The sequence below is a fragment of the Bacillus mobilis genome (genome assembly GCF_001884045.1).
Taxonomy (GTDB): domain Bacteria; phylum Bacillota; class Bacilli; order Bacillales; family Bacillaceae_G; genus Bacillus_A; species Bacillus_A mobilis.
In genome coordinates, this window is sequence record NZ_MACF01000103.1 from 1 (window position 1) to 57,361 (window position 57,361).

The 57,361-nt window shown below is 35.6% G+C and carries 65 protein-coding genes and 4 riboswitches (1 of these 69 cut by a window edge); of the genes, 48 read left to right on the forward strand and 17 right to left on the reverse strand.

All coding sequences use genetic code 11. The features are described from left to right. Positions 1-196: 196 nt before the first annotated feature. A complete protein-coding gene (locus BAQ44_RS17075) occupies positions 197-616 on the forward strand; it encodes a CBS domain-containing protein (RefSeq protein WP_063263441.1) in 420 nt (139 codons plus the stop codon). 293 nt (positions 617-909) lie between these two features. Next, the gene (locus tag BAQ44_RS17080; protein WP_063263442.1) at positions 910-2,061 is read left to right on the forward strand and encodes a DUF3965 domain-containing protein; all 1,152 of its coding nucleotides are present in this window, start codon (positions 910-912) and stop codon (positions 2,059-2,061) included. Positions 2,062-2,302: 241 nt separating this feature from the next. Here BAQ44_RS17080 and BAQ44_RS17085 read toward each other — a convergent pair whose 3' ends face one another. Together BAQ44_RS17085 and BAQ44_RS17090 are read right to left on the reverse strand one after the other, a co-directional pair. Beyond that, positions 2,303-2,641: a hypothetical protein gene (locus BAQ44_RS17085; protein WP_063263443.1), complete on the reverse strand. Its 339-nt coding sequence runs from the start codon at positions 2,639-2,641 to the stop codon at positions 2,303-2,305. Positions 2,642-2,646: 5 nt separating this feature from the next. After that, positions 2,647-3,807, reverse strand: coding sequence for an SH3 domain-containing protein (locus BAQ44_RS17090; protein ID WP_063263444.1), 1,161 nt, complete (start codon positions 3,805-3,807; stop codon positions 2,647-2,649). A 269-nt stretch (positions 3,808-4,076) separates the two neighbouring features. Continuing rightward, positions 4,077-4,188, forward strand: a riboswitch (TPP riboswitch). A gap of 60 nt (positions 4,189-4,248) precedes the next feature. After that, positions 4,249-4,352, forward strand: a riboswitch (TPP riboswitch). 82 nt (positions 4,353-4,434) lie between these two features. Between BAQ44_RS17090 and tenA the strand changes: the two genes are divergently transcribed. The 19 genes from tenA to kdpDN all read left to right on the forward strand — a co-directional run bounded on the left by tenA (position 4,435) and on the right by kdpDN (position 19,407). Further along, positions 4,435-5,130, forward strand: a complete 696-nt coding sequence (gene tenA, locus BAQ44_RS17095) for a thiaminase II (RefSeq protein WP_000666826.1) — start codon at positions 4,435-4,437, stop codon at positions 5,128-5,130. Further along, entirely contained in the window at positions 5,099-5,848 is a 750-nt protein-coding gene (locus tag BAQ44_RS17100) for an ABC transporter ATP-binding protein (RefSeq protein WP_001256807.1), read from the forward strand. The genes tenA and BAQ44_RS17100 overlap by 32 nt, the downstream gene beginning before the upstream one ends. Next, entirely contained in the window at positions 5,848-6,600 is a 753-nt protein-coding gene (locus BAQ44_RS17105; RefSeq protein ID WP_061679186.1) for an ABC transporter permease, read from the forward strand. The genes BAQ44_RS17100 and BAQ44_RS17105 overlap by 1 nt, the downstream gene beginning before the upstream one ends. Further along, entirely contained in the window at positions 6,597-7,598 is a 1,002-nt protein-coding gene (locus BAQ44_RS17110; protein ID WP_071722515.1) for an ABC transporter substrate-binding protein, read from the forward strand. Before BAQ44_RS17105 ends, BAQ44_RS17110 begins: the two co-directional genes overlap by 4 nt. Before the next feature lie 10 nt (positions 7,599-7,608). After that, the gene (gene tenI / locus BAQ44_RS17115) at positions 7,609-8,229 is read left to right on the forward strand and encodes a thiazole tautomerase TenI (RefSeq protein ID WP_063263446.1); all 621 of its coding nucleotides are present in this window, start codon (positions 7,609-7,611) and stop codon (positions 8,227-8,229) included. Further along, positions 8,222-9,331, forward strand: coding sequence for a glycine oxidase ThiO (gene thiO, locus BAQ44_RS17120; RefSeq protein ID WP_071722516.1), 1,110 nt, complete (start codon positions 8,222-8,224; stop codon positions 9,329-9,331). The genes tenI and thiO overlap by 8 nt, the downstream gene beginning before the upstream one ends. A 15-nt stretch (positions 9,332-9,346) precedes the next feature. Beyond that, positions 9,347-9,550, forward strand: coding sequence for a sulfur carrier protein ThiS (gene thiS, locus BAQ44_RS17125; protein WP_001049508.1), 204 nt, complete (start codon positions 9,347-9,349; stop codon positions 9,548-9,550). Positions 9,551-9,552: 2 nt separating this feature from the next. Next, positions 9,553-10,323, forward strand: coding sequence for a thiazole synthase (gene thiG / locus BAQ44_RS17130; protein ID WP_063263448.1), 771 nt, complete (start codon positions 9,553-9,555; stop codon positions 10,321-10,323). Then, positions 10,316-11,335, forward strand: a complete 1,020-nt coding sequence (locus BAQ44_RS17135; RefSeq protein WP_071722518.1) for a thiazole biosynthesis adenylyltransferase ThiF — start codon at positions 10,316-10,318, stop codon at positions 11,333-11,335. Before thiG ends, BAQ44_RS17135 begins: the two co-directional genes overlap by 8 nt. A 6-nt stretch (positions 11,336-11,341) precedes the next feature. Then, positions 11,342-12,163, forward strand: coding sequence for a bifunctional hydroxymethylpyrimidine kinase/phosphomethylpyrimidine kinase (gene thiD / locus BAQ44_RS17140; protein WP_098373949.1), 822 nt, complete (start codon positions 11,342-11,344; stop codon positions 12,161-12,163). A gap of 85 nt (positions 12,164-12,248) precedes the next feature. Beyond that, positions 12,249-12,396, forward strand: a riboswitch (cyclic di-AMP (ydaO/yuaA leader). A 93-nt stretch (positions 12,397-12,489) separates the two neighbouring features. Further along, entirely contained in the window at positions 12,490-12,876 is a 387-nt protein-coding gene (locus BAQ44_RS17145) for a hypothetical protein (RefSeq protein ID WP_061679173.1), read from the forward strand. A 16-nt stretch (positions 12,877-12,892) separates the two neighbouring features. Continuing rightward, positions 12,893-13,123 carry a hypothetical protein gene (locus tag BAQ44_RS17150; RefSeq protein WP_000866315.1) on the forward strand — a complete coding sequence of 77 codons (231 nt, stop codon included), beginning with the start codon at positions 12,893-12,895 and terminating at the stop codon, positions 13,121-13,123. Positions 13,124-13,152: 29 nt separating this feature from the next. Then, the gene (locus tag BAQ44_RS31605) at positions 13,153-13,284 is read left to right on the forward strand and encodes a hypothetical protein (RefSeq protein WP_084669550.1); all 132 of its coding nucleotides are present in this window, start codon (positions 13,153-13,155) and stop codon (positions 13,282-13,284) included. Between the two features lie 100 nt (positions 13,285-13,384). Then, positions 13,385-13,530, forward strand: a riboswitch (cyclic di-AMP (ydaO/yuaA leader). 95 nt (positions 13,531-13,625) lie between these two features. After that, entirely contained in the window at positions 13,626-13,730 is a 105-nt protein-coding gene (locus tag BAQ44_RS17155; RefSeq protein ID WP_000887889.1) for a SipW-dependent-type signal peptide-containing protein, read from the forward strand. Further along, positions 13,727-13,807, forward strand: a complete 81-nt coding sequence (gene kdpF, locus BAQ44_RS17160; protein ID WP_000150657.1) for a K(+)-transporting ATPase subunit F — start codon at positions 13,727-13,729, stop codon at positions 13,805-13,807. The genes BAQ44_RS17155 and kdpF overlap by 4 nt, the downstream gene beginning before the upstream one ends. Positions 13,808-13,826: 19 nt before the next feature. Beyond that, positions 13,827-15,494 carry a potassium-transporting ATPase subunit KdpA gene (kdpA, locus tag BAQ44_RS17165; RefSeq protein WP_071722519.1) on the forward strand — a complete coding sequence of 556 codons (1,668 nt, stop codon included), beginning with the start codon at positions 13,827-13,829 and terminating at the stop codon, positions 15,492-15,494. 13 nt (positions 15,495-15,507) lie between these two features. Continuing rightward, positions 15,508-17,598, forward strand: a complete 2,091-nt coding sequence (kdpB, locus tag BAQ44_RS17170) for a potassium-transporting ATPase subunit KdpB (protein ID WP_071722521.1) — start codon at positions 15,508-15,510, stop codon at positions 17,596-17,598. Positions 17,599-17,614: 16 nt separating this feature from the next. Then, the gene (kdpC, locus tag BAQ44_RS17175; RefSeq protein WP_071722523.1) at positions 17,615-18,196 is read left to right on the forward strand and encodes a K(+)-transporting ATPase subunit C; all 582 of its coding nucleotides are present in this window, start codon (positions 17,615-17,617) and stop codon (positions 18,194-18,196) included. Between the two features lie 56 nt (positions 18,197-18,252). Further along, positions 18,253-19,407: a KdpD-like non-kinase potassium sensor gene (kdpDN, locus tag BAQ44_RS17180; RefSeq protein WP_084669552.1), complete on the forward strand. Its 1,155-nt coding sequence runs from the start codon at positions 18,253-18,255 to the stop codon at positions 19,405-19,407. A gap of 22 nt (positions 19,408-19,429) precedes the next feature. On the opposite strand, the gene BAQ44_RS17185 is transcribed toward kdpDN, so the two are convergent. After that, complete coding sequence (locus tag BAQ44_RS17185) at positions 19,430-20,611, reverse strand: MFS transporter (protein ID WP_071722528.1); 1,182 nt, start codon at positions 20,609-20,611, stop codon at positions 19,430-19,432. Between the two features lie 151 nt (positions 20,612-20,762). Here BAQ44_RS17185 and BAQ44_RS17190 point away from each other — a divergent pair, with 151 nt between their 5' ends. From BAQ44_RS17190 to BAQ44_RS17220, 7 genes are all read left to right on the forward strand, one after another. Continuing rightward, positions 20,763-21,212, forward strand: a complete 450-nt coding sequence (locus BAQ44_RS17190; protein ID WP_374702075.1) for a MarR family transcriptional regulator — start codon at positions 20,763-20,765, stop codon at positions 21,210-21,212. A gap of 128 nt (positions 21,213-21,340) precedes the next feature. Then, on the forward strand, positions 21,341-22,195 hold the full coding sequence (locus BAQ44_RS17195) for a patatin-like phospholipase family protein (RefSeq protein WP_061679166.1): 855 nt from the start codon (positions 21,341-21,343) through the stop codon (positions 22,193-22,195). A gap of 197 nt (positions 22,196-22,392) precedes the next feature. Then, entirely contained in the window at positions 22,393-22,788 is a 396-nt protein-coding gene (locus tag BAQ44_RS17200) for a hypothetical protein (protein WP_071722532.1), read from the forward strand. An 87-nt stretch (positions 22,789-22,875) separates the two neighbouring features. Beyond that, the gene (locus tag BAQ44_RS17205) at positions 22,876-23,949 is read left to right on the forward strand and encodes an ABC transporter permease (protein ID WP_071722535.1); all 1,074 of its coding nucleotides are present in this window, start codon (positions 22,876-22,878) and stop codon (positions 23,947-23,949) included. Between the two features lie 9 nt (positions 23,950-23,958). Then, complete coding sequence (locus BAQ44_RS17210; RefSeq protein ID WP_071722538.1) at positions 23,959-25,191, forward strand: ABC transporter permease; 1,233 nt, start codon at positions 23,959-23,961, stop codon at positions 25,189-25,191. Further along, the gene (locus BAQ44_RS17215; RefSeq protein ID WP_071722540.1) at positions 25,192-25,842 is read left to right on the forward strand and encodes an ABC transporter ATP-binding protein; all 651 of its coding nucleotides are present in this window, start codon (positions 25,192-25,194) and stop codon (positions 25,840-25,842) included. A 102-nt stretch (positions 25,843-25,944) separates the two neighbouring features. Further along, positions 25,945-26,217, forward strand: coding sequence for a sugar ABC transporter ATPase (locus tag BAQ44_RS17220; protein ID WP_071722542.1), 273 nt, complete (start codon positions 25,945-25,947; stop codon positions 26,215-26,217). A gap of 61 nt (positions 26,218-26,278) precedes the next feature. On the opposite strand, the gene BAQ44_RS17225 is transcribed toward BAQ44_RS17220, so the two are convergent. Next, a complete protein-coding gene (locus tag BAQ44_RS17225) occupies positions 26,279-27,580 on the reverse strand; it encodes an NCS2 family permease (protein ID WP_061679163.1) in 1,302 nt (433 codons plus the stop codon). Positions 27,581-27,781: 201 nt separating this feature from the next. Here BAQ44_RS17225 and BAQ44_RS17230 point away from each other — a divergent pair, with 201 nt between their 5' ends. The 3 genes from BAQ44_RS17230 (at position 27,782) to BAQ44_RS17240 (ending at position 29,833) form a co-directional block, all read left to right on the forward strand. Continuing rightward, the gene (locus tag BAQ44_RS17230; protein WP_063263462.1) at positions 27,782-28,648 is read left to right on the forward strand and encodes an SDR family oxidoreductase; all 867 of its coding nucleotides are present in this window, start codon (positions 27,782-27,784) and stop codon (positions 28,646-28,648) included. Between the two features lie 68 nt (positions 28,649-28,716). Next, complete coding sequence (locus tag BAQ44_RS17235; protein ID WP_071722545.1) at positions 28,717-29,478, forward strand: L,D-transpeptidase; 762 nt, start codon at positions 28,717-28,719, stop codon at positions 29,476-29,478. A 103-nt stretch (positions 29,479-29,581) separates the two neighbouring features. Beyond that, the gene (locus BAQ44_RS17240) at positions 29,582-29,833 is read left to right on the forward strand and encodes a hypothetical protein (protein WP_000834191.1); all 252 of its coding nucleotides are present in this window, start codon (positions 29,582-29,584) and stop codon (positions 29,831-29,833) included. 33 nt (positions 29,834-29,866) lie between these two features. Here BAQ44_RS17240 and BAQ44_RS17245 read toward each other — a convergent pair whose 3' ends face one another. The 9 genes from BAQ44_RS17245 to BAQ44_RS17285 form a co-directional block, all read right to left on the reverse strand. Then, positions 29,867-30,082, reverse strand: a complete 216-nt coding sequence (locus BAQ44_RS17245) for a DUF1540 domain-containing protein (RefSeq protein ID WP_071722551.1) — start codon at positions 30,080-30,082, stop codon at positions 29,867-29,869. 72 nt (positions 30,083-30,154) lie between these two features. Continuing rightward, complete coding sequence (locus BAQ44_RS17250) at positions 30,155-30,607, reverse strand: thioredoxin family protein (RefSeq protein ID WP_071722553.1); 453 nt, start codon at positions 30,605-30,607, stop codon at positions 30,155-30,157. 12 nt (positions 30,608-30,619) lie between these two features. Further along, positions 30,620-31,039, reverse strand: a complete 420-nt coding sequence (locus BAQ44_RS17255; protein WP_000532264.1) for a disulfide formation protein C — start codon at positions 31,037-31,039, stop codon at positions 30,620-30,622. 165 nt (positions 31,040-31,204) lie between these two features. Then, a complete protein-coding gene (locus tag BAQ44_RS17260; protein WP_048526289.1) occupies positions 31,205-31,453 on the reverse strand; it encodes a YhdB family protein in 249 nt (82 codons plus the stop codon). Positions 31,454-31,573: 120 nt separating this feature from the next. Continuing rightward, complete coding sequence (locus BAQ44_RS17265; RefSeq protein WP_000761019.1) at positions 31,574-32,083, reverse strand: PCYCGC domain-containing protein; 510 nt, start codon at positions 32,081-32,083, stop codon at positions 31,574-31,576. A gap of 45 nt (positions 32,084-32,128) precedes the next feature. Next, positions 32,129-33,238 (reverse strand): GerAB/ArcD/ProY family transporter, encoded by a 1,110-nt coding sequence (locus BAQ44_RS17270; RefSeq protein ID WP_071722555.1) that lies wholly within the window; start codon positions 33,236-33,238, stop codon positions 32,129-32,131. A gap of 12 nt (positions 33,239-33,250) precedes the next feature. Further along, the gene (gene gerYC, locus BAQ44_RS17275; RefSeq protein ID WP_071722557.1) at positions 33,251-34,333 is read right to left on the reverse strand and encodes a spore germination protein GerYC; all 1,083 of its coding nucleotides are present in this window, start codon (positions 34,331-34,333) and stop codon (positions 33,251-33,253) included. Further along, on the reverse strand, positions 34,330-35,835 hold the full coding sequence (locus BAQ44_RS17280; RefSeq protein WP_071722559.1) for a spore germination protein: 1,506 nt from the start codon (positions 35,833-35,835) through the stop codon (positions 34,330-34,332). The genes gerYC and BAQ44_RS17280 overlap by 4 nt, the downstream gene beginning before the upstream one ends. Positions 35,836-35,961: 126 nt before the next feature. Then, a complete protein-coding gene (locus tag BAQ44_RS17285) occupies positions 35,962-36,558 on the reverse strand; it encodes a hypothetical protein (RefSeq protein WP_071722561.1) in 597 nt (198 codons plus the stop codon). A gap of 232 nt (positions 36,559-36,790) precedes the next feature. Here BAQ44_RS17285 and BAQ44_RS17290 point away from each other — a divergent pair, with 232 nt between their 5' ends. The 12 genes from BAQ44_RS17290 to BAQ44_RS17350 all read left to right on the forward strand — a co-directional run bounded on the left by BAQ44_RS17290 (position 36,791) and on the right by BAQ44_RS17350 (position 46,957). Then, complete coding sequence (locus BAQ44_RS17290; RefSeq protein ID WP_071722564.1) at positions 36,791-37,351, forward strand: nitroreductase family protein; 561 nt, start codon at positions 36,791-36,793, stop codon at positions 37,349-37,351. Between the two features lie 114 nt (positions 37,352-37,465). Continuing rightward, positions 37,466-38,881 carry a stage V sporulation protein SpoVR gene (gene spoVR, locus BAQ44_RS17295; RefSeq protein WP_063263469.1) on the forward strand — a complete coding sequence of 472 codons (1,416 nt, stop codon included), beginning with the start codon at positions 37,466-37,468 and terminating at the stop codon, positions 38,879-38,881. A 108-nt stretch (positions 38,882-38,989) separates the two neighbouring features. Further along, positions 38,990-40,267 carry a neutral/alkaline non-lysosomal ceramidase N-terminal domain-containing protein gene (locus BAQ44_RS17300; protein WP_071722566.1) on the forward strand — a complete coding sequence of 426 codons (1,278 nt, stop codon included), beginning with the start codon at positions 38,990-38,992 and terminating at the stop codon, positions 40,265-40,267. 138 nt (positions 40,268-40,405) lie between these two features. Continuing rightward, complete coding sequence (gene cdr, locus BAQ44_RS17305; RefSeq protein ID WP_071722568.1) at positions 40,406-42,070, forward strand: CoA-disulfide reductase; 1,665 nt, start codon at positions 40,406-40,408, stop codon at positions 42,068-42,070. Between the two features lie 185 nt (positions 42,071-42,255). Then, on the forward strand, positions 42,256-42,519 hold the full coding sequence (locus BAQ44_RS17310) for a metal-sensitive transcriptional regulator (RefSeq protein ID WP_000456206.1): 264 nt from the start codon (positions 42,256-42,258) through the stop codon (positions 42,517-42,519). An 88-nt stretch (positions 42,520-42,607) separates the two neighbouring features. Further along, complete coding sequence (locus BAQ44_RS17315; protein WP_071722570.1) at positions 42,608-43,168, forward strand: sulfurtransferase TusA family protein; 561 nt, start codon at positions 42,608-42,610, stop codon at positions 43,166-43,168. A 190-nt stretch (positions 43,169-43,358) separates the two neighbouring features. Beyond that, positions 43,359-44,489 carry an MBL fold metallo-hydrolase gene (locus tag BAQ44_RS17320; RefSeq protein WP_071722572.1) on the forward strand — a complete coding sequence of 377 codons (1,131 nt, stop codon included), beginning with the start codon at positions 43,359-43,361 and terminating at the stop codon, positions 44,487-44,489. A 33-nt stretch (positions 44,490-44,522) separates the two neighbouring features. Continuing rightward, positions 44,523-44,753: a sulfurtransferase TusA family protein gene (locus tag BAQ44_RS17325; RefSeq protein WP_071722574.1), complete on the forward strand. Its 231-nt coding sequence runs from the start codon at positions 44,523-44,525 to the stop codon at positions 44,751-44,753. Between the two features lie 30 nt (positions 44,754-44,783). After that, positions 44,784-45,143: a rhodanese-like domain-containing protein gene (locus tag BAQ44_RS17330; RefSeq protein ID WP_061680164.1), complete on the forward strand. Its 360-nt coding sequence runs from the start codon at positions 44,784-44,786 to the stop codon at positions 45,141-45,143. Positions 45,144-45,157: 14 nt separating this feature from the next. Beyond that, on the forward strand, positions 45,158-45,454 hold the full coding sequence (locus tag BAQ44_RS17335; RefSeq protein ID WP_071722576.1) for a rhodanese-like domain-containing protein: 297 nt from the start codon (positions 45,158-45,160) through the stop codon (positions 45,452-45,454). A gap of 225 nt (positions 45,455-45,679) precedes the next feature. Further along, complete coding sequence (locus BAQ44_RS17345; RefSeq protein ID WP_063263476.1) at positions 45,680-46,159, forward strand: DsrE/DsrF/DrsH-like family protein; 480 nt, start codon at positions 45,680-45,682, stop codon at positions 46,157-46,159. A gap of 33 nt (positions 46,160-46,192) precedes the next feature. Beyond that, on the forward strand, positions 46,193-46,957 hold the full coding sequence (locus BAQ44_RS17350) for a sulfite exporter TauE/SafE family protein (RefSeq protein ID WP_071722579.1): 765 nt from the start codon (positions 46,193-46,195) through the stop codon (positions 46,955-46,957). Between the two features lie 33 nt (positions 46,958-46,990). Here BAQ44_RS17350 and BAQ44_RS17355 read toward each other — a convergent pair whose 3' ends face one another. Continuing rightward, complete coding sequence (locus BAQ44_RS17355) at positions 46,991-47,431, reverse strand: YbjN domain-containing protein (RefSeq protein WP_063263478.1); 441 nt, start codon at positions 47,429-47,431, stop codon at positions 46,991-46,993. Between the two features lie 146 nt (positions 47,432-47,577). Continuing rightward, positions 47,578-48,780 carry an LCP family protein gene (locus BAQ44_RS17360; RefSeq protein ID WP_071722581.1) on the reverse strand — a complete coding sequence of 401 codons (1,203 nt, stop codon included), beginning with the start codon at positions 48,778-48,780 and terminating at the stop codon, positions 47,578-47,580. A 313-nt stretch (positions 48,781-49,093) separates the two neighbouring features. Between BAQ44_RS17360 and BAQ44_RS17365 the strand changes: the two genes are divergently transcribed. Further along, a complete protein-coding gene (locus tag BAQ44_RS17365) occupies positions 49,094-50,092 on the forward strand; it encodes a YhdH/YhfP family quinone oxidoreductase (protein WP_071722584.1) in 999 nt (332 codons plus the stop codon). Positions 50,093-50,126: 34 nt separating this feature from the next. Here BAQ44_RS17365 and BAQ44_RS17370 read toward each other — a convergent pair whose 3' ends face one another. Then, positions 50,127-51,782: a Na/Pi cotransporter family protein gene (locus BAQ44_RS17370; protein WP_061680159.1), complete on the reverse strand. Its 1,656-nt coding sequence runs from the start codon at positions 51,780-51,782 to the stop codon at positions 50,127-50,129. Between the two features lie 347 nt (positions 51,783-52,129). Continuing rightward, positions 52,130-53,332, reverse strand: coding sequence for an MFS transporter (locus tag BAQ44_RS17375; protein WP_071722586.1), 1,203 nt, complete (start codon positions 53,330-53,332; stop codon positions 52,130-52,132). A 319-nt stretch (positions 53,333-53,651) separates the two neighbouring features. On the opposite strand from BAQ44_RS17375, the gene BAQ44_RS17380 reads away from it, so the two are divergent. The 4 genes from BAQ44_RS17380 to BAQ44_RS17395 all read left to right on the forward strand — a co-directional run. Then, complete coding sequence (locus tag BAQ44_RS17380) at positions 53,652-54,740, forward strand: DUF871 domain-containing protein (protein WP_071722588.1); 1,089 nt, start codon at positions 53,652-53,654, stop codon at positions 54,738-54,740. 76 nt (positions 54,741-54,816) lie between these two features. Further along, the gene (locus BAQ44_RS17385; protein WP_063263482.1) at positions 54,817-56,757 is read left to right on the forward strand and encodes a BglG family transcription antiterminator; all 1,941 of its coding nucleotides are present in this window, start codon (positions 54,817-54,819) and stop codon (positions 56,755-56,757) included. A 111-nt stretch (positions 56,758-56,868) separates the two neighbouring features. Continuing rightward, positions 56,869-57,189 carry a PTS lactose/cellobiose transporter subunit IIA gene (locus BAQ44_RS17390; RefSeq protein ID WP_000131338.1) on the forward strand — a complete coding sequence of 107 codons (321 nt, stop codon included), beginning with the start codon at positions 56,869-56,871 and terminating at the stop codon, positions 57,187-57,189. A gap of 1 nt (position 57,190) precedes the next feature. Continuing rightward, positions 57,191-57,361, forward strand: partial view of a PTS sugar transporter subunit IIB gene (locus tag BAQ44_RS17395; protein ID WP_061680155.1) — the 5' portion only. It continues 135 nt past the right edge of the window; the window shows 171 of its 306 coding nt (coding positions 1-171); the start codon lies at positions 57,191-57,193; the stop codon falls past the right edge of the window.

Sequence of the window (57,361 nt, forward strand, 5' to 3'; positions counted from 1 at the left end):
TTGGTCAAGTGGTTAAGACACCGCCCTTTCACGGCGGTAACACGGGTTCGAATCCCGTACGGGTCATAAAAAAAAGAGTCAGCAATATGCTGACTCTTTTTTATTTTGTAGAATCCTCCGTTATCAGCTGATTTTCCTGAAATAAATAAAGGGATTTAGGAAAAGCTATGGTATGTATAAAAAGGAGGAGACAAAAATGACACGAGTGAGAGACTTTATGAGTACTCATGTTGTACAGTGTACAACGTTAGACAATGTATATGAGGCTGCTGTAAAGATGAAAGAAGAATCGATTGGATTGATTCCAGTTGTTGAAAATGAGCAAGTTGTTGGGCTTGTTACGGACCGAGATTTAGTTGTTCGTGGGATTGCTGAGAAACATCCTGGATCTAATAAAATTACAAATGTAATGACAACAAACATTGTTTCAGTTTCTCCAGATGATTCTATTGAAAAAGCTACAGAGTTAATGGCACAGTATCAAATTAGACGATTACCAGTAGTTGAGAGTGGTCAACTTGTTGGGATGCTAGCACTAGGTGATTTAGCCATAAAAGAATCGGCAGATGATCAAGCTGGATTTGCTCTAAGTGAAATCTCGGAGCACACGGAGTGAAGAGAGACTTTTATTAGTGGGATAAGTTACGTATCAAAATCAGATGCATTATTCTAGTATATGGATTAAACTAATATGTTAGCATGATGTATCTGAGACATTATATAATAAGTATATAGTTAGTAATTTCGACAGTTTTTTTAAATTTGTCATTCCTAATTTTAAATAAGAGAAAAAATGATATACTGATAGATATAAGTATTATGAAAGATTTCGAATATAACAATATTTATTATTAATGATGTAATAATGGATTAATATTTCCTATGTAGACAAAAGGGAAGGGGAATTATATGAGGGCTGTACAGCGCGATCCAAATTGGAATTTGGTTACAGATACATATATAGAACCAAATAATTTCGCTGAATTATTTTCTTTGCTTGTACCTTGTCACCCAAAAGGTGAAGGGAAAGAACGAACTATATTAGTGTGGAAAGAAAAAGAATTTTATAAAGAAGAAAATTTAGCGGCATTTATCGTATATGGAATGAATAAAGCAAAGAATTTACCGCAGTTTCATAAAGATGAAATTCCAACTCTAGTACGTATTCTTCGCTTATGCCAAGAGATTGGTTGGTATGAAGAAGCAAATACTTTTATGGTAAATCAAGGACTAGCTGAGTTTGTTCACACTTCATTGGAATATGAAACGTGGGATCTTTTGACGCAAGCGGTCGCTTTAAACTATTTAATTATTAAATATCGTATTGGTGAATTGACTGATGGGGATGTAGAAATTTGGGATAGAGTTAAATTTAATGAGAAATGTATAACGGATTGTAAGCATCTATTATCCCATAAAGAAGTATTGGAATTTACATTCTTTTATATGTGTAAGAGAGCTAAATTACTATCAAAAGAGCAATTAAATAGTGATATGATGAGTCTAGCGATGTATTGTAATACTTTCGTGTATGACTTATATACACATGACTTATTACGAAAATATCGTAAGTGTACAGACTTCCTATCATATTATGGACCTAGTCAAGCGGTGTTAGCTTGTCAAAGAGCTGTACTTTCTCAAATTTCAGATCGATTAGACCCACTTAAGACTACTCATGTAGATGATTATTTATATGTAATGAAAGAAATGATGGAGCATATGACGATAGGAATAATGGATCGATATGATCATTTTATTGGGAAGTTATTATCATATGTGCCATTTTTCGAAATGATTCAAGTTCCACAACATGCATATTATTGTGAAGAATTACTGTATATTTGTAAGGGCATTGAATATAAAGAAGAAATATTACGCAATTATATATTTATACAATTACATGATTGTTTACCATCATTCTTTAAACTATTTCTTAAAAATAAGCGTTATGCAACGATTCATGACATTCTGTTCTATTGGTGCGATGATGAACAAAGAATGAGCTTAGAGAAGAAATATAATCTTAGCTTTATTTATGAAAAATATGCTTGTGGATAAAGAGCAGTTTCTATATAAAAAATTTATATAAATTAAAAAGGATCTCAAGTTTATGTGAGATCCTTTTTTTATTAGTAAAGCAAGGAGAACGCAATTAAGACGAGAAATAACATTCCATAAAGGAGAAATTGTGCCGTATTGCTTCCTTGTATACCAAAAAAAGTATTTATTTTCGTGTATAAATTCGATATATATTTTATCGGATTATCTTTGAAAGATTGGTACACAGTGTCTCCTCTTTCTAAGCTTCTTGTTCGTGTTTTTTGTTTTTAGGAACATGAATGTACCTAGCTATGAATAATAAAATAGCCATAAAGAATACAGGAAATACGGTAGATAAATAAAAACCATTACTAATAATATTTGTTATTAGGGCACTTAATAGAAAGATGGCATTATATATATGGGCAATTTTTTGTTTAAATTGTACTTGAAAAGATTCCATCATAATTTCTAAAGCAACAAAAGCAATGATAATAGATAAAAATACAGTGTTTGTATTGTAAATGATTAAACAACAGATTAAACCTAGAAAGGCTAAGTATTCAATTAAGAGAGGTATATTGATATTGCGTGGCATACAATTTACCTAACTAAATATGGCAGTGGGTTTACTGCATTTGTTTTTTCGAAATTCCATTCTCCATTGTGTAATTCAAAATGAAGATGTTGCCCGTATGAATGACCTGTGTTTCCCATATGACCTACTAATTGTCCAGCTTGAACTTGATCACCAGCTTGTACAGTGCGATCGTTCATGTGAGCATAGACTGTTGTATATAATTTCCCGTTTATTTGATGGGCGATGAACACAACATTGCCATAGCTAGCTGAATAATATGATTTCACCACTTTACCTGCAGCTGCCGCTTGGATAGAGACAGTACCTTGAGCTGCGATATCTATACCATAATGCATTTGTTCCCAGCGCATATCAAAGGTTGAGCTAATTCTTCCTTGAGTAGGGAATTTGAAAACTGCTGGAATGGAAGTAGGTTGAGCCGTTTGAGCCTGTGATTGCGTTTGATTTTGCACTACATAATGTTTTGCCACGTATCCGTATCCTGTACCAAAGCGAATTTTATACCAAGTTCCTACAGTTTCGACTACTTGTACTTGTGTACCATTTTGTAATGAACCAAGTAGTGCACTACTTGTACTAGCGTTGCTACGTACATTAAGTTTAGGTGTTGCAACTGTGTATTTCGTATTATTTTGAACTGTGATGCCTTTTACTAAAGGATGTGAACCATTAGACACGAACGCTTTTTGTACGTAACCGGTTGTGCCATTATGTAAAATTTTATACCACTCGCCTTGTTCTTCTTGAATGGTAACGAATTTCCCATTTGGTAATACATCTAAAATTGAAGATTCTAAATTAGGTTCAGAACGAACGTTTAATGCATTGGCATTAACGATGTATTGATTATTAGATTGAAGTTTGTTTTTTAGTAGAATAGCATCTTTTTGTACGTAACCTACTTTATTATTAACAGATACTTTATACCAGCCATTAGTTGTTTCAAGTATGTTCACTTTCGTATTAAAGCGAATTGTATCAATTGAAGAGCTATTTGCGTTATCTTTTGTATGTAAGGATACTTGATCGACTTTGACATATCCAGTTTTCACATTAGACAATTGTTCAGCGTTGGCTGTTTGTACGTTTGTTTCTCCCATAGAAGGAAGTAAAGAGGCAATTGCGACAGTAGTTGCTGTTAAAGCAGTAGCTTTCATATTCATATAATAGAGACCTCCTCTAGTTGTATAGTTGTAATTTTATTATAGTATAAAGATATAATATAGTGGGTGTATTCACATAAATGTAATATGAAATCAATATAAAAATAAATTTTTTGAGGATAATGATTCCTTTTTATCCAATTAATTAGGATAATAATTTCTAAGATAGAATATAAGTATTATATAGTTTTATTATTTTGTTGACAATTGAGAAAATTAAAACAGTTGATGATGTCTTATTACGATGTTATACTGACAGTGTTAATTTCATAGTTTGCTAGGAGAGCTGGTGTTGCCAGCTGAGAGTAGGCCGTAAGCCTTTGATCCTTTTCATTACCTGATCTAGATTATGCTAGCGTAGGGAAGCAATTCGGACACTAATAATGAGTCCCCGTTTCTTTGCGTATAGAAACGGGGCTTTTTTGTTTGAAAATTTCATATTGAAACCACTAGGGGTGCTTGTTGTGCTGAGAGAGGAATAATCCTTAACCCTTATAACACCTGATCTAGGTAATACTAGCGAAGGGAAGTGGAGCAACGAATAAATTATAATTTTATTTGCTGTAACCACTTCTTATTTAGAAGTGGTTTTTTATTTACATACACATACCGGAAGGGGATAGGGAAATGAAATTTTGCGATAGATTATTAGAAACTGTACAACCAGTTTGGGAGATGAGTCATAATCATCCGTTTGTAGTAGGTATGGGGGATGGCACGTTAGAAAAAGATAAGTTTCAGTATTACATTATTCAAGATTATTTATATTTGTTAGATTATGCAAAGCTGTATGCGATTGGTGTTGTAAAGGCAACGAATCCACAAGTAATGGGGAAATTTGCTGAACAAATTGATGGCATATTAAATGGAGAAATGACAATCCATAAACAGTATGCAAAAAGACTTGGAATTTCTATAGAGGAGATAGAGTCAGCAAAACCATCTGCTAAAAATTTAGCTTATACAAATTACATGATGTCCGTATCTCAAAATGGCACACTTGCAGAATTAATAGCAGCACTTCTTCCATGTATGTGGAGCTATTGGGAAATTGGAAAGCGTTTAAATGATATACCTGGAGCAAGAGATCATGAGTTCTTTGGTGAGTGGATTCAAGGATATAGTTCTGAAGAATACGGTAACCTTTGTATTTGGTTAATAGATTTATTAAATGAAATGGCAGTTGGAAAGTCTGAAAAAGAGCTAGATCGATTAGAGGAGATTTTCCTATATTCCAGTCGATTTGAATATTTATTCTGGGATATGTCCTATCGTAAGGAGATGTGGGGATTTGAGGAGCAAGAACATACTACAGTTTCATAATGTTTCTTTTCATTATGATGAGAAACCAATCATCAATGAATTAAATGCTTCTATACAAGATAAAGAGTTTGTAAGTATTATCGGACCGAGTGGATGCGGGAAAAGTACTTTATTTCGCCTTATTACAGGTTTAGAAGAAGCGAGTACTGGACAGATAGAACTGACAGAAACAAAGAGCCATCCTGTAGGGTATATGCCCCAAAAAGACATGCTCCTGCCATGGAGAACGATTATTGAGAATGCTGCTCTGCCGCTAGAGTGCCAAGGTGTACAGAAGAAAGAAGCGCAAATAAAGGCAAAGGAACTGTTACATAAATTTGGCTTACAAGGGTATGAGACAAAATATCCGAAAGATTTATCTGGAGGTATGAGGCAACGCGTATCTTTCATTCGAACTTTATTAACAGGCGGGGAGATATTGTTGTTGGATGAACCGTTTAGCGCGTTGGATGCTTTAACGAAGGCATCTTTGCAAGAATGGCTGTTTGAACAATGGAAAGAGTGGGAAAAAACAATTTTATTTATCACTCATGATGTGGAAGAAGCGTTGTTTCTTTCTAATCGAATTTTAGTAGTAGAGCAGCAACCGATAACTACTTTAACCGAGAGGGTTGTACCACTTGATCGTAATCGAACAAGAAAAGATTTATATAAGCCGGAAGTGTTAGCGCTTAAAGATGAGCTTCTTAGTATGTTACAAAGGCAGGTACTCGTATGATGAACCGGTTGAAGGAGCTATTACCTGCTTTTACACTTTCTAGCATTTTACTTGCCTTTTGGGAAGTAGGAGCAAGAATCGTAGATGAAATGTACATTTTACCGTCACCGTCTGCAATTGTAATGAAGATATGGAAACTAAAAGATATATTATTCACGGTTCATTTGCCAGCAACATTGTACGTCGTTTTAATAGGGATAGCTATTTCTATCGTACTTGGGGTAGGGCTAGCGATGTTAATGAATGCGAGTAATTGGATGGAGAGAGCATTTTATCCATTATTAGTTGCTTCACAAACGATTCCGATTACAGCGCTTGCCCCACTTTTCGTTTTATGGTTTGGATATACGATCTGGAGTAAGGTTGTTGTTACGGTTTTAATTACGTTTTTCCCAATTGCGGTCAATACGTATGATGGACTACGCAGTACGAAAAAAGAATGGGAAGAGCTTTTAGTTACGTACGGGGCGACGAAAAAAGATGTTTTTCTTAAATTAAAATTGCCGTCTGCTCTTCCTTATTTCTTCTCAGCTTTAAAAATTGCAGTTCCGCTTAGTGTAATTGGGGCAGCAATTGGTGAATGGCTCGGTGCACAAGCTGGGCTTGGATATTTCAGTAAAAGAATGATGACGCAGTTAGACGGAGCAGGTGTATTTGCGCCCATTGTATTGTTATCATTATTAGCTATTTTCTTCGTCATACTTATTTCGGTATTAGAAAAGAAATTCATTAGTTGGAGGAAGCATTCATGAAATTTTTAAAACGCATCTTTGTGTTTACATTATTAGTTGCAATGATTGCTGGATGTTCTAGTAATTCAGCATCAGATAAGAGTAAAAAAGAAAAAGAAATAACGGTCATGCTTGATTGGTACCCAAATGCGGTACATAGCTTTATTTATGCGGCAATTGAAAAAGGATACTTTAAAGAAGAAGGAGTAAAGGTGAATATTAAATTCCCTTCTAATCCGACTGACCCATTAACTTTAGCAGCTGCAGGAAAAGTAACAGTGGGCTTATATTATCAGCCTGATGTTGTCATGGCAAAAGCAAATGAACAAATTCCAGTGAAATCAATTGGAGCTGTCGTACGTTCACCATTAAATCATGTTGTATCGCTGAAATCAGCAGGCATTCAATCGCCGAAAGATTTAGAGGGGAAAACAGTTGGATATTCTGGAACACCTTTAAGTGAGATGTATTTAAAAACGATGGTAAAAGAAGCTGGTGGTAATCCAGATACAGTGAAAGTAGTCGATGTGGGCTTTGATTTAGTACCGGCATTAATTACGAAAAAAGTGGATGCGGTAACGGGGGCATACATTAACCATGAAGTACCTGTTATGCGTCATGAAGGTCATGAACCAGCATACTTTAATCCAGCTGATTACGGTGTACCGAATTACCATGAGCTTGTATTTGTAACAGGTGATAAAACGTTGAAAAAAGATAAAGAAGCGTTGCAAGCATTCTTACGTGGTACGAAAAAAGGCTATGATTTCATGAAGAAAAATCCAGATGAAGCATTAAATATTTTATTAAATCATCAAGAAAAAGAAAACTTCCCACTTGTACCAGAAGTTGAAAAAGAAAGTATGAAAATTTTATTAGAGAAGATGGAAACGAAAGATGAGCCATTCTTATCGGATTCAAAAGAATCATGGGAGAAACAAAATAAATGGCTGAAGGATAAAGGTATGACGAAAGAAATCGTTCCGACCGATGAGTTATTCGAAAACATTTTAAAGTAGGCGAATGAATATGAAAAATGAGCTTCATGTAATCTCAAATGGTCACATGTCATTCGAAGAGTTAGTGAGTGCAGCGATGCAAATTGAAAGTGAGATTGATTATTTGCATATTCGTGAGCGTGAGAAAAGTACGAAGGAATTGTATGAAGGTGTGGAAAGCCTTTTGAAAAAAGGCTTTCCGGCATCAAAAATAGTGATAAATGATCGAATTGATATTGCTATTTTATTAAACATTCCGCGTGTACAGCTAGGATATCGAAGTGCAAATGTAAGGTCAGTGAAAGAAAAGTTTTCTTATTTGCATGTCGGTTATTCTGTGCATTCTTTAGAAGAGGCGATCGATGCATTTAAGAATGGAGCGGATTCACTCGTCTATGGTCATGTATTTCCGACAGATTGTAAAAAAGGCGTGCCAGCGAGAGGGCTTGAAGAGGTTTCAGACATTGCAAAGTGTTTATCCATACCAATTACAGCAATTGGCGGAATTACCATAGAAAACACCAGGGATGTTCTTACTAACGGCGTCAGTGGTATTGCTGTTATGTCTGGAATTATAAGTAGTAGTAACCCGTATAGCAAAGCGAAATCTTATAAGGAATCAATAAGAAAGTGGGCGGAAAAACATGTGTAAGAAGTATGATGTAGCGATAATTGGCGGTGGTGTAATTGGTAGTTCAGTTGCACATTTTCTGGCAGAAAGAGGACATAAAGTGGCGATTATAGAGAAGCAAAGAATTGCATCTGAAGCCTCGAAAGCAGCCGCTGGTTTACTTGGGGTTCAGGCAGAATGGGATGCATATGACCCACTATTTGAACTTGCAAGAGAAAGCCGTGCTATATTTCCACAACTTGCAGAAGTTTTACGTGAAAAAACAGGCATCGATATTGGGTATGAAGAGAAAGGCATTTATCGTATTGCTCAAAATGAAGAGGAGAAGGAAAGAATTCTTCACATTATGGATTGGCAGCAGAAAACTGGTGAAGATTCTTATTTTCTAACGGGAGATCGTTTACGAGAGAAAGAACCATTTCTTTCTGAGTCAATTATAGGTGCTGTATATTATCCGAAAGATGGTCATGTTATTGCACCAGAGCTTACGAAAGCATTCGCACATTCTGCATCATTTTCGGGTGCTGATATATATGAACAGACAGAAGTTTTTGATATTCGTATTGAAAATAATAAAGTGAATGGGGTTGTGACGAGCGAAGGTAGTATCACATGTGAAAAAGTTGTTATTGCGGGTGGTTCATGGAGCACGAAGTTACTGAGTCATTTTCACCACGAATGGGGTACATATCCAGTTAAAGGAGAAGTAGTAGCGGTAAGAAGTAGAAACCAACTTTTAAAGGCTCCTATTTTCCAAGAAAGATTTTACATTGCACCAAAGCGCGGCGGACGTTACGTAATTGGAGCAACGATGAAGCCTCATACGTTTAATAAAACTGTGCAACCGGAAAGTATTACTTCTATATTAGAGCGCGCGTATACGATATTACCAGCTTTAAAAGAAGCAGAGTGGGAAAGCACATGGGCAGGGTTAAGGCCACAATCGAATCACGAAGCTCCTTATATGGGAGAGCATGAAGAGATAAAAGGTTTATATGCTTGTACTGGGCATTATCGAAACGGTATTTTATTAAGTCCCGTTTCTGGTCAGTATATGGCGGATTTAATAGAAGGAAAGCAGGAGAATCACTTGCTAGATTCATTGCTTTCTAAAACAGTTTAGAAAGGGGCTGGAAGTTTGAATTTGAAAATTAATGGTAATCAAATTGAAGTGCCAGAGAGTGTAAAAACAGTAGCAGAGCTACTTACACATTTAGAGTTAGAAAACAGAATTGTTGTAGTAGAGCGTAATAAAGATATTTTACAAAAAGATGATCATACAGATACATCTGTTTTTGATGGAGACCAAATTGAGATTGTAACTTTCGTAGGAGGCGGTTGATTATGTTAAACATTGGACCATTTTCATTTCATTCTAGACTTTTATTAGGAACAGGAAAATTCCCTGATTTTGATGTGCAGCAAAAGGCAATTGATGTATCTGAGGCGGAGGTTTTAACGTTCGCAGTACGTCGTATGGATATATTTGATGCAAAGCAGCCTAATTTATTAGAGAAACTTGATGTGAAAAAATATAAGTTATTACCGAATACAGCTGGAGCAAAAAATGCTGAAGAAGCGGTTCGTATTGCAAAGTTAGCAAAAGCTTCGGGGCTTTGCGACATGATCAAAGTAGAAGTTATTGGTGATGATAGAACGTTATTACCTGATCCAGTAGAAACGTTAAAGGCATCTGAAATGTTACTAGAAGAAGGGTTTATCGTTCTTCCGTATACATCTGATGATGTTGTATTAGCACGTAAATTACAAGAACTAGGTGTGCATGCAATTATGCCAGGGGCATCACCAATCGGTTCAGGGCTTGGTATTGTGAATCCGTTAAATTTAAGCTTCATTATTGAACAAGCGACAGTACCAGTTATCGTTGACGCTGGTATTGGTAGTCCAGCTGATGCGGCATTTGCGATGGAATTAGGAGCGGATGGTGTGTTATTAAATACGGCTGTGTCGGGAGCAAAAGATCCAATTAAGATGGCATACGCAATGAAATTAGGTATCGAGGCAGGGCGAATTGGCTTTGAAGCAGGTCGTATTGCACGTAAACGTTGTGCAACAGCAAGTAGTCCTTTAGAAGGAATGAGCGTAGTTGAATAATCGATATTCTCGCCAAGAATTATTCTCTCCAATTGGAGAAGAGGGGCAACGAAAGATAAGAGAAAAGCACGTACTCATTATCGGTGCAGGTGCATTAGGTAGTGTAAATGCAGAGATGTTTGTAAGAGCTGGTGTTGGCACAGTAACAATTGTTGACCGAGATTATGTCGATTGGAGTAATTTACAAAGGCAGCAATTGTATGCAGAGAGTGATGTGGAAAATAATCTTCCGAAGGCTGTAGCGGCAAAAAAACGTCTAGAAGAGATCAATCGTGAAGTAAGAATAGAAGCTCTCGTTCAAGATGTAACAGCTGAGGAATTAGAAGAACTCGTTACAAACGTTCATGTAATTATTGATGCAACTGATAATTTCGAAACGCGTTTCATTGTGAATGATATAGCGCAAAAATATTCTATTCCATGGATTTACGGAGCATGTGTAGGGAGTTACGGCCTTTCTTACACAATTCTTCCTAGTAAAACGCCATGTTTATCTTGTTTATTACAATCGATTCCGCTTGGCGGAGCGACATGTGATACAGCGGGCATTATATCTCCTGCTGTATCTCTCGTCGTTTCTCATCAAGTTACGGAAGCTCTTAAATTGTTAGTGGAAGATTACGAATCACTTCGAGATGGGCTTGTGTCGTTTGATGTATGGAAGAATGAATATTCATGTATGAATGTGCAAAAGCTTCGTAAGAATAATTGTCCTTCGTGTGGAGAGAATGCGATATACCCGTATTTAAATAAAGAAAACACATCGAAAACAGCAGTTTTATGCGGGAGAAATACAGTTCAAATTAGACCACCTCATAAAGAAGAAATGGATTTTGAACGATACAAAGAGCTGCTGAACGATCGTGTGAATGATTTAAATGTAAATCCATATTTATTATCATTTTCGGTGGAAGAAAAGAGATTAGTTGCTTTCAAAGATGGACGTGTACTTGTACATGGAACGAAAGATATAAGCGAAGCAAAAACGATTTATCATCGCTATTTTGGATAGAAAAGGATGAGTGGGATGAAAGTAAATAAAGCTTTAACAATTGCAGGATCTGATAGCGGCGGCGGTGCCGGTATTCAAGCGGATTTAAAAACATTCCAAGAGCTTGGTGTGTACGGGATGACAGCTATTACGGCAATTACTGCTCAAAACACGCTTGGCGTTCAAGGGGTATACCCAGTTCCGTTAGAAGGTATTACGGAACAGTTGAATTCAATTGGTACGGATTTAACACCAGATGCTGTGAAACTAGGAATGTTATTTAGCAGCGAAATTATTCAAATTGTAGCAGAACATATTAATAAATTTGGCTGGAATAATATTGTACTAGACCCTGTTATGATTGCTAAGGGCGGTGCATCATTATTACAACAAGAAGCAGTACAAGCATTAAAAGAATATTTATTACCAGTAGCAACGGTTGTAACACCGAATGTTCCTGAAGCAGAAGTGCTAACTGGGATGGAGATTCATAATGTTGAAGATAGTAAGGAAGCTGCGAAAGTACTGCATGAATTAGGTGCGAAATACGTGCTTATGAAGGGTGGACATGCAGAATATCAAGGTAATGAAGTAATTGACTTACTCTTTGATGGTGAGCAATTTGTCGAATTTAGAAGTGAACGAATTCCTTCAAAGCAAACGCACGGAAGCGGGTGCACATTTGCTTCAGCGGTTACTGCAGGACTTGCGAAAGGCTACTCCATTGAAGAGGCAGTTCAAGAAGCAAAACGATTTATTAGTATAGCAATTGAAGAGCCATTGAATATTGGAAGTGGTCATGGACCGACGAATCATTTTGCATATAAGATGAATAATACACGTGTATAAAGAAATGAGAAGCCAGTTTGTTAACTGGCTTTTTTTCTGTTTACTTTTTCCAAATACAGGAGTAATATATCAGCCAGAATATATTTTTTGTAATACGCTGAGTCCAAATATAAGGAGCGGAGGAACCAATTTGTGCAGTGTCACTAGGGGTGAATCTTTCAATTTTGAAAGTAGGGCTACTCTCAAAGTCCGAATCCGACAGCTAACTTCGTAAGCGTCTTGAGAGAGGGCGGTGCCATGATGGATACATCACTTCATCGATCTGATTAGTATAGGGGAATATCAATCTATGTTTGTGTTCTTTTATGCTAAGGAGGATGAGGTACATGGAGCTAACACTTATTTGTGTTGGAGAAGAAAGCAAGGTAAATAGTTTAAGAGATTTAGTAGCATTTCAACATGAGTTAATCATCTTTACAGCAAATGAAGAAATAGCGGATGAAGTTAGGGATTGTGGATTTGATTGGACGTATAGTTGTAGTAAGGAGCAGGATTTTACTAGTATTTGTGAGTGTATTAAAAAGGTGATTTTACTAGGTGATGAGCTTCCAATCGTTAGCTTCTTCACAGAACACATTCGCTTTTCTTTTCAAGCACCTATTACTGTTGTTACAAGGAATAAACGATATCCAGCGAGGCTCTATGAAATAATGGGAGCTACATTTGTCGTGTTTACGAATTGTGATAATATTTCTTTTTTATTTTTTGAATAGGGCGGGGGAAAAGAAGATGAAAGTGTTGTTATTAGGAGATATAGCGAATCGTTGGGCAGTATCGGTAGAGCGAGTTCAAGAATTGGTGGTGCTCGATCCTATTTTTCCAAGGCCCTATATCATATTGCCATCAAAAGACGCTTTATATTTAAAAACAGATGTTATCGAATATGAGCAACTACATGCAGAATTGTCACAAGTTTATATTCGCGGGAGAAATTTACGTGCTTTTTTACGAGGGGAATAAATAGTGAGTGAAAAAAGAGCGAATGCGAAGTGCAACAAGCTATGCACTTCATGTCATTCGCTCTTTTTATTTCGTATTTAAAAGGTTATTTCTTTGAAAAAGAAAGAAAAGACGAGAAAACAGATGAAAGAATATTAATAATACTCAATGTAAGCGTTTAAATGGATGGATATTTTCTTATTTTCAGTAATTTGCCTCTTTACAAGTTAAATATAGAGGAGTATATTTACTCTCATAAATCATTCATAAAATTTCCAAAAAAACCTAAAATCGCTGAGTTCCAGAAATGGAGCGGGGGAACCAATTTTGTGCATCGTCACTTGGGGTGAATCTTTCAGTTTTGAAAGTAGGGCTACTCTTTAGGCCCGAATCCGACAGCTAACCTCGTAAGCGTTTAGAGAGGAGGTTTACTTTGTGTTGTTCATTTCGAACACTAAGTAGAGCTTAGTGTTCTTTTTTTGATAATTTAATGGTAAATTTTTACAAAAAGAGAGGGATATCTATGTTAGATGTTGTAATGATCGGGATTTTTGTTGTGTTAGTCGCATCGATGGCAAGTCTTGCGAGTTGGTCAGATAAAGTTGTGAAAGAAGGGAAGCAATCATGACGATTGCCTTATCGGTTATTGTTGGAGCAATTACGGTGTACTTAGTGTATGCATTATTAAATCCGGAAAAGTTTTAATTAGGGGGAGTCATTCATTATGATCTGGGTCGCAGTTGTTATTACAATGCTGTTGTTTATTCTTGTGGCAAAGCCAACGGGAATTTATTTAGAGAAAGCCTTTCAAGGGAGTAAAAAGCTAGATAAAGTATTCGGGCCTTTTGAAAAACTTATTTTTAAAATTACGGGTGTAAAAGAATACAATCAGACGTGGAAACAGTACGCATTGTCATTAGTTTTATTAAATGGATTTATGATTGTTGTCGTATATTTCATTTTTAGGCTACAAGGAGTATTGCCATTAAATCCAGCACACATTGAAGGAATGGAGCCTACACTCGCTTTTAATACAGCAATTAGTTTTATGGCTGATACAAACTTACAGCATTATAGCGGTGAAAATGGTTTATCTTATTTATCACAATTAATCGGAATTACATTTTTAATGTTTGCAGCACCGGCAACGACGTTAGCACTTGTAATGGCGTTTATAAGAGGGCTCGCTGGAAAAGAGCTCGGTAACTTTTTCGTTGATTTTACGAGAGCTTTAACGAGGGTATTTCTTCCTATCGCATTTATTGCGGCACTAGTCTTTGTCGCACTTGGTGTACCACAAACGTTAGATGGGGCGGTTACAGCACATACAATTGAAGGCGCAAAGCAGAGTATATTACGCGGACCTGTTGCATCATTCGTGTCCATTAAAGAACTTGGAAATAACGGTGGTGGGTTTTTCGGAGCAAACTCTACGCACCCTTTTGAAAACCCAGGGCAAATGAGTAATATTTTGCAAATGATGCTAATGATGTTACTGCCAACAGCACTTCCATTTACGTACGGACGAATGGTAGGCAATAAAAAGCAAGGACGTATCCTTTTCGTATCATTGTTCATGGTCTTTTTACTAGGGTTTATAACGATTACGACATCTGAATTACATGGAAATCCAGTATTGAATCAAATGGGTATTCAGCATGTGCAAGGAAGTACGGAAGGAAAAGAAGTTCGATTTGGAACAGTATTTTCTTCTCTTTATGCGACAGTAACGACAGCTGCCGAAACAGGTGCTGTTAATACGATGCATGATACGTTAACACCAATTGGCGGGTTAGTACCACTCGTAAATATGATGTTAAATACAGTATACGGCGGCGTTGGAGCAGGCTTTGTGAACATTATTATGTATGCGATTATCGCAGTCTTTATATCTGGATTGATGGTTGGACGGACACCAGAGTTTTTAGGTAAGAAAATTGAAGGTAAGGAAATGAAATTAATTGCGGTAACAATACTATTTCATCCACTGCTTATTTTAGGATTTTCAGCATTAGCTCTTTCAACAAATTTAGGAACGGATGCTATTTCTCATTCCGGTTTCCACGGTTTGACGCAAGTGGTATATGAATATACATCGTCAGCTGCGAATAATGGATCTGGATTTGAAGGATTAGCGGATAATACACCGTTTTGGAATATTACAACTGGTTTAGTTATGTTTTTAGGCCGCTATTTCAGTTTAATTACGATGCTAGCTGTTGCAGCTTCATTGAAAGAAAAGACGGTAGTACCAGAAACAGTCGGGACATTCCGTACGGATAATAGTTTATTTGGTGGCATTTTCATCGGAACGATTGTAATTGTCGGTGCATTAACATTTTTCCCGATGTTAGTACTTGGCCCAATTGCAGAATTTCTTACATTGAAGTAATGGAGGGTAAATGATGAGACCGGTAGTAGTAAAAGAAAAAAGAGTAAATGAGTCACAAATACATGCTGTAGAAGATGAAGTTAGACAAGCGAAAACGATGGATCGTGATATCGTGAAACACGCGATGAAGCAATCCTTTGCGAAATTGAATCCGAAAGTCATGATAAAGAATCCGATTATGTTCGTTGTAGAAATTGGATTTATCATTACGTTCATTTTATCTTTTCTTCCAAGTCATTCTAGTAGTGTACCAGGATGGTTTAATATAACAGTTTCTCTCATTCTCTTATTTACAGTTTTATTTGCTAACTTTGCAGAGGCGTTAGCGGAAGGACGGGGGAAAGCGCAAGCCGATTCTTTAAAACAATCGAAGAAAGATGTGTTTGCAAATGTTGTAAAAGAAAATGGAGATATTGTTCAAGTTTCAGCAACTGATCTGGGAAAAGGTGACGTTGTTATTGTAAAACAAGGAGAAATGATTCCAAGTGATGGGGAAGTCATAAAAGGATTAGCGTCTGTTGATGAATCTGCGATTACAGGGGAATCCGCTCCTGTTATAAAAGAAGCGGGCGGTGACTTTTGTTCCGTAACAGGTGGTACGATGGTCGTCAGTGATGAAATTACGATTGTCATTACGAGTAATCCAGGTGAATCATTTATCGATAAAATGATTTCGTTAGTAGAAGGGGCTGCTCGTCAAAAAACGCCGAATGAGATTGCTTTAAATACAGTATTAACGAGCTTAACCCTTATTTTCTTAATCGTTGTTGTGACGTTACCGATTTTTACAAACTATTTAGGATTTCAAATTGATACAGCTGTACTTGTTGCGTTGTTAGTTTGTTTAATTCCAACGACAATTGGTGGGTTATTATCAGCGATTGGTATTGCTGGGATGGACCGAGTGACAAAGTTCAATGTATTAGCAATGTCAGGGAAAGCGGTAGAAGCTGCGGGTGATATTAATACAATTATTTTAGATAAAACAGGTACGATTACTTTCGGGAACCGGATGGCACATACACTGCTTCCTGTAGGTAATGAAACGATTGAGCAAGTAGGAAAATGGGCTGCGATTAGTTCTGTTTTAGATGAAACACCAGAAGGCCGATCTGTTATCGAATATGTAAAAACGAAAGCTCTATCATATGATAGAGCACTTGCAGAACAAGGTGAATTTGTTCCATTTAAAGCAGAAACGAGAATGAGTGGTGTCGATTTACAGGATGGAACGAAAGTGAGAAAAGGTGCTGTTGGTGCTGTTATTGAATGGGTTAGGTCACAAGGCGGAACGATTCCGAAAGATGTAAATCAAAAAGCAGATTCCATTTCCAAAGAGGGCGGAACACCCCTTGTCGTTGCTGTGGATAATCGTGTTTACGGTTTAATTTATTTAAAGGATACAGTAAAGCCAGGTATGCGTGAGCGTTTTGAACAATTGCGTCAAATGGGGATTAAAACGGTTATGTGTACGGGTGATAACCCATTGACAGCAGCAACCATTGCAAAAGAAGCAGGGGTAGATGAATTTGTTGCTGAGTGTAAACCAGAAGATAAAATTGCGGTTATTAAAGCAGAGCAAGATAAAGGGAAACTTGTAGCGATGACAGGTGATGGTACAAATGATGCTCCGGCACTAGCGCAGGCTGACGTTGGATTAGCGATGAATAGTGGGACGACAGCTGCGAAAGAAGCAGCGAATATGATTGATTTAGATTCGAACCCGACAAAAATTATTGAGGTTGTAGGAATCGGTAAGCAATTGTTAATGACGCGTGGTGCGTTAACGACGTTTAGTATTGCGAATGATATCGCGAAATATTTCGCCATCATTCCAGCGATGTTTACACTTGCGATTCCGCAAATGGAAGCATTAAACATTATGAAATTAACATCACCGCTGTCAGCGATTTTATCAGCATTAATATTTAACGCTGTTATTATTCCGTTACTTATTCCATTGGCGATGAAAGGTATCGCATATAAACCGATGAGTTCGAATGCACTACTGGGACGAAACCTACTTATTTATGGGCTTGGCGGAGTGATTGTACCATTCATTGGAATTAAAGTAATTGATATAATTGTCGGCTTGTTTATATAAGGAAGAGGGGAAAAAGATGGAGAAGAAACAAAGTATACTATCACCAATCATCCGTATTACTTTTACATTTTTAGTGTTGTGCGGCCTTGTATACCCGCTTGTTGTTACTGGTATTGCACAAGCAGTGATGAAGGATAATGCGGATGGAAGTCTAATATATAATGATAAAAATGAAGTAATTGGTTCTAAATTAATCGGTCAAAATTTCACAGATCCACGTTATTTTCAGGGGCGTGTTTCTAGTATTGAATATAAAGCAGAAGCATCAGGCTCTAATAACTATGCACCGTCTAATCCAGATTTAGCGAAACGAGTAGAGAAAAGTATTGAGGAGTGGAAGAAACAAAACGGGGCTGTTCCAGTTACAGAAGTGCCGATCGATTTAGTGACGAATTCAGGTTCAGGGCTAGATCCTGACATTAGTCCACAGGCAGCCTCTGTACAGGTGGATCGTATCTCTAAATTAACGAATATTCCGAAAGAAACGTTAAATCAGTTGATTAAAGATCAAACAGAAGGTGAAGCACTTGGTTTATTTGGAGAAGATCGCGTGAACGTTTTAAAGTTAAATTTGGAATTACAGAAACTATTGAAATAGTAACAGTGCTACCTCAATCTAATGGATTGAGGTAGCGTTGTTTCGAAAGAAAGGTTGTGAGTGTTTTGTATGCGGATGACTATAAACCAACTTTTCAAAGGCGAACACCAGAAGAGTATTTAGAATATATTCGTCAGCAAAATCGCGGGAAGTTAAAGCTATATGTAGGAGCGGCTCCAGGAGTAGGGAAAAGTTATAAAATGCTCTTTGATGCAAGAGAAATGAAAAAAGACGGTACGGATATTGTAATTGGTTTAATTGAAACGCACGGAAGAAAAGAGACAGAAGAAGCAATTGCTGATCTAGAAAAAATTCCTTTAAAAGAAATAGGTTATAAAGGGAAAGTATTTTATGAACTTGATGTGGAAGGAATTATAAAACGTGCACCACAGGTCGTTGTAGTGGATGAACTTGCGCATAGCAATATTCCTGGATCTAAAAATAAGAAACGTTATATGGATGTACAGGAATTGTTAGATGCCGGTATATCCGTTTTATCAGCTTTTAATATTCAACATTTAGAAAGCGTTCATGATATTGTAGCTCAAATTACGAATGTCAAAGTAAGAGAACGTATTCCAGATTTTATTTTACAAAAAGCAAATGAAATTCAGCTTGTCGATGCAACTCCAGAAGTATTAAGGAAGAGATTAATAGACGGGAAAATATATAAAGAAGAAAAAATAGAGCAAAGCTTACAAAATTTCTTCACGCTTAATAATTTAGGGGCACTAAGAGAATTATCGCTTCGGGAAGTTGCTGACGATATGGACGAGAAAATTAGCCAAACCGTTAGAGAACCGATTGGCGTGAAAGAAAAAATTCTCGTTTGTGTACAATATAGTTCAACAGCGGAGAAGTTAATACGGAGAGGTTGGCGTATGGCAGATCGGTTAAACGCTGAATTGTATGTATTAAATGTAGAAAGGGAAAAGATAGATTCTCTTTCAGCAGGGAAAAAGCAAACAATTGAAGAGTGGAAGTCGCTAACGAATCAATTTGATGCGAGTTTTGTTTTAGAAGAGGCAAATGGAAGAAAGCCGGCTGATGTTATTATTGAAGTCGCGAAAAAACTACAAGTAACGCAAATTTTACTCGGGCAATCGGCAAGAACAAGATGGGAAGAAATTCGAAAAGGTTCAATTGTAAATGAAATTATGAGGCAAACGAAGTATATTGATATTCATATCGTTGCGGATCAAAGAGTTTAAAATAGAGACCATCTATAGGTCTCTATTTTGCTTTTTGTACAACCTGAAAACGTATCATTTTCATTGTGCATAAAATGATAAATAGAAATGTAATTGCACCTAGGAAGAAAATCCAAAAGTAATTTTGATTAAATACAAGAAATCCACCTACAAGTGGCCCTGTGCCCATACCGAGATAGCGAATAAAGTTGTACATACCGATAGCAGTTGCGCGTTCTTGTACAAATTCTTCCGTTAATAAAGTAGTGTGAGTTGGCATAGAAATCCCCATACTAAAACCGTACAAAGATGTAACGATAATGATGAATGGGATATTGATGCTATATGTGAAAGAGAATAAAGTGACACATATAATATTGAAGAAACTAGTAATGAATAAAGCTTGCTTTGTTGTGAGACGCTTTTGCAAAAGCTTGAAGCAATAACTTCCTAACATAATAGAAAGGGACATCGGTACAAACATAAGACCAATTTCACTTGCAGTTAAGTGAAATAAATTTGTTAAAATGTTCGGTAAAAAAACGAGGAAACAAAAGTAAATACAAAGTTGAATAAAGCCAATAAGAGTAATAGAAAATCCAGTTTTGTTTTTTAAGATAAACCAGTAATTTTTTTTTGAGTGCGGTTGCTTAATTACAGTTGGTTTTGTTTCTGGAAGTAGTGAAATGTTTATAATTAATAAAAGAATGGCAAGTATAGATAAAAAGAGAAATACGGATACGTGGCCATTTATACTGCCGAGATAACCACCAATGAGAGGACCAATTGCAGGTGCGAGAGCAAGTAACATTTGATAAAGGCTCATTGCTTCTCCTCGTTCTTTTCCTTCAAATAAATCGCCGATAATCGTTGCTGCAACTATAGGTATAGCTGCTATTCCTATAGCTTGAACAGCTCTAAAAAATAGAAATAAATAAACGTTCGGCGAAAAAGCACATCCGATTGAACCGATTGTACTAATGATTAAACTAGGAATAAGGACAGATTTTCTTCCTTTTGTATCAATTAAAGGCCCATATATGAGCTGCATAATCGCAAGAACAAATGTGAAAAGGGAGACTGTTAAATTTACAAGATAAAGAGAAGTGTGAAAAGAACCTTGAATCATGGGCAAGATAGGTGTGTAAATATTTTGAGCAAAGGAACCGAGTAAGGCACTAATACAGACAACATATAAAATGAAATGTAGTTTAGATTTTTTCATTATGTTAACCTCCTTGTTTTTAGTTTCCTTGGAAACTAAATTTATTTTAACATGATTTTCTCACTTGTAAATATGAAAAAATGATTTTAAAATGGTATATAGTTAAATTGTTTCTTTGGAAACTTAGGGGGCGAACGGATTGGAACGTACAATGAAACAAATGGAAATACTTTCGGACATTCGTACACTTTTGCATAAAAAAGAAGAACATTTGAAAGGGAAAAATGAGAAGTTTCTTCGTGAGACGGGTATAAGTGGTATGTCTTTATCTGAATTACATGTTATCGAGTGTATCGGGAAAAATGGCTTGATGAATGTAACTGCTATTACAACAGAAATGGGAATGACGAAGGGGGCAATCTCTAAAATTTGTACAAAGTTGTTTCAAAAGAAATTCGTTGAGAAGATGCAAATGTTAGATAATCAAAAAGAAATTTTCTTTCGCTTAACGGAAAGTGGAAATGAAATATATAAAGCTCATGAAAAATTGCATAAACAAGCTGAAGAAAAGTGGCTGTTATTGTTAGATAGATATACGAAAGAGGAGCAAGATTTTATTCAAAGGTTTATAAAGGATGTCTCCGAACATTTGGAAATATAATTGGAAGAAAAAACTCCTTTATTTCAAGCCTTTTGAATATAATTTCTAAAAGAACTCATATATAATAGAAACAGATACTTAACATAGTGAATAATTAAAGAGTCAATATATAAAGAGGAGAGAATAACATGCTTGAAAATACGGGATTAGTATTAGAAGGCGGCGGTATGCGTGGTGTATATACAGGCGGGATATTGGAATATTTTATGGAACAAGATTTATATTTTCCATATGTAATCGGTGTATCAGCTGGTGCTTGTCATGCAGCGTCGTATCTTTCCAGACAAAGAAATAGAAATAAAACAGTAAATATTGATTATGCATCACATCCGCAATATTTATCGTATAAAAACTTATGGAGAAAACGCCAGTTATTCGATATGGAGTTCATTTTTCATGAAATTCCAGAAAAGCATGTGCCGTTTGATTTTGAAACATACTTTAATAGTCCAGAGCGTTTCCTTGTAGGAACAACAGATTGTGAAACAGGACAGTCGGTTTATTTTGAAAAAGAAGGAACAAATGATGATGCACTAAATTTATTACAAGCATCTAGTTCATTACCTTTCATTGCACCTGTAGTAAATTACCGTGGTAAGCAGTTATTAGATGGAGGAATTTCTGATCCGATTCCAGTTCGTAAAGCGCAAGAAGATGGATTTAAAAAATCAGTCGTTATTTTAACGAGAAATCATGGTTATGCTAAGAAAAAATCAAAGTTTGGATGGATTGCAGGAAAAGCTTATAAAAAATATCCGAACCTTGTTAACACGATGTTGAATCGTTATGAAGTGTATAATGAAACACTTCACTACATTGAAAAAGAAGAGCAAGCTGGGAACTTATTTGTTATCCGTCCAGAAGTACAACTTCAAGTAGATCGTATGGAAAAGGATACAGCAAAACTACAAAATCTATATGAGCAAGGCTATGAAGATGCAAAGAGACAGTTTGCAGATTTACAGTCGTTTTTACAAAAATAAGTATGAGGCTGTGGAGAAGAATTTCTCCGCAGCCTTTTTTGTATTGCTACTTATACGTTACTTTTTAAAAATGTATTAATGTTTAAATGTTTAAAGAGTTTGTAAAACATCGGGGGTTCTTATTGAGGAGAATTTATTTGAAGGATATTATGATGATGTAGCGCTACTAAACTATTTAATTTATGAGGTGATTGTTAATGAAAGGAAAAGTTTTTTCGATTACGACTTTAGTATTATTAGCAACATCAATCTCAACAAGTGCATTCTATCCAACTCTAAGCGGTCACAAAAGCGGTAACCTACTATCTTACAGAGCTCAAACAACTACGAATCAAAATGCATCTCGTTGTTCGGTAGCAATTTCTTTTATTAATTCAAATGGAAATAATTCATATATTGAAAGCGCTTCGGATAAATTAGGATCCCATGAATCTGGAAGAGCATTAAATGCTACTGTGAGTAATGGTGCATATAATGCCTTTGGTGCAAAAGGACTATACTCTGAGCATTATGCTAATGAGAATAATGACTATCAAGAAGATACACACAAAGGTACTTTTGATAGTAATGGTAATTTACGATTACAGTGGTAAAAAGCATTAAACAGTTGTCTTTATAAATATTTGGATAAGGAGAAGGGGATGTTCATCATCTCCTTCTTATCTAAAAGGAGCAGAGACATGTATTTAGCTTTTAAAAATATAAAAAACAACAAACTGTTTTCAGTCATTCTTCTTATGGCATTTTTTATTTCTTTTCTTTCTATATCAGTAGCCGCACTTTTAACAGAGTCTAAACGGAATTTTATATCTGCTTTTCAAATCGGTTTTCCAGAGAATAATCAAATTTTAACTGTTCCGGTAGCGAATACAACTGAATTGGAAGCGATAATTCCTTTCATACAAGATACTTTTGTTAAAAGTGATATTTACGTAGAGCATTTAAAAGCATTAAATAGTTCAGGGGCAACAAAAATCATAGCTGTGAACTTAAAAGATGATTACTATTGGAAGCCATATATTTCTGAAGGACAATATTTTCATCGTAAAAATGTAAATGATATGGTTGTTGGCGATCAAACGAATGTAGAGGAGTTATATGAATTTGATGATACATATAAAAAAATAGGAACTATATCGAGAAAAGACAGTGACGTCGGTGTAGCAGGCATATACGTTCCACTTCAAAACTTACCTGCTATATCTAAAAAAGGTATTATCGCGAGTAAACAATTACAATTAACAGTTGTTAATCCTACATCATCTATTCATACCGAAATAAAAAAATTTATGGGTAGGAGTAAGGAAGTGCTTTCGGGAGATGTTCAAATATTGAATGAACGAGATCTTCAGGAACTACATGTAACACATATAGATCCAGCAAATAAGTATTATTATAAATTCCTTCTTGTTGCAATCGTTTCGGGCATTTCCGCAGTGTTATTTTGGATTTACAAAAAAGAGAGAGAGATTTCATTAAAGAAAGCATTAGGTGCTTCTAATATATCTATCTACTACGAACTATATATTCAAATTTTGTTTATTGCTCTAGTAGCGATGTTATTGGTTTTTCTTACGTTAGAAATATTTTCTGGAACCATTCATACGTATTTTCAAACATACTTACTAAAACCGTTAACACCGTATGTATTCATATATAATGTTGTTTTTATGATTTTTCTTACAATGTTTGTTACTGTAATTCCAATTAAGCACATTATAAATATATATCCTGGAAAACATTTAAGAACGTAGGAGGTCGTTATGTTTTTTATATTTGATTCTATACGGTCTGTGAAAAAACGGTTGTTACCAAGTTTGATTATAGTAATTTCTTTAATTATTGCATTTTCTTCAGCAATAGAATTTGTTAGTAATCTTTCGGGATATCGAAAAATGATGACGGCAGCAAATAATTTATCAACTCATAAAAATTTCTATGAACTTTATGCGACGCAAGATATAACGTTATTTAGCGAAGAAAAAGCGAAAAATGATTATCAACATTTCATTCAAGGGTTATCTAATACGATACCAATAACAAATAAAACAAATTATTTGTTCCGTAACTATTCATTTAATTTTAAAAAAGAAAATGGAACGATAAAGACTCTTATTGTTGATAAAGATATTAATAAATACTTTCATATACGAATTTCAAAAGGAAGATACTTTGAGGAATCGGAATTTCATAAATCAGTATTTGATAGTAGACCTGTTATATTAGGGGCTAATTATAAAGGAAAGGCATCTATTGGTGATATCATACCATCTGGAAAAATGAAACTAAAAGTAATTGGCTTTTTAGAAAAAAATTCAGCATTTACATATCCTCGAAGCGGTGAAATATCGGATAATCGTATTACATTATTAGATGACATGGCGATTTTACCAATTGGAACAGAAGAAATAGAGTTCTATAGTGTAGAACTTTTATACAATGGGTTAATTATAGAAACAAATGAGAAGATAAATATAAATGAATTTCAAAAGAAAGTATTAAAGGTAACAGAAGGTAAGGGGTATTCGTATTATGTTACAAATCCGGATAAATTGTTAGAAAATGAAAAGCAGGGCATTGATAATATGTCATATCCCTTATTATTAAGCGGTACAGTCTTATCTTTTTCATTTCTATCTATTTTATTAACATCAATGGCAACGCTTTATATGGAACGTAAAAATATTTCTATTAAATCAGCATTAGGAGCAAGTACTTTTCAACTATGTCTTCCGTTTGTTATTGAGTATATGTTGTTATTCATTTTATCTATATGTATAGGAATTATGTATTTCCAATGGGAGAATAGCGGAGTAATTGAAATTCAGAAAGGGCTAGAAAATAGTGTGGTATCTTTCTTTGGAACGTTAAAAGTCTCTATAGAATCATTGATTGTTATAGGTGCTCTATCAATTGTAATGATCCTCGTTATATATGCAATCATTTATTTCAATGTACTAAAAATAAAAAATACATATATGAAAGAGGTGTTATAGATGATTCAACTTGCAAATGTGGCTAAGGGTTTTGGAAAGAATGATTTTAGTGCTTTAAAGGATATTAATCTTACAATAGAAAAAGGCGAAATGATAGCTATTATGGGACCCTCTGGTTCTGGGAAATCTACTCTCCTTAACATTATTGGCTTAATCGATAGCCCCTCTGCTGGAAAGTATTTTTTAGATGGAATGGATACGAGTACATTAAAGGCAAATTATCATAAGTATAGAAATACGGAAGTTGGATTTGTGTTTCAGAACTTTTCGCTACTCGATGATTATACAGTTGTTGAAAATGTAATGCTGCCGCTTATATATAGAAAAATTTCTCATAAGAAACGTATACAAATATCAAAAGAAATGCTGGAAATGGTAGGGCTTGAGGGGCATATTAACAAATATCCTTACGAGTTATCAGGTGGAGAACAGCAAAGAACAGCAATAGCAAGGGCCTTAGCACAGGATACAAAAATTATCCTCGCTGATGAACCAACCGGCGCTCTTGATCAAGAAAACGGAAAGAAAATTATGAGCATCTTAAAAGAGATTCATAAACAAGGAAAAACGGTGCTAGTTGTAACACACGATCAAAAGGTAGCTTCATACTGCCAGAGGACAATACGTTTGCTTGATGGATGTGTGGTATAATATGGATAAAAGTATGTGAAGAGGTACAGGTGAATGAAAAATATTAATAATTTTTAACTTCTTTTATCTTTTTCATAGTTTAAGAATAGTGGAGGCTTTCGTATGATTTTCTTATTTGCAGTATATTTTGTGATCATTATGACAGTAGTAATTACGTTTCTTCTTTCAAAAAAATCATATAAGAAGCCTGTTATTAAATATATACCAACGTTAATATTGTTTATTTTGGCGGTCATTTCTTCTGTTATGTTTGTATTGAATAACGGAATGGGAGAGCTGATGATAGCAGTCTCTTTAGGGATTGCAGCGATAGTGAACGGTCTTTTACTTCTTGCATTGAAAGTAGTTCGTGTGATTGTTGCAAAAGGAAAATAGAGCATCGAAATTCGATGCTCTATTTTTTTATGTATAAAAAAATCCCTCTTTATGAGGGATTTTAATGTGGTAAGAAAACTAATTGATAGGCGAACAAGATTCCGAATAAATACACAAGCGGGTGAACAGCACGGAATTGTCCTTTTGCCATTTTCATAAGTGGGTATGAAATAAATCCAAGTGCGATACCCGTTGAGATACTTGATGTAAGTGGCATGCTTAAGATTACTAAGAATGCTGGGAATGCTTCATCAAATGCGTCCCAATCGATGTGGCGAACTGAACCCATCATAAGACTACCAACGATAATTAATGATGGTGCGGTAATAGCTGATACACCAGAAACGGCACTTACTAATGGTCCGAAGAATGCTGCTAGTGCGAATAGAACAGCTACTGTAACAGTTGTTAAACCAGTACGACCACCAGCTGCAACACCAGCAGATGATTCGATGTAAGCTGTTGATGGTGTTGTTCCGAACATAGAACCAATTGTTGCTGAGAATGAGTCAGATAGAAGAGCTCGTCCAGCTTTTGGAAGCTTTCCATCTTTCATAAATCCACCTTGCTGAGCTACGCCAAGTAAGGTACCTGTTGTATCGAATAATGTAACAAGGAAGAATGAAAATACAACGCCGTATAATCCGTAGTTAATTACATCAGATACAGCAGTAATTGGATTTGAAACGATGATTCCTTCTGGTAATCCAGGCATTGATGTAACGCCGTTTGAGAATGTTAATTGTCCTGTGAAGTAAGCAATAATACCAGTTAATAGCATTCCGATAAATAGTGCGCCATTTACATTTAAAGACATAAGAACAATTGTAATTCCAAGTCCAGCTAATGCTAGTAGTACTGGAGCAGAGTGAAGATCACCAAGTCCAACTAAGTTTGCATCATTTTTTGTAACGATACCTGTTAAACGTAAACCGATAAAGGCAATAAAAAGACCGATACCAGCAGTCAGTGCATGTTTTAAGTTTTCAGGAATTACTTCCATTAATTTTGTACGGAAAGATGTAAATGATAACAAAATTAAAATCATACCTGCTACGAATACAGCAGAGAATGCAATTGCGAAAGTCATGCCTTCATGAGCTTTTACAACAGAGTAAGAGAAGTAAGCATTTAATCCCATACCTGGTGCAATTGCGATTGGTAAGTTTGTAAAGATCGCCATAAATAATGTTCCGACAACAGCAGCAATAATTGTTGCTGTAAATGCTTGTTCAAATGGAACTCCCGCATCCCCAAGGATGACAGGGTTTACGACAATGATATATGCCATTGTTAAGAAGGTAATAATACCTGCCATAATTTCAGTTTTAATAGAAGTTTTATGTTTTGAAAGGTTAAACATATAAACATCCTTTCTGTTTACGAATAATTTTCACAACAGTTATATATAATATTCGTTTTTTAACTATTTTGCAATAGTTTTGCATAAAAAGTTTATAACAATTCATATTTTGTGTCTTAAATTCGAATATTAATCGTAAACCGATGTGTGAATTTCAGTTTTTATTGTGCGCATTATAAGGAAAAGGAGTTGAAAGAAGCTATGCCACAGCAAAAAAACTTTGTAACAATGCCTGCGCAACATCAAAATAAACAGCCTGGTATTGAATCGTTAATGAATCCACTTCCGCAGTTTGAAGATCCGAATTATAAAGGAAGTGAAAAGTTAAAAGGAAAAAGTATATTAATTACAGGAGGAGACAGTGGGATTGGAAGAGCTGTTTCCATCGCATTTGCGAAAGAGGGAGCAAATATTGCGATTGCGTATTTAGATGAAGATGGGGATGCAAATGAGACGAAGCGACGTGTAGAACAAGAAGGTGTAAAGTGTGTGCTGTTACCAGGTGATCTCAGTAATGAACAACATTGTAAAGATATTGTAGAAGAGACCGTTCGGCAGCTAGGCAGTTTACATGTTGTAGTAAATAATGTTGCGCAGCAATATCCGCAGCAAGGATTAGAGTATATTACAGCAGAACAGCTAGAAAAGACGTTTCGTATTAATATTTTTTCTTATTTTCACGTTACGAAAGCAGCACTTTCTCATTTAAAGCAAGGGGACGTCATTATAAATACGGCATCGATCGTTGCATATGAAGGAAATGAAACGTTAATTGATTATTCTGCAACGAAAGGAGCAATCGTAGCTTTTACAAGATCACTTTCTCAATCATTAGTGCAAAAAGGGATTCGTGTAAATGGTGTTGCACCTGGACCAATTTGGACACCACTTATCCCATCGAGTTTTGATGAGAAGAAAGTTTCTCAGTTCGGGAGCAATGTTCCGATGCAAAGACCTGGTCAACCATATGAATTAGCGCCAGCATACGTATACTTAGCGTCTGGGGATTCATCCTATGTTACAGGGCAAATGATACATGTAAATGGAGGCGTTATTGTAAATGGATAGTTTTCATTGATAAGAGCAAAGTAAAGTTAATTCCACTTATTATAGTGAGCGCTAGGGGAGGGATATAGATGAAAAAATTATGTTTCGTCATACTATTATTTTTCATCCTACCGGTTAGTGCTTTTGCTGATACAGATCATCTAATATTAGTGAACCTTACGACAAACCAATTATCTTTTTTTGAAAATGGAAATTATACAAAGACATTCCCCGTAACAACCGGAAGAGACCGTACACCTACGCCTGAAGGTAATTTTTGTATTATAACTAAATTTAAAAATAAAGAATACCATCGAAAAAAAATAGCTGGGGGTGCACCGAATAATCCTCTCGGTACACGTTGGTTAGGTCTGGATAAAAAGGAGTATGCAATTCATGGAACAAATCGGGAATGGACGATTGGAAGCCGTGAATCGAATGGCTGTATTCGCATGCATGACAGGGATATACAGTGGTTATATGACCGAGTCCAATTACAAACAAAAGTAGTCATTTCCCGTTTTTATACGAGCCCCGAATATGAAGCAAATAAGCTTGGTTACCGTGTTGTAAGCTGGAATGGTCGTAAAGTAGAAGAAGAACAAATTGGCATGCTTACGTTAGTAGATCGCGCAGATATATATTGGCAAGAACCAAATGGGCAGTTAACGAAAGTGAAAACGGTATTGCCGAATGAAAGATATAAGGTATATTCAAAACGAAAAGATGGAATATATTATATAGGAAACAATTTGTATATTATGGATGCAACAGGAGAAAAAATTCGTTATGAGCAAATTCCTTCTTCGACTTTAAGTAATATATATAAACGAAAATATAATGTTCCGTAATGGCTACCGTATTATAGACGGTAGCTTATTTCTACTTTGAGTTTAACTGCAACTATTGTATTTTGCTGAATATAATACAGTACAGATAGGGGGCGGTTACATTATGAAAAGTGAATTTGCTTTTAAAATTTTCTTAGTAACGACCTGTTTATTTATCGTGTATTTGTATGCGTTTCTCGTCTTTTCTTTTTATGTTCCATATGTTGATTTAATATTGTTCTTCGGATTTATTTGGGCATTTGTGAAAGCAAGAGAAGGAGAGAAGAGTATATATCGGCGCATTACTTTATGTGGGACAGTTGTTCTCGTTATTTTGTACTTTTTTATGATGCATGATTTTTGGAGAGGAATGTAAAAAAGCATACGAGTAATCGTATGCTTTTTATGTTTAATATTTTGGCTTAAATGTATGACAACAAGTTTCTACACTTGTTGCTACAGAACTTTCTAGTGTCTCGTTTGTTAAAACCGCGCCTGTATACGAATCATTTGCATTTGAACCAGATTCTTGTGCATCTGGTTGAACAACGATTGCACTTGCTTGGCAAAAGTTACCTTGTCCCCAAAATGAGCAATTGGAAACAGAGCATCTTACTTCTGGCATAAAACCCCCTCCTTATACATTAGTTTGGGATTTTACGCCCATTTCATGTGTAGAAGGAGTTTCCTTTTCTCGTTATTTTTTCGTTTGCTCAAGCCATTCTTGTAATTTTTCTTTCGGTTGTTCACCACTAATACGGCTTACTTCTTTGCCATCTTTAAAGTGAATGATTGTTGGAGTTCCTTTAATTTTATAGTCATCCCAAGGAGCATCTATTTTTTCAATATCCATAACTTTCATATCAACGTTCAAGTCTTTAGCCATTGGTACTACGACAGGAGATAGCTTTTGACAATGAACGCAAGATGTTTGATAAAAGTATACTGTTTCTTCTTTTTTCTCTTTTAAATTCTTTTGAAGATCTGAAAGAGAGATTTTATTTGTATAGTAGTCAGGACCAGTTGTTTTACTATCAGTAGCATTATCAATTTTTTGGCTAGTAGCATTTTTTTCTTCCATTTGTGTGACAGCGAAAATGGCTGCAAACAGGGCGATAATAATACCACCAAATATAAGCATTTTTTTCATTGTTTCATCTCCTTATTTGTTTTTTATTACAATAAAACTACATACAGCGATTGTAATAAAGCCGATAAGTGCTAAAAACGGGATTGTAATAAAACCAAACCAGTTTATAAATTCTCCGGTGCAGGGTACACGGCCGCAAGCTGCTCCAGCTGCTGAAAATGCTGGGACTTTTTGAATTGCATAGTGATATAAAGAAATACAAGCACCGATACTTGCAATTGGTAAAGAATAACTTGCAATGCGATAATCTTTCTTTGCTACAGCGATACCAAGCCATAAAACGAATGGATACATAAAAATACGTTGATACCAACAAAGTACACAAGGCTCAAATTTCATGATTTCGGAAAAATAAAGACTTCCTAGTGTAGCGATAAAAGAAGCTCCCCATGCGGTAAGTAAAGCATATTCTTGCTTTTTTTCTCGTCCCATATTTTATACCTCTCTTATAATAGTTACATACTAAATTATAGTATGAAGTGGTACAGAAAAGAAAGAAAAAATATGTTTATCAATAAAAGTTTTATAAGGGGAAACTTTTATTGATATAAACATTTTAAAAAAGCGCTATTCTCATAAAGAGAATAGCGCTATATTTTACATTTGAATTTGCTCTACTTCATCTATATGTGACTTTTGGGATGCATGGTCAATATATTGAAATAGGAGCTGCAATTGTTTATCAACTTCTGGCAGTTCTTTACTGTATTGATAAGCGTGTAAAAAATGTTCAATACGCTTAGAAAATAATTGATCGTTCGTTTGAACCATAAGAACCAGTAATTTATCCCAATTACAGCAATACGTGTAATAGAGAGCTTTATCATAGTCGTTATATGTTTGCACTGTGTACCCTCCTTACTGAGGAGTTATATATAGTGTGTGAAAAGCAAGGAGAAATACACTTGAAAGAATTTGTTAAGAAAAAAAGTGAATGAAAAGAAAAAACGAGGTATTTCCTCGTTTTTAAGCTTTTGGCATTGGCGTAGGTGTTGGCTTGCCGTAACCCTCTTTGTATTTATTGTCGATATAGTTGCGAATTTCCAGCGTTGATTTTCCTTTTTGTTTCATGGAAGCAGATTCAACCGCGATTTCTAGGCAATTGACACAAGTCGTTGCGTGGGAATCCCAAACAACTTCACCATTCTTTTTAATTTCACGAATAAAGCAATTTTTATTATTTTTATGTCCTACACTTTCACCGCAACCGCAGTAACATGGAATCCAATCTAATAGCTCTGCATTTTGCCCAGCGACAGTGTAGATATCTTTCATTTGTGGATCAAGCTTGTCTAGGAAGGTAGGGAGTGTGTCGACTCCTTTTGTTTTTTCTTGAATGTCAGCTTGCTGAGTATGCGATGCGTGGTCATGCTCTTCTTTTGATTCAGATGATTTTTTTTCGTTTGTACTAGTAGCTCCGCAACCAGCAAGAATTAAACTCAGTACTGCAAGTAAAGAAAATACATATTTCTTCATACGCTTGTCCCCTTTACAAATGTATTAATCAAATTGTATCAGAGATTATGGTGTATCGGTTGAAGATTTTTTCGACTGATTTTTGAAACGCCATCGTAGTGAATGAAATAGAAATAGAATTGGGATATAGGCGTATACAATATATAAACCAGCTTGAGATAGCACCGTATTTAATGTATTGATACTTTCACGGTTTGTGAAAAATAAGGATGAAATAAATATGGTTGCGATAAATAATGGTAGTGTGATTTTAAACGGTATGTGAAACGATTTTTTACTAATGCAACAAGAAGACCAAATGGTTAAACAAAGATTAGGTAAAATGATAAGATACCATAGGAAAATAATGATGTACTCAAACCTTTGGATGAAAGGAACCTTTATGATTTTTAGCATCGTTAATGTTGGCCAAATTGTATGATGTAGTTGCCCTTGGCTATAGTACATAAGGGAAACGATGGCTAGTATTACGTATAGAATCGTTGTAAAAGCAATACCACCATGTGCCCATTTATTTATCGATTTTTCTTTTTTTATAAATGGATAAAAAATAAGGATCGCTTCAAACCCGAGAAACTCTAATGCAGATGCTTTCGCTGCAGTTAAAATGTCTAAAGGTGAATGAGTTAGAATTGGGAAAATGTTACGTACATGTGCATATTTCATTGGGAAAACTAAGAAAAATAGGACGAAAATCGGTATGATAACACCCCAAAAACATATTCCTGTTACAGAGCGAAAGCCACCTCTAATTACGTAATAAGCCACAAGTAAAAATAATAACGTTAATTTCCATGGCTTAATTGTAGGAAAGACCCACACTTGAATAACTTCAATATATGTACGAAGAACAGTAAGACAAAATAATAGAAGGTATGCAGCAAAGCATACGGAAAAAAATGTTCCAATCCATTTTCCGAAACATGTCGTATGAATATTCATCAAATCATTATCTTTTTCTAACATTTTAAGCATGCAAAATAATACGATATGAGTAGCAATGCCCGCAACGATAAGGGAAATCCAAGAATCATACCCAGCATATTGCGCAATAATCCTTTGGTATCCTAGCACACCTACCCCAATTTGAAGGGAGTGTAATAGAAGGAATGTGAAATAAGGGGAAACAGTATGTGTTTTATCTTGTCCAGCCATGATAGCACCTCACTATTCTCCGATACCAGATTGTACAACATTAATTTTCACCTTAACAGCAACGTCTACGTTAGGATACATGTCTTGAATTTGTTTTATGCTCCATTTTCTTGAGTGGCTACGAATTTCTTCTCGTATACCGATTGGGTCGATTTCTTTTTCTTGGAATTGTTTTATTAATTCGTTTAAATCTTTTTCAAGTGTATTTTCTACATGTTTTTTTACGTAAGTAACATTTTCACTCTTTGATAAGTCAAGCCAGCTAGGGGCATTTTTTATAAGTCCATTTAATTTCAGCCGAATGTGAACTTTCGGAATGTCACCGGTGTCGGAAAGGGAACAAACACTATTTCCAGATAAGTTTTGGGTTGCGATTAATCCTTTATGTTTACCTTGACGTATCGGAACTTCGTAACGCCCATTTTTCGTTGGATTAATGAGTAATTTAAATAAAAAGGACCTTTTGTTATCTGTATACATAGCCACTTTATCCTTTTTTAAAAAAGCTAGCCCTTCAATGGAAGCAGACTGGTCTTCTGATACTTGAATATAAGGCAGGAATGGATCGTATCCAGATGAATAGAAGTTATATAAAAAAATATTTAAAGCTGTCCGTGGGATTGTCTCGTTTTTTATATTTTGTTCCAGTAATTCAGATAGATATAGCGACCCATTTGTTTTGATATGTTTAAGTAACTTTTCTGCTGAACCATCTACAAGTGCTAGTTGTACATCCCGGCCAATGTTAGAATCACGTTGTAAGTTGTTAATAACATCTCCAATTCCATGTTCACCAAATGCTTTTCCAAATAGGACAACACGCATTTGACCTACAGCGATCGTATGGGGAGATTTCGCGTTTAGTCGCGAAGATATTGTTTCAATGGTACCAGCAGTAGTGGATTGAGTTTCTGGATTAGATTGTACGCCTTTTGTGTAATCAGGATATAAAATTGTCCCACGAAATTTTTTGTTTTTTGTTATATCAAAACCACCTACATGAATCATTCGTTGTGTGTCTACTATATTCGTTTCTGTACAACCAGATTGAAAAATTAAAACGATAATAGCAAAGCATAATAAAATATTTTTCATTTTTCCTCACCGTCGCGTTTTTCTTTCGCTTTGTTTGGATCATAGCGCCATTTCTTTTTTGGTCTTAGAAAAGAGGCACGCGCGGCTGTTTGACTAAACGGCAAACGAAGAAGACCTTCTGCTGTCCCTAAACCGCGAAATGGATATAAAGGTAATAAATAAGGTGATCCCAGTGATTTTAAGTGAATTAAATGAGCTAATATGAATACGAAGCCGACAATGAGACCTAGACCGCCAAACGCTCCAGCTAAAATGATGAGAGGAAATCGCAATATCCGGATAGTTGAAGACATTTTGACTGTCGGTGTTGTAAAGGAAGCTAGCGCAGATAACGCAACTGCAATTAATAAAATAGTACTCGTTAAAGCAGCCTCTACAGATGCCTGGCCAATAACAATCCCCCCAACAATACCAATCGTTTGGCCGACTTTAGTTGGTAAACGAGCTCCAGCTTCGCGCAGCAATTCAATTGTAATTTCTAAAAAAAGGGCCTCCAAAACAGGTGGAAAGGGTACGTTAGCTCTAGAATAAATAATGGGACCGAGTAAATCAGCAGGAATCATTTGATAGTGATACGTTAAGACAGCTGTATAAATAGCTGATGAAAATAGAGAGAATGCTGCTCCGAAAAAACGAACTAATCTAAGAAAAGATCCTGCTATCCAAGGTAAATAATAATCTTCTGGAGAGACGAAGAAATCGAGTAATGTTGCTGGTCCAGCTAATGCATACGGTGAACCATCTGTTAAAATGACGACTCCTCCATTCAACAATGCAAAAACGGAGCGGTCTAAACGCTCTGTAGGCAGTAAAACAGGGAAGGGGGAGTTACTATTATCACTAATGAACTGTTCAATCATAGTTGCATCAAAAGGATAATCAAAATCGATATCTTGTAGACGTTGCATGGCAGTGTTAATATGTTGTTCATTTGTAATCCCTTCGATATAAGCAACTACGACTTTTGTTTTGGACATAGAACCAACGCTAACTTCTTTGAAAATTAATTGTTCGGTTACGATGTTTCGGCGTAATAAATGTATATTTATATCAACGTTTTCAACAAAACCGACTTTAGGGCCGATAACGCTATATTCATTTTCTGTATCGTTTGCTAAACGAGTTCCTAAAACTGTGCTTTCAGCGCGTAAGAGTGCATACTCTGCTTGCTCTGAAATCTTTTTTAGCTGTAATAAAACATATCCACTTAATAATTTTTCGCGAATCTCATCCATGGAAGGAGAGACGATAACATCTTCAATAGGTACAATATTTGCAACATCTTCAATGGTGTGAATCCTGTCTAATTCAGCTTTTATAGGCGCTAAAATGAATCGCTTAATAATAAGTGATTCTACTGTAGATTTATAATAAAACAAACATAATGTCCCATCTTCTATGATGTGATAAGAAGAAAAGTCGCTTGATTCTTTCATAGTATGGATAAATTCTGGAATAGAACAGACTGTTTGTTTTTTCTTTTTTGATGTTACACGAAACATTTGTGCACCCCCTAACATATATCATTTACTTGTGTTAGTTTTTGGGAAAGACGGGAATTTATACTTGAAAATTGAAAGTTCATAAAGAAAAGGAAGAGTATTGAAAAACTCTTCCTTTTTGGCATGTTAATTTGTTTTCTTTTCCTTAATAGACTTTACTAATTTAATCATTTCAGCTCGTATATCTTCTTTTTTTACATTTAATTTTTCTGCAATTTGTTTAATATCCATTCCGTCTTTTTTCATTTTTAGTACATCATCAAGAGGAGTATTACTTTTTTGAGAGATGATTGTTAATACTGTGAGCTGACGTAATCCGATATTATAATCTTTCATTTTTTGTTTTAGTCCGTCTGGTGTAGATTTTTGCATATTTGCTAATTCTTGCAGTAGTGCTTTTTTCGTTTCTTTATTCATATGATACTTTTTCAATTTACTTGGATCTACACCGAAATGCTTTGCTGTTTTCTCCCAAGATTTATTTTGTTTATAGTAAGCTAAAACGTCTTTTATTTCTTTTTTACTCATTCTTGCAATGTGAGCAGCTTTCCAAATTTCATGTTTGTTATAGCCGAGCTTTTCGAGCGACTGCATTTCTTCTTCTGAAATTGGTTTATGATGGTGCACTGTTACTTCTTTTGGTGTGGCAGCGGAAGCAGGGAAATTAGATATCCCGCATAATAATGCTGCCATGGTCATACTTACTACGATTTTTTTGTACATATAAATTCCTCCTAGATGGATAATGTGGAAAACTGTACACATATCATTTCCATAAAATGTGAAATACTTGTGAACAAATCAAGTTTTTTTATTCACAGTATGAAATGACGGTTTTGGAAGTTTTCCAACATAAAACATTGATTAATAGTGAAAAACTAGGGTATAATCGAAATTGAAAATCAATATCAATAATAAACGTATACATATAGATAAAAATAAGGGAGAGAAAAATATGACTACATATACTTCCATCGCAAATGTGATTAAAGAAAGACGTTCTGTTCGCACATTTACAGATAAAGCAGTAGAAAAAGAATTATTAATTGAACTATTAAACGATGCAACATGGGCGCCAAATCATAAAAACCGTGAACCATGGAATTGTAAATTATATATTGGAGAAGGCCGTCAGAAATTAGTAGACGCAGTATTAAACTCTTTCACAGAAGAAGAAAGAGCGAAGCGCGGTAAAATTTTATCAGATCGTTTCTTAAGCACACCTGCACAAATCGTCGTATATATAAATGAAGACCCTCGTCAAATTCAACGTGACGAAGATTACGCTGCAACATGTGCATTTATGCAAAACTTCCAACTGCTTGCTTGGGAACGTGGCTTAGGTTGCGTTTGGAAATCAGGCGGATTAAACTACAATCCATTATTTATAGAAGGACTCGGTTTAACAAGAGGTCAACGCATCATTGGAATTCTTCACCTTGGCTATTTCGATAAAGCACCAGAAGGAAAAGCTCGTACACCGATTACGGAGAAGATGGAGATTATTGAAGGTTAATAGATGAGACATTCTCGTTTTTATGAGGATGTCTTTTTATTATGCAATCAAAACTCATGAAAGCTTGTTCCTCATCATACACTTTCTTAAGGGAAAGTGTAAGGAGGGAAAATAATGAGAGCAAGTGACGATAAAGCACTGCAATATGCGATTGCGGAAATTACGGAAATTGCGACTGGATTTGGGCTTGATTTCTATCCGATGCGTTATGAAATATGTCCAGCTGAAATTATTTATACATTTGGTGCATATGGGATGCCGACGCGGTTTTCACATTGGAGTTTTGGAAAACAGTTTTTCAGAATGAAATTACAATACGATTTAGGTCTTAGTAAAATATACGAACTCGTTATTAACTCTGATCCATGTTATGCCTTTTTATTGGATACGAACTCGTTAATTCAAAATAAATTAATTGTAGCGCACGTTTTAGCACACTGTGATTTCTTTAAAAATAATATTCGCTTCTCTAATACGAAACGAGATATGGTGGAGAGTATGGCGGCAACGGCTGATCGCGTGAAAGCATATGAGCATAAGTACGGAAAGGCAGAAGTCGAAACCTTTTTGGATGCCGTACTTGCTATTCAAGAACATATTGATCCGTCGCTTATGCGCCCTAAACTGGCGTGGAGTATTGATGATTTAGAAGAAGAAGTAGAAAAGAAAAAGGCATCGCAATACGATGACCTATGGAATTTAGATGATCGTAATAAAAAGAGGGAACGGCCCAATGTACGTAAAAAGAAGAAAATTCCGCCGCAACCAGAGAAAGACTTACTTCTCTTTATTGAAGAATATAGCCGTGAGCTAGAAGATTGGCAGCGAGACATATTAACGATGATGCGTGAAGAAATGTTATATTTCTGGCCGCAGCTTGAAACGAAAATTATGAATGAAGGCTGGGCATCATACTGGCATCAACGTATACTTCGTGAAATGGACTTAACATCTGATGAAGCAATTGAATTTGCGAAATTAAATGCAGGTGTCGTACAGCCATCAAAAACAAGTATTAACCCATACTACCTTGGTATTAAAATGTTTGAAGATATTGAAGAGCGCTACAACAACCCGACAGAAGAAATGAAACGAAGAGGCGTCAAACCAGGATCTGGTCGCGACAAGATCTTTGAAGTACGCGAAATTGAATGGGATGTATCATTCTTAAGAAACTACTTAAACAAAGATCTCGTAATGAGAGAAGATATGTACTTATTCCAGCGCCAAGGAAAAGAATATAAAGTAATAGATAAAGAATGGGAACATGTACGTGATCAGCTCGTAAATATGCGTACAAATGGCGGCTTCCCGTACTTAGTAGTAGAAGACGGAGACTACTTAAAGAACGGGGAATTATACATTAAACATAGTTACGAAGGAATTGAGCTCGATTTAAAATACTTAGAAAAAGTATTGCCATACATTCATCAATTATGGGGAAGAACAGTGCATATGGAGTCCATTGTGGAAAGTAAGGGCGTTGTATTTTCTTATGATGGGAAGATGGTGCATCGGAAGTATGTGTGATGAAAAGAACGGACATAGAATGCTATGTTCGTTCTTTTTTATTTGGAATAAGGTTAACTATGCTATTCTTGAAAAAAGGGAGTTATATAGAGAAATGGAGCGATTCAAATGAGCAAAATAGGGGTATGCAAGGTGGATATTACGCCGCCTGTCGGTATTGATTTTGTCGGATATCATAGAGAGACAGGGATAAATAATATTGAAGAGCGTATTTATGGGACAGTTTTTGTATTTGAAAAAGATGAAATGAAAACTGTGTTTATAAGCATTGATAATATTGGGATGTTAGTAGAGGATACGAATATGATTCGGGAGCGAGTAGCTAGCAGGCTTCATGTGCCATTTGAGCGAATAACAGTTGTTTATACACATACACACTCTGGTCCGGAAACTGTTGGTAAGCAACCTTTAGTAAAGTCGTATAAAACGAGTTTAGTAAATAATGTAGTGCACGGTGCTGTTACTGCAAATAATAACTTGAAGCTATGTGAAGTTGGCTGGGGTGTTACGATAGGTGATATTGGGATAAACCGAAGAGAGAGAACATCTGATGGAAGAGCAAAGATGGGAACAAATATAAAAGGTGTTGTAGATAAACGAATTGGTATGTTAGCAATAAGAAATGCTGAAACGAAGGAGCTATCTGGGATTATAGTGTTTTGTACTGCGCATCCGAATGTTTTAAAAGGGGATAGCGATGCATTATCAGCGGATTATCCTGGAATGACGAGGGAGACTCTTGAGAAGATCGTAAACTGTCCTGTTATTATTGTGCAAGGAGCTGCTGGAAATATAAATGCGAAGTATCGCGGTTCAAGAGAAGCAGTAAAGCAAATGGCTTACATGCTTAGTGGACATGTATTAACGATGTTGCCAACAGTTACATATAGCCCAATTGTAACTGTAAGAACAGTTTCGAGTACGATGCAAATGAAGTTGAAAGATATTCCTGAAATGAATGAGATAAGAAGCATGGCTCAATTGGCGGAGAAGCAGTGGGGTGTGAATACGGATGAATGGCTTACTATTGTTTTAAAAAAATATATGAAAGGTATTCGGCAGTTACGTATTGATTTAGAAGTTCAACTGTTTCAAGTTAATGATGGCATGTTTTTTGGTATACCGATGGAACCTTTTTCAGAAACTGCGTTAGAAGTGAAAGAGAGTCTTCGAAATGAACTAGCTTTCTTTGGTGGATATACGAATGGATATATTGGTTATTTACCGACAAGGGAAGAGTTTGCGTATGGTGGTTATGAAGTAGAATTGAATCCTATTGTGTATGGGACGACTACGAATTTATTGATGCCACCGGAGGAAAATACAGCAGATGTAATCGTACAGAAAGTTATAGAACTATACGAAAAAGAACTTGGAAATATCTAAGTTCTTTTTTGTTTCGAATTTGTGAACAAAAGACATATATATTGAAACTGCTTTTTGTACACTTTATTATATACCTATACGGGTATGAGTTTTATTTTTGATGCATTGAGAAAATTAAACAAGATGGAGGTTTGAAATATGTCTAGAAAAATTATAGTAGTAGGTGGAGTTGCGGGCGGGGCATCAGTCGCTGCAAGGCTTCGTCGCTTAAGTGAAGAAGATGAAATTATTATGGTGGAGCGCGGGGAATATATTTCATTTGCAAATTGTGGATTACCATACTACATTGGCGGTGTTATTACAGAAAGACAAAAGTTATTAGTACAAACTGTTGAAAGGATGTCAAAACGTTTTAATTTAGATATACGTGTATTGAGTGAAGTGGTAAAGGTTAATAAAGAAGAGAAAATAATTACTATAAAGAATGTAACTACAAATGAAACATATAACGAGGAATATGATATTTTAATTCTTTCACCAGGGGCAAAACCAATTGTTCCATCTATTCCAGGTATTGAAGAAGCGAAGGCAATGTTTACGTTACGAAATGTACCTGATACAGATCGTATTAAAGCGTATATTGATGAGAAGAAACCACGTCATGCGACGGTTATTGGTGGCGGATTTATTGGAGTTGAAATGGTTGAAAACTTAAGAGAACGAGGAATTGATGTTACTCTTGTAGAGATGGCAAATCAAGTAATGCCACCAATCGATTATGAAATGGCAGCATATGTACATGAGCATTTGAAAAAGCACAATGTTGAGCTTGTTTTTGAAGATGGTGTAGATGCATTAGAAGAGAACGGGACTGTTGTACGTTTAAAAAGTGGCTCAATCATAAAGACAGATATGATTATTTTAGCAATTGGTGTGCAACCAGAGAGCAGTTTAGCGAAGGATGCAGGGTTAGCACTAGGAGTTAGAGGAACGATAAAGGTAAATGAGAGTTTTCAAACATCAGACCCACATATATATGCAATTGGTGATGCGATTGAAGTGAAAGATTTTGTTACAGAAACAGAAACGATGATTCCGTTAGCGTGGCCAGCTAATCGTCAAGGTCGCATGTTAGCGGATATTATTCATGGTCATACAGATTCTTTATATAAAGGTACGATGGGAACTTCTGTAGCTAAAGTTTTTGATTTAACAGTTGCTGCAACGGGCGTAAATGAGAAAATATTAAAACGATTAAATATACCCTATGAGGTAGTACATGTACAGGCGAATTCGCATGCTGGATACTATCCGAATGCTACGCCAGTGCTAATAAAATTAATTTTTAATAAAGATAGTGGAAAAATGTATGGAGCACAGGCGTTAGGGCGTGACGGTGTAGATAAGCGTATTGATGTTATTGCAACGGCAATGAAGGCAAATTTAACTGTAATTGATTTGCCAGATTTAGAATTATCATATGCCCCGCCGTATTCTTCTGCAAAAGACCCAGTCAACATGGTGGGGTATGCAGCAAGTAATATAGTAGATGGTTTTGTGGAAACAGTACAATGGCATGAAATAGATCGTATTGTTGAAAATGGTGGATATCTTATTGATGTTCGAGAGCCTAATGAACTCAAACAAGGAATGATGACAGGCTCTATTAATATTCCGTTAGATGAATTACGGGATCGTTTGGATGAAGTGCCGGTAGATAAAGAAATATATATTACTTGCCAGCTTGGTATGAGAGGGTATGTTGCAGCGCGCATGTTAATGGAAAAAGGATATAAGGTAAAGAATGTAGATGGTGGCTTTAAATTGTATGGGACAGTATTACCAGAACGTGTTGTATATTAATATTTTTTCATCTTCCATTTCAAAACTTGGTGGAAGATGAAAGCCTATATAGTAAGGTTTCACTTCTTGTTTTATGCACATATAAGATAAACATTAAAAATAGGGGTTTACAAAATACCCTACAGGGTATAATATATTGTCATAAGCTATAAATAGTGACATAATGGTAATGAGGTGATTATAGAATGGAATATAATCAAGATATGAAAAATAGATTGAAACGTATTGAAGGTCAAGTTCGTGGTGTGCTTCGTATGATGGAAGAAGGAAAAGATTGCCGAGAGGTTATTACACAGTTAACGGCATCCCGTTCTGCACTTGATCGTACAATTGGACTTGTTGTGGGAACAAATTTAGAGCAATGTTTACGTGAGCAGTTTGAAAGTGGTAACGGTTCAAATGAAGAGTTAATTAAAGAAGCTGTTCAATTACTTGTAAAAAGCCGATAATCTGTCAAACATAAGTGTTGACAGATTTTCAAAAACATTTTAATATACCCCTACAGGTATATGTATATACGTTATGGAGGAATCGACTATGAGTATAAAAGTGGATATGAGTTTAGATTGTAAAGGATTGGCTTGTCCGATGCCGATTGTGAAGACGAAGAAGGCGATGGAAGGTTTGATATCAGGGCAAGTGATTGAAGTTCAGGCAACAGATAAAGGGTCTACTGTAGATATAAAAAGTTGGGCGAGTAAAGTAGGTCATCAATATATCGGGACGAAACAAGAAGGTGATCTATTGATGCATTACGTTAGAAAAGCACATGAGCATGAAGTGAATGAAGTAGTGAAATATCCTCATACAATTACAAATGCGGAATTGGAAGAGTTATTATTAAGCGGTGAAGAATGTATTATAGTAGATGTTCGTGAAGCGGCAGAATTCGCTTTTGGTCATATTCCAGCGGCTATTTCAGTTCCATTAGGCGAAGTGGGCAGTGCAGCATTAGATCAGACGAAGCAAATTTATGTTGTTTGCCGAACTGGTAACCGTAGTGATGTAGCTTGCCAAATGTTGAAAGAGCGAGGGTATGTAGATGTGAAAAATGTCATTCCAGGTATGTTAGAGTGGCAAGGGAATGTGGAAAAATAAAGTGAAACTTTAATCAGTGGGGGTTTTCTTCATCCCCCATTGATTATTAGTTGAACCAATCGGACTTTTATGGGCAGTTGATCCCCAACCTAACTTCTGTGCTTTCGCTGAATTTTGAGCTGGGGGTCTTACTGCCCATTAAAGCGGGATAAAATTTTTTAAATAAAAATATACCTATGGGGGTAATTAGATGAGCATTAAACCGTTATATGCAAAAGATGTTGCAGAGAAAGTTTTATTTGGAGAGTTGTTTATTTTAGATGTTCGTAATGAGACGGATTATGAAGATTGGAAAATTGAAGGGAAACAAATTTCTTCTATAAATAAACCGTATTTTGATTTATTAGATGGTGTAGAGCATATTGTAAGTGAATTACCGAGAGAAAAAGAAATTTTAGTCGTATGTGCGAAAGAAGGTTCTTCGCAGTTTGTTGCTGAGCAATTAACAGAGGCCGGATTAGAAAATATTTATTATTTAGCTGGCGGTATGAAAGCTTGGAGTGAATATGTGAAGCCATTAAAAGTAGGCGATGTACAGGGCGGAGGGAGTATATATCAATTTAATCGTCTTGGAAAAGGCTGTTTATCTTATATGGTCGTTTCAAACGGTGAAGCGGCAGTTATTGATGCAGTCAGAACAGTTGAAGCATATGAAGAGTTCGCGAAAGAGCATGGCGTTACGATTACGAATGTAATGGATACACATTTACATGCAGACCATATTTCGGGTGGACGTAAGTTAGCTGAAAAAGTAGGTGGTGCGTATTGGTTACCGCCAAAAGATGCGGAGGAAGTCGTTTTCTCATATAAACCGCTTGTTGAAGGATCTGTTATTACGGTGGGGGGTACTAAAATTGGAATTGATGCATTATACTCACCGGGACATACGATTGGAAGTACATCATTTATTGTAGATAATTCCTATTTATTATCAGGTGATATTTTATTTGTAGATTCAATCGGACGTCCAGATCTTGCTGGAAAGGCTGAAGATTGGGTGAGTGATTTACGAGAAACTCTATATAACCGATATAAAGTACTATCTCAACGATTAATCGTGTTACCAGCTCATTATTCAAAAATAAGTGAAATGGATGAGAATGGTGTTGTGAGCGCAAAGTTAAACGATTTATTTGCGTATAATGCAGGACTAAACATTGAGGATGAGGGAGAGTTTCGTAAAGTTGTAACGGAGAATTTACCACCTCAGCCGAATGCTTACGAAGAAATTCGTCAAACGAATATGGGTAAAATCCATCCGAGTGTGGATGAAGAGCGTGAAATGGAGATTGGTCCAAACCGTTGTGCAGTTCATGAATAATGAAATAAACAAATAAAAAAAATGGAGGAATAGATGATGAATGTAAAACAAGTATTAGATGCGAAAGGTTTAGCATGTCCGATGCCGATTGTAAGAACGAAGAAAGCGATGGATATTTTACAAACTGGAGAAGTGTTAGAAGTACATGTAACAGATAAAGGGTCAGTTAAGGATATTCCAGCGTGGGCAAATAAAGGTGGTCATGACATCGTAAAGCATGAAGAAGACGCTGATGTGCTAAAGTTTTGGATTAAGAAGGCGTAGCATGTTTATAAATGTAGAGAGGTTGGTTATATGAATACAATATTAAGTACGCTTTTCATTGTACTGGCTGCAGCGCTTGTTATTTCACGTTTTTTACCGGTGAAAGGTGTTCAAAATATAAGTGGAAAAGAATTAAAGAGTATAGCAGGAAAAAAGGGAAAACAATTTATCGATGTTCGCACAGTAGGTGAATATAGAGGAAATCATATGAAAGGATTTCAAAATATCCCGCTAAATGAGTTAGCGAGTAAGGCAAATCAGTTAGATAAAAATAAAGAAGTAATCGTTATTTGTCAGAGCGGGATGAGAAGTAAGCAAGCAGCAAAGGTATTAAAGAAATTAGGATTTCAGCACGTTATCAATGTTTCAGGCGGTATGAATGGCTTGTGAGGAGGAAATTTAAAATGAAAGAAATTACAGCAACAGAATTAGAAGAAAAATTGTTACGTAAAGAAGTAGTAAATATCGTAGATGTACGTGAAGTAGAAGAAGTCGCCGAGGGGAAAATCCCAGAAGCGTGTAATATTCCATTAGGATTATTAGAATTTCGTATGCATGAGTTGGATAAAAAGAAAGAATATATTATCGTTTGTCGCTCTGGCGGAAGAAGTGGAAGAGCAGTTCAGTTTTTAGAGAGTTACGGTTTTCAAGCGATCAATATGGTAGGTGGTATGTTAGCGTGGGAAGGTAAAGTCGTATAGTACAGAGATAAAGTGAAACTTTAATCAGTGGGGATTTTTGTCCATCCCCCACTGATTATTAGTTGAACCAATCGGGCTTTTACGGGCAGTTGATCCTCCACCTAACTTCTTTGCTTCCGCTGAATTTTGAGGTGGGGATCTTACTGCCCGTTAATGCGGGATAAATGATTTGAGCCTTTTTACAAATAATAATATACCCCTATAGGTAATTGGAGGGAGAACAACATGGAACAACAGAAGAAAACAACAATCGTTTTATTTAGCGGAGATTATGATAAAGCGATGGCTGCTTATATTATTGCAAATGGTGCAGCGGCGTATGATCAAGAGGTGACTATTTTTCATACTTTTTGGGGCTTAAATGCTTTAAGGAAAGATGAACATGTGAAGGTAAAGAAAACGTTCATAGAAAAAGTATTTGGAAAAATGATGCCGCGTGGTGTGGATAAGATGGGATTATCAAAAATGAATTTTGCCGGTATGGGACCAAAGATGATTAAAGGTATTATGAAAAAACACAATGCGATGCCTTTACCGGATTTAATGGATTTGGCGAAAGAACAGGGAATTAAACTTGTAGCTTGTCAAATGACGGTAGATTTATTAGGGTTAAAAGAGGAAGAGATTATGGAAGGGGTAGAGTTTGCAGGAGTAGGAGCTTATTTAGCAGATGCTTCGGATGGGAATGTGAACTTATTCATTTAAATCACCTTCTTTTTAGAAGGCGGGGGATATAAGGTGAGTTTAGTCGTATTACTTTTTATAATTGGGTTTATCGGATCGTTTATATCAGGAATGGTTGGAATTGGCGGTGCGATTATTAATTATCCGATGATCCTATACATTCCGGTATTGCTAGGATTTACTGGCTATACGTCACATGAAGTGAGTGGTATTACAGCGGTGCAAGTATTCTTTGCAACTTTTGCAGGGGCATGGGCCTATCGGAAAAGTAATGATATGGATAAAACGTTAGTTATGTATATGGGAGCTAGTATATTAGTAGGAAGTTTCATAGGGAGTTTTGGTGCTAACGTATTAGAGGAACATACGGTTAATGTTGTTTATGCAGCGTTAGCAACAATTGCTGCTATTATGATGTTCGTACCGAAGCGAAATAATGGTGATAAAGTGAAATATAATAAATGGTTAGCAAGTTTGCTAGCGTTTATTGTAGGTGGAGCATCAGGCATTATAGGTGCTGGCGGTTCTTTCTTATTAGTACCGATTATGTTAGTGGTTTTAAAATTGCCGATACGTACAACAATAGCGACATCTATTGCTATTACGTTTATTTCCTCAGTAGGGATTACGACTGGAAAAGTGATAACTGGGCAAGTGGTCGTAATTCCAGCTCTTATTATTGCGATTGCAAGTATCATTGCTGCGCCGCTTGGAGCGCAAGTTGGGAAGAGGATCAATCAAAAAGCATTGCAATATATGTTATCGATTTTGATTGTAGGCACTGCTGTTAAGATGTGGATTGATATGATATCGAAATAAAAGGATGGAGCTGCTTGCAGCCCATCCTTTCATTTATCCCCAAATAACTTTCATTAAGTTTTTATATTGGTCATTTGCTAATCTATATAGCGTTAGCGTATGTTCAAAGACAAGTGCTGGATTAAAGTTTGGTTCTGAGAATGCAAGAGATGTTGTAATATCAATTGCATTTTGCTTGTTTAATGTGAATTTTGCAAATCGATAAGATGTGTTTAATTCATTAATAACGTGCAAAATATCATTTGTTGATGTTGCATCAGGTACGTGAGCAACATTGAAGCAGTATATATCCACGGTAGGATCTTCATTTTGGAAAGCAGCGAGAAGTTGAATTTTTGCGCCAGCTTCTGTCTCTAATCCTACTGAAAAATGAACAGAACCATTGTTTTCATCTATATTTTCTTCCATGTATATATCGTTTGACTTTAAGTAGTCTCTAAAATCTGAGATGTTATGTTTTACTGCAGCTTTCATATGTATGAGCCCCCTGATAATTGGAATAGATTGCTACTATTTATTATAATTTAAAAATATTAAAAAAGATAGTTGGAAAGTTCTGATTTTTTTGTATTGAATAAAAAAGAAGCAGCTCTCTACCTCCATAGAGAACTGCTTCTTTTTTATTCATTGTCGTTAGATGATGTTTCTGTATCTTCACTGTTATTTTTATTTTTCACTTCATTGTTACTTGATTCGCGTTCACTTGAATTTTCTGACTTAGATTCTTTTGTTTTCTCTGTGCTTGTTTTCTTCGAATCAGAGTCTGTTTTTGTATATGCAGGTAATCCAAGGTGAGAACGAAGATCGTTTGTAACTTTTGCTAATTCTTTTTTATCTGGATTGTAGTAATATGTTCGGCCACCACCAGCAGATTGGCTACATGTATCGTCACCTTTTGCCATATAGCAGTCTTCACCTTGAAGTTGTAATTTCTCAATTTCTGAATCCGATCCATACTTATAGAATGAAAGCATATCATCGAATGTTAAGTTTGTAACGAATTGTCCGTTAATATCATCAATGATGTTACCAACTTTTGTTACAGATCCAACGCTTGTTAGTTTCTTTAAAATTGCTTCAATAACGAGCTGTTGACGTTGCCCACGCATTGCATCACTATCGATGTGGCGCGTTCTAGCAAGAGCAAGAGCTTCTTCACTATTTAGCTTTTGAACACCTTTTTTCAGATGAATTGCATCAGCAGTATCATTACTATCTTGTTCAGTAAATTCAACTGGTACATCGACTTCAATCCCGCCTAGATCATCGACAATTTTCATAAATGATTTGAAGTTAAACTTTACAAAGTAATCGACAGGAACATTCATTAATTTTTCAACTGCATCAATACTTGCTTGTGGTCCACCGTCTTTTCCGTTTTTAGTAGAACCGTATGCATGAGCGTGTGTAATTTTATCTTTTTTCTTTTCCACTGGGATATAAGTATATGTATCTCGTGGAATACTTAATAGTTTTACAGTTTTGCTATCTTTATTAAACGTTGCAAGTAATAGTGCATCCGTTCTTATAGCTTCACCATATTCTTTCCCACGGACATCGCTTTCATCAACACCCATGATTAAGACAGAGACGTTATTTGTGATAGGTTTTACAGCTTTATCACGTAAATCAGATTTATCACCGCGCGCTAAATCGTGTGCGGCGTTTCGAACAGCAGAAGATGCTTTATTTACTAAAAACCAAGTATAACCGCCACCTATTATTAAAAAGAATAGAATAACGCTTATAATAATTTTTGTTTTTTTCTTACCTTTTTTCGGTTTACTGCGTGTATTTTCTTGCAAAGATGGGTTTTGCTCCATTTCCTGTACTCCTTCATTTGGATTGAAATACGACACTCACATCCACTTATTATAATGAAATTTAGCGAAAAAAGACATTACAAATCATTTACATTTCGTAAAAATTCAATTTATTTATAAAAAGTCAGATTTCTATATTTTATTTTTCAGATGTAGAATAAGTATAAGGTTTTTTAGTAGAAATGAAAATACGTATTGTGAGAAAGTGATAGAGAAGTAAGATTTGTTGAAATATAGCCAAGAAAAAATGAGTAGGTTTACTTATTTCTTCTATATAATAAAGAAGAATTTGACGGATAAAGGAGAGGCCATAATGAATCATACATCATTCCGAGCAATCGTTGTGAACGAAACAGAAAGTAAGCAGTTTGTAAGAAACGTTGTAGAGAGAGAAGTAAGTAGTTTACCTGAGGGGGACGTATTCATACAGGTTCATTATTCTTCATTAAATTATAAAGATGCACTTTCAGCTACTGGTAATAAAGGTGTAACGAGAACATATCCTCATACGCCAGGAATTGATGCAGCAGGAGAAGTTGTGGGTAGTAAAGGTGAAACTATTAAAGTAGGCGATCAAGTCATTGTAACGGGTTATGATTTAGGGATGAATACTTCTGGTGGTTTCGGAGAATATATTCGCGTGCCGGCATCTTGGGTTATCCCTTTACCAGAGGGAATGTCATTAAAGGAAAGTATGATGTACGGGACAGCAGGTTTTACAGCTGCCTTATCAGTGTATAAGCTTATTGGAGCAGGGATCACGCCTAATATGGGAGATGTGTTAGTAACGGGTGCCACAGGCGGCGTAGGGAGTGTAGCTGTAAGTATTTTAAGTAAGTTAGGATTTAACGTAGTAGGAGCGACAGGGAAAATGGAAGAAGAACAGATGCTACTACGTTTAGGAGCGAAAAAAGTGATTCATCGTACGGAATTGAATGATGAATCAGGAAGACCAATGTTAAAAGGGATATACGCCGGGGTTATCGATACTGTAGGCGGGAGAATGCTAGAAACTGCTTTAAAAACGGTAAAGTATGGTGGCTGTGTAACGACATGCGGTAATGTGGCAGGCGAGGAATTACAAACAACAGTATATCCGTTTATTTTGCGAGGCATAAGCCTTTTAGGGATAGATTCTGTGCAATGCCCAGTGGATGTGAGAAGAGATGTATGGACGCTCTTAGCAAGTGAATGGAAAAATAATGAGTTACTATCTTATACAGAAGAATGTACATTAGAAGAGTTAGATGAGAAGTTTACACTTATATTACAAGGAAAGTTAAAAGGAAGAACGGTTGTAAATATGAAATGAAAAAAGAGACGCTTACATTAGCGTCTCTTTTTTATTATAATGATTGTTTTAAATTGATTTTACCTTGTTCACCTAAAACACCATCAGCGATATTTACAGCGTGATCACCGATACGCTCTAAGTTACTTACCATATCGACGAAGATGATACTTGCATCACCTGAACAGCTACGTTCGTTCAGACGTAATACGTGACGTTTACGAAGAACACGTTCCATTTGGTCGATTTTACGTTCTTTTGCAATAACAGTTTGAGCTAGCTCAGTATCGAAGTTTGTTAAAGCTTCAACTGCATCTTGTAATGTTGAAATTGTTAACTCAAGCATTTCATTTAGTTCAGCTAGTGCTTCGTCTGATAGAGAAACACGGTTTGAAATTTGGAAATCTACAAGTTCTACAAGGTTTTCTACATGATCACCGACACGTTCAATATCTCCAACTACACCTGCTAAAACAGAATGCTTCTCAGAGTCTGTTGGTGAAAGTGGCTTTTCTGATAGTAAAACTAAATACTCGGTAATTTTTTTATCTAAATTGTTAATAGCACCCTCTAATTGAGTAGCCATATCAGCGTGTTTTTTGTCTTGTGTATTTAAAAATTGATTTGCTTCTTTTAATCCATGTAATGAGAACTCCGCCATACGGATGATTTCTTTTTGAGCTTCTGTTAAAGCGATAGCTGGAGATTGCTCAATAAAGATTGGATTTAAATGTTGTGGTTTGAAATCAATAGCAGAATCTTCACCACGAATAAGTTTTGTTACAATCCATGCTAATACAGCGATGAATGGGAATTGAATAACTGCATTTGTTACGTTAAATGTTCCGTGTGCAAATGCAATTGTCATTTCTGGATTTAAGTTTAATGATGTTTGGAAATATTGAATTAAGCTTGTAAATGGTACTAATAAAATCGTAAATATGATTGTACCGACGATATTAAAGATAACGTGAACTAATGCTGCACGTCTTGCGGCAATAGAAGTACCGATTGCTGCTAATACAGCTGTAATTGTTGTACCGATATTATCACCGAATAATACAGGAAGCGCAGCTTTTAAATCGATTGCACCTTGACCGAATAGTTCTTGCAAAATACCAATTGTTGCACTTGAACTTTGTACAATTAAAGTGAAGACTGTACCAACAACAACTCCTAAAATTGGGTTATCACTCATGCTAACCGTTAACTCTTGGAATGACTCTAAAGAGCGAAGAGGTTTCATACCTGCACTCATTAATTCTAAACCGAAGAATAACATACCAAAACCGAATATAACTTGACCTAAAGAATGAACCTTTTTATTTTTAAAGAAGAATAGTAAGATAGCCCCAACTGCCATAATTGGAAGAGCGTATTCTCCGATTTTAATTCCGATAATAAATGCAGTAACTGTCGTTCCGATGTTCGCACCCATAATAACACCAATTGCTTGTCTTAATGTCATAAATCCGGCACTTACAAGTCCGACTGTTAAAGCTGTTGTTCCTGAACTTGATTGGATTAATACAGTAACTAACATACCTGCTAGTACACCCATAAGTGGGTTTGTTGTAAAGCGATCTAGAATATCGCGAAGACGATCTCCAGCTGCTTGTTGCAGTCCATCGCCCATGTATTTAATACCAAATAAGAAAATACCTAATCCACCAATGAACTGGAAGATCATATCTTGAATATTGTATTCCACGCATTCCACTCCTTAAATTTCATGTACGATGTAATTATTAACTAAACCTTGAGGTACTGTAAACGGTTTATCAGTAAAATTTACACTAAATTTACAAAGGGATGAAAAGTTTACAATTCTTTAAAGAAACAGCTGGATTTAATTGGTTTAAGCCCTATATAGACAGTGTTTTTTGTAAAGAAATCACACTTTTTAGAATAGTATTATTCAGTTGGATATGAAGGAAAGCGTCTGCGAGTTCATCGTATATTTTTTGATGAAAGTTAAAAAAATATGTAGGAAAATGATTTTATAAATTTATTTCTCGTTATTCATCTCGTTTTTGTGCATAAAAAAAGCCACTGAAATTATCCAGCAGCTTTTTCTCTGTTTTTATTGCCATGCTTTTGCTTTCTTATACTTGTGATGTAAATGAACAGGAAAGCAATAAGTAATAGAGAGGAATAGCGATATACAGTTGCGTAGTTTGTAAAATGTGCAATGAATCCAAATATAATTGCGCCAGCACCAATTCCAAGGTCAAATGCTGAGAAGAATGTAGCTGTTGCGACTCCTCGTCGGTGCGGTGCTACTCGGTCAATCATCCATGCTTGTAGTGCTGGTTGAATCGCTCCAAATCCACTTCCGTAGCATGCTGCTGCGATAATTAAACTCGGAATGGTAGTTGTATACGACAATAAAATAATACCTGCAAACGTAATAATAACTCCTGGAATAATAACGAACGAATGACCTTTCGCATCGTATAATTTTCCAGAAAACGGACGAGTGACAGCGATTGCAAGTGCATTAAATAAGAAGAAGAGGCTTATATCAGCAATACCGACTTCCGTAGCAAATAATGTAATAAAGCTCCCGATTCCGCCGTACATTAATGTAATACATAATATTAATAATGAAGGAAGTAAAGCTTTGCGCTCAATAAATCCGTCGAGAAAAGTACCAGATGTTTGCTGTGGTGGTTGCGGCGATTTTTTGATTTGAAGTAGTTTCGTTAATATTAATGAAACAATTGTACAGGAAAGTGCACATAAAAAAAGAATCGTGAAGTTATATGTTTGCATCAGCCAAAGTCCGATAAGTGGACCGAGCGCCATTGCAATCGTTCCAGAAAGGCCGAAATATCCCATACCTTCACCGCGGCGAGCTTGCGGAATTAAATCTGAAACGACAGTTCCATATGTAGTCGTTGTAATACCAAACCCAGCTCCGTGTAAAATTCGAACGGCAAGCAATAGGAAGATAGTTGAAGCGAAAAGATAACTGCCCATAGCGAGTAAACAAATAGCAGTACCAATCATTAAAATGATTTTTTTGCTGAACTTTTGCAATGCATTTCCAGTTAGCGGTCTAACAAAAAGTGCTGCAACGGTAAACATACCGACAACAAATCCAATATTGGAACTTGTGCCACCAATTTCTTTCACATAAACAGGTAAAGTAGGAATTAACATTTGAAACCCTAAAAACATACATAAGTTTGCTAGAATTAGCGCAACAAACTCTTTCGTCCATAACGGTTCTCGTTTTACGAGTATTGCCTCTCCCATATATTCATCCCCTATATAAAATTATCTCTGTTCTTTCGAGTATATGTATTGGTCAATGTAACAGTCAAGGAAGGTGCCTTGAAAACGTATAACAATTTTTAAGGTGAAAAAACTGACAAATTTGTGTAAAAGCTACACAACTATGAAAAAAAGATGTAAAGTATAGATGTATAGACTTGTAGTTGTTATGAATGATAGAAATTGTTTTTTCTTTAAAGAAAGCGGATTCAAAAAGTAGTGAATGAGAAGGGGATATATACTTTTTCACTACATATATTTGAAAAGGTTTACAAAACAATGAAGAAAGAGGCGTGTACATATGAGACGATTAGGTATTTCTATTTATCCAGAACATTCAACAGTAGAGAAAGATAAGGAATATTTAACATTAGCAAGTAAATACGGATTTAATCGTGTATTCACATGCTTATTGTCTGTAGATGGAGAAAAAGAGAAAATTATAGAAGAGTTTAAAGAAACGATCTCCCATGCAAATGCATTAGGGTTTCAAGTATTAGTTGATATTAGTCCATCTGTCTTTACACAATTAGGTATTTCATATAATGATTTATCGTTCTTCCATGAGTTAGGGGCGTACGGCATTCGTTTAGATGTCGGTTTCTCTGGGTTAGAAGAATCGATTATGACTTACAATCCATACGGCTTAAAAATTGAAATTAATATGAGTAACGGTACGAAATATGTAGATAACATTATGAGTCATAGACCAAATCGTGAAAATTTAATTGGTTGCCATAATTTTTATCCACATCGTTATTCAGGATTATCATACGATCATTTCATTAAATGCTCGAAACAATTTAAAGATTACGGTATGAGAACAGCTGCCTTTATTTCATCATTTGATGCAACATACGGACCTTGGCCAGTAACAGAAGGATTATGTACGTTAGAGCAGCATCGTGAATTACCGATGACAACACAGGCGAAGCATTTATTTGCGACAGAATTAATTGATGATGTTATTATTGCAAACGCGTATGCGTCAGAAGAAGAATTACAAGCACTAGGTGCATTAAATAAAGAGAAACAAACATTTGATGTAGGGTTATATGATACAACAACAGAATTAGAAAAAATTATCGTATTAGATGAGCCTCATTTTTACCGCGGAGATGTATCTGAATATATGATTCGCTCGACACAAAGTCGTGTGAAATATAAGAAAGAAGAGTTCAAACCGCATAATACACGTGAAATTAAACGCGGTGATCTTTTAATTGATAATGAACAGTATGGTCAATATAAAGGTGAATTGCAAATTGCTTTAAAAGATATGGTAAATACAGGAAAAACAAATGTAGTTGGCCGAATTGTGGAAGAAGAAATTTTCTTATTAGATTATTTACAAGCATGGGATAAATTCGGGTTTACATTAAAGAAATAGATTAAATAAAAAAGGAAAAAACTACTGACTTCAGCAGCTTTTTCCTTTTTATATATAAATTGTGAGAGGAAGAACTATGACAAAGGTGCATCAGCGATTAGTTTCTATTTTAGAGGAGTTTTTAGAAGAGAAATCGATGTTAAATCGAGCTTTTTTAGCGAGCCGTTTACATGTATCAACGAAGACGATTCAAAAAGATATAAAATTATTAAATGATATATTGGAAGAAAACGGGGCGAAAATTGAATCGCAAAGAGGGACTGGATACGAACTAGAAATTATACAAATGAAGAAGTTTGAAGAGTTTTGCGTGGGTCTATTTCAAAAACAGGCGGAAAAGATCCCAACTTCTTATGAAGAAAGGATAGCGTACATTCTGCAACGTATTTTAACGACAGAGGGATATGTGAAGCTTTCACAGTTGGCAGAGGAAATTTATGTGAGTAAATCGACTGTAAATTTAATTATGAAAGATGTTACAGATATATGTGGGCGTTATCAATTACAAATTGAAAAGAGACCGTATTATGGTATACGTATTGTGGGAGAGGAGTTTCATATTCGTTCTTGTTTATCACAATATGGTTTACCGCGTTATGACCATACTCCGTTTCATGAGCAATTTGATCAGAGTGATACATATGTATCGTTACCTCATATACCGCTTATCCGTTCGGTTATATTAAAGTATATCGAGGGAGGGACGATATATTTATCAGATATAGAAATTGATAATTTAGTCATTCATATTGCAATCGCATTAAAGCGTTGTGAAGATCGACATTATATGAAAGGGCTAAATAAACAGCAAGCTGAGCTTATCATAAAGAAAGAATATACAATTGCGAAAGAGATTTTAGGAGATTTAGAGAAAGCGTTACATCTTTCATTTCCAGAAGAAGAAGTTTTATATGTGACGATGCACTTATTAAGTACTGCTGTCACAGCGAGAGATCGTTATGAAAATGTGGAAGAATTATTAGGGAAAGATTTATATGCATTCATGCAACATATTCTTTTTAAAGTAGCGGAAGAACGGAATCTTATTTTTTATTATGATGAAGAATTATTATTTGGATTTGGTGTTCATTTAAAAACGTTATTAAATCGTTTGAAGTATAAGTTAAATACGAGAAATCCTCTTTTGGCAGAAGTGAAAAAGAATTATCCGTATGCTTTTGAAATTGCGGTTCTCGTTGGAGATATAATTGGTGAATATACAGGAGAATCGATTCCGGAAAGTGAAATTGGTTATATTGCGATTCACTTCGGCGGAGCGATGAGCCGTTTACAGGAAGAGAATCAAAAGAAAAGATGTTTATTAGTTTGTGCGACTGGTCAAGGAAGCGCCCAGCTATTGAAATATAAAATTCTATCACAGTTCCGAGATAAATTAGAGATTGTGGGAATTACAGGCTATTATCAATTGAAAGTGGAAGACCTTTATAAAGATAAAATAGATTGTATTATTAGTACGATTCATATACCGAGTGGTTTGCCTGTTCCAGTTATAAAAGTGAACTCAATATTTGATGATAAAGAGATTAAATCGATTGGTCAGCAGTTGTTTACGCATGTGAATACTAGTGTGCAGCAGTATATAAAGGAAGATTTAATCTTTTTAAATCATAGCGCTTCTACGAAAGAAGAGGCTATCCAATTTTTATGTGAGAAAGCTGCTGAGAAAAACTATGTACCAGAAAACTTTTATGATTCTGTTATAGAAAGAGAGAATACATCTCCTACAGCAGTTGGAAATTTAGTTGCGATTCCTCATCCGATGCAGTTATTAAGTGAGAAAACATTTTTGATGTTTTGTACCCTTGATAAAGCGGTTGACTGGGGAGATAAGAAAGTACAAGTTATTATTTTATTTAGTGTAAAGCGTAATAATAATGAAGATTTACAAAAGCTGTATGATTTTTTATATGATGTTATGTCTAGTCAAAATACGATAGAGAAATTAGCTCAGGCTAAAGTGATTGAAGATTTTCAAGAGATATTATTATCGTTATAAGAAAAGTATGTAAAAACTTCCGTTACACAACGGAAGTTTTTTATGTTTAATTGTATGCGTTTTCATAATAAGATAGCAATATAGAAAAAAGATAGCTTGGGGGAATTTAAAATGACTGATATGCAAACTCCATTTGCGTTAATTTTACATGGTGGCAACGCGAGAAGCGCGTCACTGGAAGCAATTGCTTTTGCAAGACAAGGAGATTTTGAGAATGCGAGTGAAAAGATGACACTTGCTAGTGAAGAAATTTCAGCAGCTCATCGTATTCAAACAGACTTAATTCAAGAAGAGGCAAGAGGAAATCATGCAGAAATCAGTTTACTGTTAGTGCATGCACAAGATCATTTAATGAATGCAATTACAGTGAAAGAACTTGCTGAAGAATTTATCACTCTTCATAAACGAGTAGAAGAGAAAGTGACAGTATAAGATGTACATTTTATTATGTTGTGCAGCAGGCATGTCAACGAGTATGGTTGTAAGAAAAATGCAGGAAGAGGCAAAGAAACAAGGGAAGGATTATAAAATTAAAGCAGTTGATTCAGAACTTGTGAAACTGGAGATAAAAAATGCTGATGTAGTTTTAATCGGACCACAGGTG

Bases quoted from the DNA above. Each gene is read 5' to 3' on its own strand.
- BAQ44_RS17150 (WP_000866315.1), top strand. From the start codon at position 12,893: ATGAAAGTGTTGTTATTAGGAGATATAGCGAATCGTTGGGCAGTATCG.
- BAQ44_RS17315 (WP_071722570.1), top strand. From the start codon at position 42,608: ATGAGTATAAAAGTGGATATGAGTTTAGATTGTAAAGGATTGGCTTGT.
- BAQ44_RS17310 (WP_000456206.1), top strand. From the start codon at position 42,256: ATGGAATATAATCAAGATATGAAAAATAGATTGAAACGTATTGAAGGT.
- BAQ44_RS17085 (WP_063263443.1), bottom strand. From the start codon at position 2,641: ATGCCACGCAATATCAATATACCTCTCTTAATTGAATACTTAGCCTTT.
- BAQ44_RS17215 (WP_071722540.1), top strand. From the start codon at position 25,192: ATGATTCAACTTGCAAATGTGGCTAAGGGTTTTGGAAAGAATGATTTT.
- tenA (WP_000666826.1), top strand. From the start codon at position 4,435: ATGAAATTTTGCGATAGATTATTAGAAACTGTACAACCAGTTTGGGAG.
- BAQ44_RS17320 (WP_071722572.1), top strand. From the start codon at position 43,359: ATGAGCATTAAACCGTTATATGCAAAAGATGTTGCAGAGAAAGTTTTA.
- BAQ44_RS17145 (WP_061679173.1), top strand. From the start codon at position 12,490: ATGGAGCTAACACTTATTTGTGTTGGAGAAGAAAGCAAGGTAAATAGT.
- tenI (WP_063263446.1), top strand. From the start codon at position 7,609: ATGAAAAATGAGCTTCATGTAATCTCAAATGGTCACATGTCATTCGAA.
- kdpA (WP_071722519.1), top strand. From the start codon at position 13,827: ATGATCTGGGTCGCAGTTGTTATTACAATGCTGTTGTTTATTCTTGTG.
- BAQ44_RS17325 (WP_071722574.1), top strand. From the start codon at position 44,523: ATGATGAATGTAAAACAAGTATTAGATGCGAAAGGTTTAGCATGTCCG.
- cdr (WP_071722568.1), top strand. From the start codon at position 40,406: ATGTCTAGAAAAATTATAGTAGTAGGTGGAGTTGCGGGCGGGGCATCA.
- kdpC (WP_071722523.1), top strand. From the start codon at position 17,615: ATGGAGAAGAAACAAAGTATACTATCACCAATCATCCGTATTACTTTT.
- BAQ44_RS17205 (WP_071722535.1), top strand. From the start codon at position 22,876: ATGTATTTAGCTTTTAAAAATATAAAAAACAACAAACTGTTTTCAGTC.
- BAQ44_RS17090 (WP_063263444.1), bottom strand. From the start codon at position 3,807: ATGAATATGAAAGCTACTGCTTTAACAGCAACTACTGTCGCAATTGCC.
- thiO (WP_071722516.1), top strand. From the start codon at position 8,222: ATGTGTAAGAAGTATGATGTAGCGATAATTGGCGGTGGTGTAATTGGT.
- BAQ44_RS17225 (WP_061679163.1), bottom strand. From the start codon at position 27,580: ATGTTTAACCTTTCAAAACATAAAACTTCTATTAAAACTGAAATTATG.
- BAQ44_RS17185 (WP_071722528.1), bottom strand. From the start codon at position 20,611: ATGAAAAAATCTAAACTACATTTCATTTTATATGTTGTCTGTATTAGT.
- thiD (WP_098373949.1), top strand. From the start codon at position 11,342: ATGAGTGGGATGAAAGTAAATAAAGCTTTAACAATTGCAGGATCTGAT.
- BAQ44_RS17235 (WP_071722545.1), top strand. From the start codon at position 28,717: ATGAAAAAATTATGTTTCGTCATACTATTATTTTTCATCCTACCGGTT.
- gerYC (WP_071722557.1), bottom strand. From the start codon at position 34,333: ATGAAAAATATTTTATTATGCTTTGCTATTATCGTTTTAATTTTTCAA.
- BAQ44_RS17335 (WP_071722576.1), top strand. From the start codon at position 45,158: ATGAAAGAAATTACAGCAACAGAATTAGAAGAAAAATTGTTACGTAAA.
- BAQ44_RS17220 (WP_071722542.1), top strand. From the start codon at position 25,945: ATGATTTTCTTATTTGCAGTATATTTTGTGATCATTATGACAGTAGTA.
- BAQ44_RS17300 (WP_071722566.1), top strand. From the start codon at position 38,990: ATGAGCAAAATAGGGGTATGCAAGGTGGATATTACGCCGCCTGTCGGT.
- BAQ44_RS17230 (WP_063263462.1), top strand. From the start codon at position 27,782: ATGCCACAGCAAAAAAACTTTGTAACAATGCCTGCGCAACATCAAAAT.
- BAQ44_RS17255 (WP_000532264.1), bottom strand. From the start codon at position 31,039: ATGGGACGAGAAAAAAAGCAAGAATATGCTTTACTTACCGCATGGGGA.
- BAQ44_RS17375 (WP_071722586.1), bottom strand. From the start codon at position 53,332: ATGGGAGAGGCAATACTCGTAAAACGAGAACCGTTATGGACGAAAGAG.
- BAQ44_RS17385 (WP_063263482.1), top strand. From the start codon at position 54,817: ATGACAAAGGTGCATCAGCGATTAGTTTCTATTTTAGAGGAGTTTTTA.
- BAQ44_RS17390 (WP_000131338.1), top strand. From the start codon at position 56,869: ATGACTGATATGCAAACTCCATTTGCGTTAATTTTACATGGTGGCAAC.
- kdpB (WP_071722521.1), top strand. From the start codon at position 15,508: ATGAGACCGGTAGTAGTAAAAGAAAAAAGAGTAAATGAGTCACAAATA.
- BAQ44_RS17075 (WP_063263441.1), top strand. From the start codon at position 197: ATGACACGAGTGAGAGACTTTATGAGTACTCATGTTGTACAGTGTACA.
- BAQ44_RS17265 (WP_000761019.1), bottom strand. From the start codon at position 32,083: ATGAAGAAATATGTATTTTCTTTACTTGCAGTACTGAGTTTAATTCTT.
- kdpF (WP_000150657.1), top strand. From the start codon at position 13,727: ATGACGATTGCCTTATCGGTTATTGTTGGAGCAATTACGGTGTACTTA.
- BAQ44_RS17355 (WP_063263478.1), bottom strand. From the start codon at position 47,431: ATGAAAGCTGCAGTAAAACATAACATCTCAGATTTTAGAGACTACTTA.
- BAQ44_RS17155 (WP_000887889.1), top strand. From the start codon at position 13,626: ATGTTAGATGTTGTAATGATCGGGATTTTTGTTGTGTTAGTCGCATCG.
- BAQ44_RS17245 (WP_071722551.1), bottom strand. From the start codon at position 30,082: ATGCCAGAAGTAAGATGCTCTGTTTCCAATTGCTCATTTTGGGGACAA.
- BAQ44_RS17380 (WP_071722588.1), top strand. From the start codon at position 53,652: ATGAGACGATTAGGTATTTCTATTTATCCAGAACATTCAACAGTAGAG.
- BAQ44_RS17290 (WP_071722564.1), top strand. From the start codon at position 36,791: ATGACTACATATACTTCCATCGCAAATGTGATTAAAGAAAGACGTTCT.
- BAQ44_RS17270 (WP_071722555.1), bottom strand. From the start codon at position 33,238: ATGGCTGGACAAGATAAAACACATACTGTTTCCCCTTATTTCACATTC.
- BAQ44_RS17360 (WP_071722581.1), bottom strand. From the start codon at position 48,780: ATGGAGCAAAACCCATCTTTGCAAGAAAATACACGCAGTAAACCGAAA.
- BAQ44_RS17110 (WP_071722515.1), top strand. From the start codon at position 6,597: ATGAAATTTTTAAAACGCATCTTTGTGTTTACATTATTAGTTGCAATG.
- BAQ44_RS17105 (WP_061679186.1), top strand. From the start codon at position 5,848: ATGAACCGGTTGAAGGAGCTATTACCTGCTTTTACACTTTCTAGCATT.
- BAQ44_RS17250 (WP_071722553.1), bottom strand. From the start codon at position 30,607: ATGAAAAAAATGCTTATATTTGGTGGTATTATTATCGCCCTGTTTGCA.
- BAQ44_RS17195 (WP_061679166.1), top strand. From the start codon at position 21,341: ATGCTTGAAAATACGGGATTAGTATTAGAAGGCGGCGGTATGCGTGGT.
- BAQ44_RS17190 (WP_374702075.1), top strand. From the start codon at position 20,763: ATGAAACAAATGGAAATACTTTCGGACATTCGTACACTTTTGCATAAA.
- spoVR (WP_063263469.1), top strand. From the start codon at position 37,466: ATGAGAGCAAGTGACGATAAAGCACTGCAATATGCGATTGCGGAAATT.
- BAQ44_RS17345 (WP_063263476.1), top strand. From the start codon at position 45,680: ATGGAACAACAGAAGAAAACAACAATCGTTTTATTTAGCGGAGATTAT.
- BAQ44_RS17285 (WP_071722561.1), bottom strand. From the start codon at position 36,558: ATGTACAAAAAAATCGTAGTAAGTATGACCATGGCAGCATTATTATGC.
- BAQ44_RS17210 (WP_071722538.1), top strand. From the start codon at position 23,959: ATGTTTTTTATATTTGATTCTATACGGTCTGTGAAAAAACGGTTGTTA.
- BAQ44_RS17200 (WP_071722532.1), top strand. From the start codon at position 22,393: ATGAAAGGAAAAGTTTTTTCGATTACGACTTTAGTATTATTAGCAACA.
- BAQ44_RS17240 (WP_000834191.1), top strand. From the start codon at position 29,582: ATGAAAAGTGAATTTGCTTTTAAAATTTTCTTAGTAACGACCTGTTTA.
- BAQ44_RS17080 (WP_063263442.1), top strand. From the start codon at position 910: ATGAGGGCTGTACAGCGCGATCCAAATTGGAATTTGGTTACAGATACA.
- BAQ44_RS17280 (WP_071722559.1), bottom strand. From the start codon at position 35,835: ATGTTTCGTGTAACATCAAAAAAGAAAAAACAAACAGTCTGTTCTATT.
- BAQ44_RS17365 (WP_071722584.1), top strand. From the start codon at position 49,094: ATGAATCATACATCATTCCGAGCAATCGTTGTGAACGAAACAGAAAGT.
- thiG (WP_063263448.1), top strand. From the start codon at position 9,553: ATGTTAAACATTGGACCATTTTCATTTCATTCTAGACTTTTATTAGGA.
- BAQ44_RS17330 (WP_061680164.1), top strand. From the start codon at position 44,784: ATGAATACAATATTAAGTACGCTTTTCATTGTACTGGCTGCAGCGCTT.